The organism is Nitrosospira sp. Nsp13 (genome assembly GCF_900101945.1).
Classification (GTDB): domain Bacteria; phylum Pseudomonadota; class Gammaproteobacteria; order Burkholderiales; family Nitrosomonadaceae; genus Nitrosospira; species Nitrosospira multiformis_D.
In genome coordinates, this window is record NZ_FMVD01000013.1 from 1 (window position 1) to 57671 (window position 57671).

Here is a 57671-nt window from a genome sequence, read left to right on the forward strand (position 1 = left end):
GGCGATGAAATCGACTTCCGTTTCAACATCCACGTCAACCGCCAACAGGATATCCTGGTCGGCTATTCGAAACTCTTTGCCGGCAATTTCCTCAAGGCCACCGCTCCAGGCGTCTCGCCCGATCTCTTCTATGTCCAATACAATATGCGGTTCTGACAGGCGTCAGGAATTGATGGGTGAGGAAAGTAAGGTTTTCGTGTGAAGATTTCTGATTCGGCCTTACCCTGATCAATCCCCGGCAAACTCGCATAACGCGAATACCTTGAAACCTTGGATCTCCAGACGAGACCTGCCGCCAACATCGGGCAGGTCGATGACGAAACAGCATTCCACCACTTCTCCGCCCATTTCCTGTATCAACGCAGCGGCGGCCTCCGCCGTACCACCGGTAGCGATAAGATCATCGACTAGTAACACGCGATCGCCTCTCTGAATCGCATCCAAATGAATCTCGATACGATCGCTGCCGTATTCCAGTTGATAATCGCGTCCGCGTGTCTCGGCAGGCAACTTGCCTTTTTTGCGTATCGGCACAAAGCCTAAACCAAGCTCGTAAGCAACCGGCGCGCCGATGATGAAACCACGTGATTCGATACCCGCAACCTTATCAATTTTTAATGTTTTATAGCGGTTGCTGATCTCCTGAATGGTGGTGCGTAACCCCACCGGATCCTTGAGTAGTGTGGTGATATCCCGAAACATGATGCCCTCATGAGGATAATGCGCGATGGTGCGAATACGTGATTTAATTTGCATGAGAAGATCCTATTTCTGGTTTCAATTCCTGGAACTGTCGAATACTCAGTCATTAGCGATGCGAATGATAGGGGATTTTCCACAATAGTGCCGGAAAAGTTGCTGGAAACGCCGTTCTGGTTTATTCTTTGCGCCCCTGCCGGGGTTCCGGCGGGAAATTGCATCAGCGGGAGAGATGGCCGAGTGGTTTAAGGTACACGCCTGGAAAGCGTGCGTACGGCTTCAACCGTACCGAGGGTTCGAATCCCTCTCTCTCCGCCACATATGCAAATAAACTCGAAATGGATTTCCACGCCATACTTTGCAAGCACGATTGGTGTAGAACCCATTCTTAGATCGGCACGATCAATCCGTTCTTTTCAGCCAGTGAAGTAAGCCTGGTCGGAGAATCAATCCTAGTTGCTGGTGCTGTCACCGCAGCGACACTTCTATACTCATCAGCTTACCGCCGGGCATGTCAACGATCGATGGAAATGCAGTAGCGCCTCATTGCGCTCCACTGCATGGCGCAAATTTCTCTTGCAGAGTGAGCCGGTCTGTTGCCCGTCTGTCCATTTCTGGCGCAAAGAACTGGTAGTTATTGCGCCCATTCTCCTTGGCATGGTACATGGCGATATCGCTGTTTTTCAGCAACGTTTCCACGTCTTCTCCATCGGATGGGAACAGGGCAATACCCACACTACCGCCGATATGTAGTTCCCTGCTATCGATCAGAAAAGGCTGGATCAATCCGTCCAGTATCTTCTGTGCCACCACCTCCGCATCCTGAGCGCCGCCTATATTCGGTAACAGCACAATGAATTCGTCCCCACCCCGGCGCGCGACCGTGTCTTCACCACGTACGATGGCGCTAAGCCTTGCTGCAACGTCCTGCAGCAGCAGATCACCCATATCATGCCCCAGGGAATCGTTGATGGTCTTAAAATAATCCAAGTCAATAAACAGTACCGCTGCTTGTTTCTCGCTGCGGCGGTCATGGGCGATCGCTTGCATGATGCGGTCCCGCAATAAATTCCTATTAGGTAAACCAGTCAACCCATCATGAGTCGCCATCTCAATAATGCGCTTCTCCGATTGCTTACGCTCGGTGATATCGATGGTCATGCAAATCAAATACAGTGGCTTTCCAGATGCGTCATAAATAGGCTTCTTGAAGGTATGACCAAGGCGATTTTGCCCAAGCGCGACATTCCAGATTGTTTCTTCAAAATCAATTTGGCTACCCACCATAAATACTTCTTGATCCTTGGCAAGAAATTGTTTCATCTGCTCGGGCGGAAAGACCTGACTAGCATCCGTTCCACGCAGGTCTGGAAAATTGATGCCCCATTGTGCTTCGCAAGCTTTGTTCATCGCCAAGAACTTACTTTCGGCATCCTTTATAAAAATAGCGATAGGCAAGATATCTATCAATACCTGCATTTTTTGTGCGTCATCAAAGAACTGGAAATGTGGGATCATTCTTTATCTATTGTGGCGATTATCATCGTAGCTGGAATCGTTACATCGGGATCCATAAGAATTCGGTTGCTAAGCAGGGTGATTATCTAAAGTCAAGCATGGATCTTTTTGATCAGCGGTTGGAACTTATTTTTTTGCGTATGAATAAAGCCCGCACTTTTATTATGATGGAATCCTTAGGCTACAACTTCTTTACAGCGTACGCTACATCGTCCCCGTTGCCGCCCACGTCCCCAACGGACACTCAGTCAACAGGGTCTGGACCGAATCGCCCCGGGTTTCATAGAGGCTGTTTAGTTTAAGTTAGATGTCTACCGTGGTCTTCTCGGTCAGTTGCCGATAATAGTTTACCTCAGCTTCAGCCGATGGAATATAACCGATAGGTTCGTGTAACTGGTGGTGGTTAAACGGGAATACCCATTCCAGGCAAATACGTCGATGACAAAGGCCACATACGCTAACCCTGCCACGTTGATACATACGTGAAATCTAAAATCCATAGCTGGTTTGGGCGATCGGTTTGAATTGTAGGTGTCGCGACTCTATCTGACAGGTTACCCGATTTGACTGATACGGTTGTCAGATCAGATTTCATTGAATTCAATTATTGAATTTTATTAAAAATATATCCTTATCCAGTGTTACCGCTTCTCTTTAATTGAGGTTCTTGTCGTAATGAATTCCAATTGTTCTTTTTAAGCTGAATCCGGCATTGAAGCACTCAGGCACTACCCCTGTGAATGTATCAAATCCTGAATTGATTTTTCCTTTCAGGCTCACCGTTATATACCCTTCCGGTTTTTCAACCCATGCACCGTTACCCAGAATTAGGGAGCCGTCGGAATAATAAGAACCGGTAACTACGAAACGTCCTGTAGCCGTCTTAGGGTTTGATGACGTTGGATAGAACAAAAAATTACCCTCTACCGTGCCATTTTTTTTGCCGGCAAGTGTCAAGGTAACGCCAGTTGGCCCCTGAAAACATTCATAGTTTCCGATCCACTTGCCGGAAACGCGCTTCGCATTTGCTACCATCGTTGGGGGATCTATTGATGGTTCGCTCACACCCGCCGTAAGAAACATAATCATTCCCAGCATTGGCTTCACGTAACTACCCAACTCACCCTGCAGTATATCTACGCGCATTTTGGTAATCATGTTGATGGAAATATCATGATTATGTCACGTGTTCCGCATTCCGCGAGAACCAGGCAAAAAATGGTTAACTGAGCCACAAGTGTGGCTTGAGATACTGATCTTGTAGTGATCCATGAGAGGCATAAGGAAATATTTTCTATTTGGTATTGCAATTATTTATATATTAATTATACTGAGAATAGTTCTCATTATCATATATACATCGCGCATGACTACGAATAGATTGGGAATACCATGTCTGATTATCCGCTACAAAGGTCAATCTTAGATCGACCTCGGCGGCATGGTTCACTCCGTGACCGCTTACAACAAATGCTGAAAGAAAAATTTGACCATGTGATTAGATGGTTTTTTAAGGATCGTAAAAATATGCGCCTCATAAAACAAACAGGATCATCGACGAATAATCACCCGGCAGACGGGAAGGACGCGCACTTACAGCCGAAATCGACGAGCAAGCAACAAGGGTTAACGAATCGCATCGCCCTCTTAGAGGGTCAACGAGTCAATCGTCAAATTCATGTTACAGACACTGAGCAGTGGATACCGCTGATAAAAGCAAAAGCCTCCACCGTTCCGCCACAACATGTCTCGGGTAACGAGCAAGAACCTGGTTGCAGACGTTCCAGTCTCGCCGGGCTTTGTATCTTGTGCGTGGGAGGACGTGCCGCCTTATATCCTGCGTACCGTCACCTCGTCGAGACCTCGGGCGGATGCTTTTTAATATACCGGGGCGACCTCCAGGAAAAAATAAGTTATCTCCCTACGCTGCTTACCCGCGCCGATGCGGTAATCTGTCCGGTGGATTGCGTAAACCATGCCATTTATTTTGCGGTTAAGCGTTACTGCACGCGTTTTGGCAAACCCTGTGCGATGCTGGACCGGTCTGGCTTACCCACGTTCCGCAGGGGTATGGAGATACTGGCTGCTGCAACGCTTTAACCGCATGCCTCTATTCAAGACTGGAACCGGTTCAGTATTACTTCGATCCGAATACATCTGCCAGGAAACTTTTGGTTTCATCCCATGAGGCCTTGTCCGCAGCGGCGTCATATGCGAGCGGCAGGTTGAATTTGCGCCCATATTCATCTGCGGCTGGGTCAGTGAAGCTATGCTTGACACCGATAAAAGTCACTGCCTTGTAATTTACACCAGCTCTGTCCATTTCCTGCTTGAACGCTGCCACCTGCTCAGCCGGAATCATGGGATCATCGGTGCCGGTAAAGGAAATAATTTGCGCTTTCACCTTGCCCGGTTGCGCCGGCATTTCCGTTGCCAATCCACCGTGAAAACTTGCCACACCTTTCAAATCCTCACCCAGGCGAGCCATTTGGAGTGCCATGCTGCCACCGAAGCAATAACCCAGCGCGGCAATATTTTCGGCGTCCACATTCTTCTGGTGCCTTAGTAACTTCATTGCCGATTCAAAGCGCGCTTTTGCCAAGGGTAAATTCTTAGCCAACTCGGCCGAAAATCTTGCAGCCTCATCCGGATGGTGAGCCTGCTTACCATCACCGTACATATCCAGTGCCAGTGCGACATACCCCATCTCCGCCAACATCATCGCGCGTTTGCGCGCATAGTCGTTTTGACCCCACCATTCATGAACTACCAATATACCAGGCCGCCTGCCCTTGATTGCGTCGTCATAGGCAATGTAGCCTTTCAGAATGGTACCGTCGGCGGTATAGGTTACCTCCTTGCCTTGCACGGTGGCTTGCACGAGCGAACTGCCGAATAACAACGTAGCAAATAGCAGAATATTCTTCATCGTAACCTTTGATTGCGTAGTTGGATAAATCCGTCTCAAAGAATTTAAACACTGTGGGTCGTCCACTAGAATAAACGGCTACGAAGCTTACGCCTTATCGTCACCGGAAAAATATACCGGGATCCCCTGCATATTCCCTGATTCCCATTCCCCTGCGAATCCTTGTTATTAAAGGACTATCGCCGATATCTCCGATATTTCGTTTTCCCACCTGTAAGATTTTACAGCTATTTAAAGTTTCCGTTTTGTAGTCTCATCACTTCTATTATCAACCAGCGCTAACGAAGGAAGTATGGGTTCCCCACATAGCGTAAAAATGGATCGCCAGCCAATGGTGGCGATCCATTAATCATGATATGAAGGTCTTAATATCCGGATAAGTCGGGGAGCGACTCGCGATACGGGTATTGAGCATGAGCCGCTCACCCTTCTCACCCGATTTTTAATACTGAGCGATCTCGAAAACATCTGTTTCACCATGGGTGGCAATAAAAAAGCGGCATCTATCATAGATAAACAAAAGTCATATTTCTTGCGTGCACTCGATAAACGGGGCACGCGGCACTCTTAGGCCATAAATGGCTGGCAAGCGGTTATCCCTTATCCTTTTTCATGCGGGCAAGAATGTTCAATCAATATATTGTTTTCATTCTGGATGGTCAGCGCTATGCACTGCATCTGTCTGCGGTAGACAAAGTGGTGCGTATGGTCCATGTCACTCCGCTATCAAGTGCACCGGACATCGTGCTCGGCGTAGTCAATATACAAGGCCGAATCGTCCCGGTCATTAATGTCCGGCAGCGTTTTAATCTGCCAAAACGAGAAGTCACCCTGAACGACCGGCTTATTTTTGCACACACGAAACGACGCCCCGTAGCGCTGGTAGTAGATGCGGTTACGGGAATTCTCGAATGCTCCGAGGAGAGCCAGCTCTCGGCAGAAAGTATTCTTCCGGAACTCGAGTATCTCGAAGGTATCATCAAATTTAAAGATGGGCTGATCCTGATCCACAACCTGGATAAATTTCTTTCTCTGGAAGAAGAAAACACTTTGGATTTGGCGCTGGATACCGCTTGAGGCCCAATATGCAACTCATGGTTCCCCATCCACTGTTGTCTCAGCTAAGCGAATTGCTTTCTACGCAGATGGGCTTGTATTACCCAGAAAAACGTTTGGCTGATCTCGAGCGCGGAATTATTTCCGCCGCGCCTGCGCTTGGAGTAGGGAGCCCGGAAGCATGCGTCCGCCAGCTTCTATCCGGAACGCTGACGCGTAAACAGGTCGAGATACTTGCTTCCCATCTGACTGTTGGCGAGACCTATTTCTTCCGTGAGAAAAAAAGTTTCACCGTACTTGAAGAACATATATTTCCGGAATTGATGCGCACGTGTGCACGTGCGAACCGGCAATTGCGTATCTGGAGCGCAGGTTGCTGCACAGGCGAGGAGCCCTACTCGATCGCAATGCTGCTTGATCGGCTGATCGGACATTCCGGGGAATGGAACGCGACCATCCTGGCCACCGACATTAACCCGATTTTTCTGCAAAAGGCTGCCGAAGGGCTTTATGGCGAGTGGTCATTTCGCGAAACACCGGCCTGGATCAAGGAACGATACTTCAAACGAAGAAAAAAAGGACAATTCGAGATATTGCCGCACATTCGTAAACGAGTAACTTTTTCCTACCTTAATCTCGCTGAGGACGCCTATCCCTCACCCACCAATGATACCCATGCGATAGACGTGATCTTCTGTCGCAACGTGCTGATGTACTTCAGTCCAGTATGGGTACAGAAGATCGGAAAAAACTTCTACCAGTCACTGGTCAATGGCGGATGGCTCATCGTGAGCCCTGTAGAGGTTTCAGGCAGGCTGTTTTCGCAATTCAAGGCCACTCCATTCCCCGGATCGATTCTCTATCAAAAGACCCAAAAACGGGAATCGCAGATAAGTGAGGCTGAATACCCAGCCTCAGCATCCGACCCGGTACCCAATGCCTCATGCATGCCGGCAGCAGCTTTAACGCAAGTCTCTTTTTTTCAGGATGAGGGAATATCTTTTTCGCCGAAACACATCCAGACTAGGGCATCGTCAGCGGTAACAAGTGCGCATGCTCAGCCCGCAAAGGCACAGCATATCGAAATCGATCCAGAGCATCCTGAAGGCCTTGATACGCTCTGTCGGACAGCCCGTTCCCATGCCAATCTGGGTGAGCTCACCGAGGCCATCAAATGGTGTGAAAAAGCAATCACTGCCAACAAGCTCAATCCGGCCGCTCATTATCTCCTGGCAACAATACATCAGGAATTGGGGCAAGGTGAAATTGCAGCACAATCGCTGATGCGCACGCTTTATCTCGATCCGGATTTTGTGCTCGCCCACTTCGCATTGGGCAACCTGTGCCTATCGCAAGGCCGTCATCGCGAAGCGGAAAGGCATTTCGACAATGCACTGGCACTGTTGCACGCGCACCCACACGACGAACTTCCACTGGAAGCGGACGGACTGACCACTGGACGGCTTGCTGAAATTATTACATCCGTGCGCACCAGCCTCTCGCGCTCGACCCCGAAAATTTAAAAAAAAGAACACCAAAAATCAAGGCATCCATGTCGCAAGAAAAGAAGAAACCGGCACCCATCAACTTCCGCGAGATCGAGCAGCGCCTGGAGACGGCGCGCGCCGCCATTGAACGCGTCTGGGCGCCAACTACCGAAGAGACACGGCGAATCCTGCAGGCAAGAGCGCTGGCGCTGGCGCAGGATTCCATGCTGGACGAGACCGTCGATGAAGACATTGAGGTCGTGGAATTTACGCTTGCCTATGAACAGTATGCGATTGAAACACGCTACGTCCGTCAGGTTGCTTCTCTGGAGCACCTGACACCGCTGCCTTGCACGCCGGCTTTTGTGCTCGGTATCGTCAACTTGCGCGGCGCGATACTCCCGCTCATTGATCTGAGGAAGCTTTTCGAATTACCTGAAAGAGGATTGACCGATCTCCACAGGATCATCGTACTGCAATCCGGAAAAATACTTTTCGGCATCCTGGCTGACACCGTCACCAGCATACGCCGTATTTTATTGGCCCACCTCCAACCTTCCCTGCCCACGCTTACAGGCGTTCGCAAGAATTACCTGAAGGGAATAACTTTCGAACGGTTAGTGGTCCTCGATGCGGAAAAACTTCTGATGGATGAAAGCATTATCGTGCAGGAACAGGTAATCGAGTAGCAAACCCGGAATAGTACCGCATGGGAATTTATATAGGCTGAAATGCACCCAGTGCGTAAAGAATGTGGTTCTCGATCTTGAGATCACAGGACACACCGATATTTTCAGAAGGACCAAACCATGACCGTCAGCAAAAAAATAATCGGGGGATATGCAGTCGTACTGGCGCTGCTAGCGCTCGTAACCGGTATTTCCTTCTATGCACTCGATCAGACGCAGACGACTTATAACCGCTTTCTGAATGTAGACGAGCGGCTGCTGGAAAGCGCCAATGAGCTCCGAGCCGTGACGTTTGCTCAGCAAACCTACGTTCGGGGTATCTTGCTCTATCCGGAACTCTTGAAACTGAATCAATCCCTCCTGCAAGACGTTGATCGCCAATTCAAACAAATCTTTGAAAGAATGCGTCATTTGATAAGAACGGGGGAAGGAGCCGATCTGGTGAATGATCTGGAGTCTCTGCAACAGGAACTCCAGCGCGCCCAACATGACGTCCTCCAGCTCGTGCTGGAACAGAAAAAGGAGGACGCAATCACGCATACGATCAAGGAATTTCGTCCGCGTAGCCTCGCACTCATTGAGAGGGCCAAGCGCTTCTATGAGCGGCAATCGAAGCTATTGGACAAAGGAAGACTCGATCTCACTGAGGAAGTAAGGCATCTTACGCTCATACTGGTGCTCACTTCTCTCTTCGCCCTTATCACTGGCTTGTCGATCGGCTTCCACTTGAGCCGTACCATTACCCGCGAGCTTCGGGAAAGTATCATTCAGTTATCGGCATCTTCAGCCGAGATTCTTGCCACTACCACGCAGGTTGCCTCGGGAGCGGCTGAGACCGCGGCCGCAGTGAGCGAGACTACTGCCACCGTCGAGGAGGTCAAACAAACCGCGCAGCTTGCAAATCAGAAAGCAAGATATGTTTCCGATAGCGCACAAAAAGCTTCGAACGTTTCCCAGGCCGGTCGCAAATCGGTTGAGGAAGCTATTCATGGGATGCGCCGCATCCAGGAACAGATGGAATCCATCGCCGAGAGCATCGTGCAATTATCTGAGCAGAGCCACGCCATCGGCGAGATCATTGCAACCGTCAATGACCTGGCTGAGCAATCGAATCTGCTTGCGGTAAATGCCGCCATTGAGGCAACCCGGGCCGGAGAACAAGGTAGGAGCTTCGGGGTAGTGGCCCAGGAGATCAGAAGTCTCGCCGAACAATCCAGGCAGGCGACCAGTCAGGTGCGCACGATTCTGGGCGATATTCAGAAAGCAACGAACGTTGCGGTACTCGCCACCGAGCAGGGCAACAAAGCGGTAGAAGCTGGCGTAAAACAGTCCACCGAAACCGACGAAGCCATTCGCATGTTATCGACAAGCATCAACGAGGCGGCACAAGCAGCCACCCAGATCGCCGCTTCCAGTCAGCAACAAATGGTCGGCATGGATCAGGTAATGCTGGCTATGAATAACATCAAGCAGGCAAGCGAGCAGAACGTAGCAGGCACCCGGCAGGCGGAACTCGCAGCGCAGAGCCTGTATGAGATGGGTGGGAGACTGAGCGCTTTGGTAGGGGGAGAGGCCGTCCCGATAGCGAGAGCAAAATAAATATATGATAAGCAAAAATGATGAGCTTTTGAAAAAGCTCCTTGCAACGTTTCAAGTTGAGGCGGATGCGCATCTCCAGGCGATGTCGTCTGGACTGCTCGCATTGAAAAAAATACCGGTGGGTCAGCAATTGGCTGATATCGTCGAAAGGATCTTCCGGGACGCGCACAGCTTGAAAGGTGCCGCCCGGGCCGTAAATCTCACGCAGATCGAAGCGGTCTGCCAATCGCTGGAGAACGTCTTCTCTGCGTTGAAAGACAAGCATCTTCCTGTCTCATCGCCGCTGATCGACCTGTTGCTCCAGACCACCGATGCGCTGAGTGGGCTTCTTACTGGGGCTAATAGTGTAGCCGGAGCACAAAAACCTCGAGTGGCGACACTGATTCGACAGCTCGACGACGCATTAAGGGAGCCATTGTCCGAGTTCGCCAACCCCGCCCTGGCGCCGCAGATGGCGCCGCCTGACCAACCCACCCCCCTGCCCCCCGATGTACCCGCCGAACCGGATAAAAGTATGCAGATGCTGACCTCCACTCCCGGCCTGGCATCAACGACAGTCAGAGTCTCCGCCACCAAACTCGATGCCGTAATGCGTCAGGTTGAGGAATTGCTGCTGCCGCGTCTGGCGGTGAATCAACGCACCAAGGAGCTCAGCGAGGCCGCCGCGATGCTTGCGGCATGGAAAAGACAGCGGCTGCATATTCAGCCGGCATTACGGCTCGTTGATCGTGAATTCGCGCGCAATATCAAAGATGGCAGCGGCTCCCGAAGGAAGCTTGAGCTTCCCCAGTTGCTCAAATATCTGGATGCCGAGCAACTCCACATGAAAATGCTTGAGGATCGGCTAGCAAGCCTGCAACGGGCAGCCGAGCAGGATCAGCGCGTATTGGCCGGCATGACCGACAGCCTGCGGCACGATGTCAAGGAGATGCAGTTACTGCCATTCTCCTCGTTGCTGGATATTCTCCCTCGATTATGCCGCGAGTTAGCCCGCGAGCAAGGCAAGAACGTAGATCTGGTGATTCAGGGCGGCGAAATAGAGATTGACCGGCATATTCTGGAGGAGATGAAAGATCCACTTATTCACCTTGTGCGTAATTGCATTGATCACGGTATCGAGCAACCGGCGGCGCGCTTGGTCAAGGGCAAGCCGTCACACGGAACAATCACCCTGGCATGCTCGCAGAAAGACGGCGGCATGGCCGAGGTACTGGTGGCCGACGATGGTGCGGGCATCAATATCCCCCTGATAAAAGCCGCAGCACATAAGCTCGGTATTGTTTCTACCGAAGAGGCGAAACAGCTCGGTGAACGGGAATCGATGACACTCGTTTTTCAATCCGGTGTAACCACCAGCCCCATTATTACTGATATCTCCGGGCGCGGACTCGGGCTTCCAATTGTAAGTGAAAAGGTCGAGCGCTTGGGTGGCACCATTCTGGTCAAGTCAAGCCCTGACGAGGGAACCGCCTTTCACCTGCTCCTGCCACTAACGCTGGCAAATTTCCGTGGCGTCCTCATTCATGCTGGCGGGCAGCTTTTCGTCATTCCCTCGACGAGTGTCGAGCGGGTAGTTCGGATCGCCAACAAAGAAATTCGGACAGTGGAGAATCGCGAAACGATCCTGGTGGATGAGCAACCGGTTTCTCTGGTCTGGTTAAGCGATGTATTGGAATTGCCACGTCATGTTATAGCAGTTGAACCCGCAGGCGGTACGAGCAGCGCGCCAATTGTAGTTCTTGGCTCGGGCGTTGCCCGCGTCGCATTTCTGGTGGAAGAGATTCTTGGTGAACAGGAGGTGCTTGTCAAAACACTCGTCCGGCCATTAACGCGAGTACGCAATGTCGCGGGGGCGACCGTGCTGGGAACCGGGCGGGTAGTGCCTGTGCTCAATGTAGCTGATCTGCTGAAATCGGCTACGAAGCGTCCTGCCCGGATACTCACCTCTGCGCACCAGTTATCGGCCGAAAAGCATGAAAATTCTAGAAAACTATCCATCCTTGTGGTGGAAGACTCCATCACCTCGCGGACACTACTCAAAAATATCCTGGAATCAGCGGGCTATCGTGTCAGTACCGCCGTGGATGGGGTAGACGGCTACACCACGCTCAAAACGGGTAAGTTCGATCTGGTGGTTTCCGATGTAGAAATGCCGCGTATGGACGGTTTTGGTCTCACCGCCAAGATACGTACCGACAAGCAATGTACAGGATTACCGGTAGTGCTGGTGACAGCATTGGAATCTCGCGATCACCGCGAGCGTGGGGTTGATGCGGGTGCCAATGCTTACATCGTGAAGAGCAGCTTCGATCAGAGCAATCTGCTGGAGATCGTCCAGCGCCTTATCGGCATCCCATCATGAATTCCTTTCCCACGATCCTGAAACCGGACAGATGACCGACACCATAACCTACAAAGACTTTTCGTATTACTTAATGCTCACCTTTCTGGTGAGTTCACTACGGATTTAGGATGATCAACGTTCTGGTAGTGGAAGACTCCCCTGTCGTACGTGAATTCCTTATTCACATTCTCAGCTCGGACCCTGATATTACGGTTATTGCAACCGCACATGACGGTGAGGAAGCACTCGATCTCGTGCGGCGCTATCGTCCTGACGTAATCACCATGGACATTCACATGCCGAAACTGAACGGACTGGAAACCACGCGTCTCATCATGGAAAGAAATCCGACGCCCATTGTCATCGTCAGCGGCAGCGGGAATACCGATGAGGTTGCGACGACATTCGATGCGATAGATGCCGGCGCCTTAGCGGTGCTGCGCCGCCCGGCTGGTATTGGCCATGTGGATCATCGGGCCATGGCTCAAAATATGGTACAGACAATAAAGCTGATGTCGGAAGTCAAAGTGGTGCGGCGTTGGTCGCATATGCGAACTGCGGTACCTACTTTACAGCCGGCTAACCTGGGCTTGATCCGTGAATCGGCTCAAATCAGGGTTGTTGCCCTGGGAGCCTCGACCGGCGGCCCATCCGCGATCGAAACTATCCTGGCAGCGCTTCCAAGGAATTTTCCCGTACCCATCCTCATCGTCCAGCATATGGCCGCAGGCTTCGTAGGGGGATTCGTCCGGTGGCTGGCAAATTCATCCAGTCTGCCGGTTCATGTTGCCACTCATGGTGAGCTCCTGCTACCCAGCCACGTCTACATAGCACCCGATGAATACCAAATGAAGGTGGAACGCGGAGGAAGAATTGCCTTGACGAAGGATGAACTGGAAAATGGTTTAAGGCCTTCGGTTTCCTATCTTTTCCGCACGGTCGCCGAGGCCTACGGCTGCGATGCCGTCGCCGGACTGCTGACAGGCATGGGTCGTGATGGCGCCAACGAGTTGCGGCTGCTGAAGGAATCGGGTGCGGTTACTTTCGCCCAGGACAGGGATAGTTCTGTCGTAAACGGCATGCCGGGCGAGGCTGTCAAGCTGGACGCAGCAATGCTCGTGCTGCCGTTGGAGAAAATCGCCGCGGCACTAACGAATCTAGTGAATCATCAAAGAAAACATTTGAGCGTGATTGATGACATCAAAAAAATTTAACACCAGTAACGTCGAGATCCTCCTCGCGGAAGATAGCCCAACCCAGGCGGAAAAACTCCGATATCTGCTGGAGGAGCACGGCTATAGGGTCATGGCCGTGCCCAACGGCAAAGAGGCCCTCGCGGCGGCTCGGCGGCAAAAGCCGACATTGATTATCAGTGATGTGATGATGCCCGAGATGGATGGGTTTATGCTATGCGGCGAAATCAAGCGCGATGAACAACTGAAGGACATCCCCATGATCCTTCTCACTTCGCTCTCGGATATCCGGGACATCATGAAGGGACTGGAATGCGGCGCCGACAATTTCATCCGCAAGCCGTACGAAGATCAATATCTTCTCGCCCGCATCGACTATCTGTTGATAAACCATGAGCTGCGCAAGAACCAGAAGATGCAGATGGGAATGGAGATTTATCTGGGTGGACAAAAACATTTCATCACTGCCGAACGCCAGCAGATCGTCGATCTACTGATTTCGATCTATGAGGATGCGGTCCACATCAACAAGGAACTCCATGAACGGCAACTTGAGCTGGCACACTCGAATCATTTACTTACCGGACTTTACCGGATCGCGGAAGGCCTGAACCAGGCGGTAAGCCAGCACGAGGTATGCGAGAAAGCGCTTGAATACGCGATGGAACTGCCCGGGATCGAAGCAGGATGGCTTTACCTTTGTGATGAGAATGGCTTCCGGGTGGCGGCTGCGCGCAACATTCCGGCCTCATTGCTGGTTGCAGAGACGATGGAAGATGTGTGTGAATGTCAACGCCTTTTTCTTACGGAGGGTCTAGGCCATGCGATAAATATTGTCCAATGCACACGGCTTATACCGCTTGGAAACGACACGCCAAGCTTTCACCATGCCAGCGTGCCGTTACGGATCAATAATCAGAGCCGCGGTATCATGAATCTGATCGGGATGAAACAAGATCTGTTCACGGACAATGAGCTGGAAACGTTGTACGGAGTGGGGCACCAAGTAAGTATTGCGCTGGAACGCGCCCGGTTGCACGAGCACATGGAACAACTGGTGGAGGAGCGCACGACAGCGCTCACTGCGGAAATCTCCCGGCGTAAGGAATATGAGGCCGGAATTGTCCGGCTCAACCGGATTTACAGCGTATTGAGCGGCATCAACACCACCATCGTGCGCGTCCGGGGAAGACAAGAACTTTTCGACAAGGCATGCCGTATCGCAGTGGATCACGGCCAGTTTGTGTTTACCTGGATCGGAATATTTCACGCCGATACACAAAATATCACACCCATGGCAAAGGCTGGTCGCGACGATGGCTATCTGTCACAGATCAACCTGGCTAATGTTATTGATTCTCCCGGAAATTCCTGGTTGATTGCAGAGGCGATCAAATGGGTCAAACCGGCTATTTGCAATGATCTTACCCTTATCACCCACGAGAACACACGTGCCTGGCATGCCCCAGCGCTAGACCGGGGCTATCATTCCAAGGTGGTGCTGCCACTCATCGTGGATAGCCATCTCGCCGGTATATTCGTACTCTATGCACCGGAAACAGGATTTTTCGACGAGGAGGAAATGACCTTGTTGACCGAAATGGCGGGCGATATTTCATTTGCCATGGATCACCTGAAAAAAGAGGAACGTATCAACTATCTTGCGTTTTTCGATGCCGTAACCGATCTACCGAACCGTGCGTTGTTTGTGGACCGGGTCGATCAGCGAATCAGCACCATACATCACGATCACGAGATACTTTCGGTAATTATTCTCGACCTCGAACGGTTCAGCAGTATTAATGAGTCTCTTGGCCATCAGGCCGGAGACAGTCTCCTGCGTCAACTGGGAAAACGACTGAAGCAGCTACTTTATGAAACAGATATTCTGGCCCATCTTTCGGCGGATTACTTTGCCATCGCCATAAAGCACGGAGAAGACAGCACAGGCATTGCCCATGTTCTGGAGAAAGTTCTGTTCGGGATCCAGGATCAACCTTTCCTGATTGGCGGACAGGAGCTGCGCGTTTCCGCCAGGGCGGGGACATCGTCTTATCCTGCCGATGGCCAGAATACGGATACCCTTTTACGCAACGCTGAAACAGCACTGAAAAAGGCCAAATTGTCTTACGACAAGCACCTCTTCTACGCTCCGGAATTCAATGCCCGGGTCACAGAAAAGCTGAAACTTGAAACCAAGTTGCGCCGGGCAATCGAGGAGGAACAGCTCGTACTGCACTATCAGCCGAAAATTGATTTGGAAAGCGGACAAATCAGCGGGCTTGAGGCATTGATGCGCTGGAAGGACCCCGACAACGGCCTTGTCCCGCCGTTAAGCTTTATTCCCCTGCTCGAAGAAACAAGGATGATACTCGAGGCGGGACGGTGGGCATTGGACAAAGCAATATCGGATTCCAAGAGATGGCAGGCCATGGGGCTCAATCCACCCAAGGTTGCCGTCAATGTCTCGCCAATTCAACTACGGCAGAAAGATTTTGTCAGCATGGTAGCCAGTGTGATAAACGGCGCCAAGAACGTAACAATCGGGCTGGAACTTGAGATAACCGAGAGTGTAATCATGCAGGACATAGAAGCCAATATCCAAAAGCTCAGGATCATTCGCGATATGGATATCGAGGTCGCAATAGACGATTTCGGTACCGGCTATTCCTCGCTTAGTTATATTGCCAAATTGCCCGTCAATGTATTGAAGATTGACCGCGCTTTCATTATCAACATGACCAGCAACCCCGATGATCTGAACATCGTCTCTGCCATCATTTCTCTGGCGCATTCCCTGAACCTGCGGGTAATCGCGGAGGGGGTGGAAACCAACGAGCAGGCGCAGCTTTTACGGGAGCTCAAATGCAACGAGATTCAAGGATATTTGTTCAGTCCTGGCGTTCCTGCGGAGAAAGTCGAAGAATTTTTACGCCAGAAAAAACTGCTTCCCAAGTTGATATAGGTAATCAGATATAGCACCAAGCTGCCAGCCGCTCTTAAAACTCCAGGCTGGTGGGCGATGGTGTGTTGGAGGATGGCGAAGATGACGCTTTGGTTGCGGAAATTGAAGCGCTGATCATGCGCCATGGTACCGATGCGTTAGCGTTAGAATATGTTACGAGTAGTCAGGGTGCACGTCGCGGTGCGAGATGCTCAAATGGCATTTCCTCGCAGAGCAATATCCGTAAACGCGTCGATCTCGGCTTTCAATTTCTCTTGATCTATCAAGCCCTCCACCAAGTGGTTTGGCAAATCATCGTTGGACGCACCAGCAATCAATCCCAGAATCATGCCTCTATGCACATTGTCTCCGCCGGCATTGGCATTCGCCAGAAGAGACGCCTCGACACCCAGGTTATGTTTCATGATGAGATACAGGAGCAGCGGAAGCCCGTGTTCCGGGTAGCAGGCGGTTGCAAAGAGACGGCGAATCACTTCGGGCTCGGTGTGCTGGCTGGCTAACTGGATTACTTCATAAGGTGCGGCATTGAGTCTCACGTGAAGTTGCCACATCTCATCTTTCGGGATATTGCCGGGACCGCCATGCTCACGATAAGCGGCGAAGAGTTCCTCGCCGCTTATTTGAGGTGTGCGTATGTCTCTGGCATATGAAGATATTGCCTCGACCGGGTCGGCGCCTCTCACCAGCGAATTCAGAAGAGGAACCAGTATCCCCAGCGCACTAGCCGCGTTTTCCGATCTATGGGTGAGACACTGATGCTCTATGGCGAATCCGAGCCCCTGATAAGTGCCGTCGATCAGCATGGCGAGAACCAGGGGGCGTATGACCCCGCCATGCGAGCCGATGGACCATACATTGCGTTGCAGCTCGGCGCAGGCATGGAGCGGCAGGCCTCGGGAATAGTTCTCGAACCAGCGTCGAAGATAGATCTCCGTATAAGGGTCCCTGTTTTTGCCGGGCGTGGTGAGATGCTTCACGAACTCTTCAATAAAGTCTCCTGGCTCATAGCGGCCAACACGTATCACGGACCGCATGAGCACGCGAACCAGATGGGCACCAAGCGTATTCTCTCCAGCGACCAATCCGTGATGGTAATGGGAACGATCCTCCAGCCGGGGAACCCGATTGCCGTGCTCGCTCTCCCGTTCCAGAGATCTGATTGCCAGATCACTATAACTGGTGTCATAGAAACGGGCATGTGCATGAAGAATGTCATAGCGACGGCCCAAGCGATTTGCGGTATCGACATCTGGATGATAGGTCATTCCCACCATGAAGCTTTCAGGGTGAGGATGGGGTGGCGCCTCGTATCCACGAATACCACCGTCAAATTGCTGCCGGATATTTTTCAGGCTGTAAAACCAGTGAGCCGGCATCGCCAGCGCATCTCCTATAAACAACCCCCATAGCGCGTTACGCATGCGCCTAACGCGGGTTTCGGCCGTATTTTCATGATGATTCATGAGATTCAGATCCTTAAGATTAATGCCATCAGGCAAGAGATATAAGCGACAATGCGCGTGATCAGTTCAAGCGCGGCCGGGGCCAATTAATTTCAGTAGAGCGCTGTTGCGCTGTTGAAAGCCATACGCAACCTTATTTTTCCGGGTTAAGGCACATGTACGGCATCCAGTTCGGTAGCCAGCACTTGTAACGCTGTAGAAATGGCTACCGGGTAAGGTGGCGCCATCTCAAGGGTGGTTATTGCTTTGGGTAGATGAGCATATCCCGCCAATGTCCGTTGGCGCATCTGATCCAGCGCAGCATCTCCAAGAATACGCCGGCCGGCCTGCATAGCAGGCATGAGGAGCGGTTGACCATCATGAGGATCATTTTCTTCCAGCGCCACAACATCACCAGCCATGCAGCCATCAGCGCTATAGTTGCGGTATACCTGCTTTCTTCCCGGCCAGGTGGCCTTGCCCTCCGAGCGTTTGCGGCGCGGCTTGCCGGCATACTCCTGCAGTTTGTAGGCACAATCCAGCGAGGGCGCGTCGCCTGAAACATCCAGTGCGGTTCCTATACCAAAGCCGTCGATTGGCGCAGCGGACGACAATAATTCACGCAACCGGTATTCATCCAGATTGCCGCTGGCAAAAATAATCGTCTTTTCCAGTCCGCCTTGATTGAGTATTTGGCGCACGCTTCGGGCGTGCGCCGCGAGATCACCGCTATCCAGCCGCACACCCTTGATGCCGATGCCATCCGCACGAAGTTTGCGGGCCAGGGCAACGACCTTGGTTGCGGCAGTCTCCGTATCATAAGTATCGATCAATAGAATCGAACTATCCGGATGGCAGCGTGCAAAATGGTCAAAAGCAGTGGCTTCATTCTCATGCGCCTGAATGTAGGAGTGAGCCATGGTGCCAAACAGCGGGATGCCATACAGCGTCCCGGCCAGCACGGTCGCGGTGCCGGAGAATCCCGCCAGATAGCTCGCCCGCGCCGCAAGCAGCCCGGCCTCCGCCCCGTGCGCACGGCGCATGCCAAAATCCACCAGTAATTTGTCAGGTGCCACCATCACCATACGAGCCGCCTTGGAGGCAATCAACGTTTCGAAATGCAGCAGATTCATGATCCGTGATTCGACCAGTTGGGCTTGTGGCAGCGCGGCAGTTATCCGCAGGATAGGTTGATCCGGAAAAAAAACGGTGCCTTCCAGCATGGCATGAACGTCGCCGTTGAAACGAAATTGCTCAAGGTATGCGATGAAAGAAGGTGGGAAACGTGGAGCAAGCCAGGTTAATTCTTCCGGCGAAAACTTCAGGTTTTCGAGAAAATCAAGGACTTGTTCCAGCCCGGCTGCAACCATGAAATTTCGCCCTGGCGGCGGCTTGCGAACAAAAAACTCAAAAACCGCGCGCGCTTCCATACCTTGCTCGAGGTAGCTCTGCAGCATCATAAGCTGATAATGATCAGTCAAAAGAGGGCTGGAAAGCGGATTCATGCCGCGAGCGCCTCGAAGCATATGGGTGTCGCGCCAAGACTCCTCATATCCTCAAGCGCACGACCGTGATTCGAGCTTATGTCCATTGCACGTATCGCATCTTTGAGCACAAAGACGGCGTAATGATAGTGCATGGCATCCTTCACGGTATTGAGCACGCAATACTCCGCAGAGATGCCGCCGATAAATACGCGACGAGCACCGGAGGATCGCAGTAACGCATTGAGCTTGGTATCCGTGAAGCCGGAATAGGCATCCTTTTCCGGTGCGGCAGCCTTGGAAACGATGTGTATATCAGGAGGAAATTCAAGGCTTGAAGGGAATGCCGCGCCCGGCGTTGACGCAACACAATGTGGTGGCCATGATCCCCCCTGTTGCAGGAAGGAGCAGTGGTCTGATGGATGCCAATCGCGAGTGGCGAAAATGGGCAAACCATGAGCATGAAAAAGTACAATGTAACGATTGAGCACCGGCACGATCTCGTTCCCGTCGGGTACGGGAAGGCTGCCGCCGGGAAGAAAATCGTTCTGTACATCTACGAGAATCAGGGCATCGCCAGCGACGAGCTTGACCTTCATGAACCTGTCATTATTCATAAAGTTAGTGCTCATTTGGCCCCGTAATCCAGTCCGGGAAGCGCTTGATCAAGCCGTGCGTCTTCATCTAATTGGCCCCCAGAGTATGAGACTGAACGCCCCGTGCTCGCCATTCCTTATTCTGCTTCTCCTTCCGAGGTGTGATGTTTGCCGGTGCTCACACGTTTTGCCTGAAAACCCTCGCTGCCAATATCCTCCAGGAACTTTACTTCGCTGCCTTCCTCCAGTTTGTCAAAGTTATTTTCGGCGAGATTATCCCGGTGAAAATATAACTCCTCTCCGTCGGGTGTCTCGATAAAACCATATCCTTCCTCCGCAATCAGGCGCACCACCTTGCCGCGTATGATTGGCGCGTGCGCCTTGATATCGCCGCGCTGACGGCGCCCGTAGTCTTCGAGCTGGCGCTTTGCGGCATCGAAGGCATCGCGCAGCGCAACATACACATCCTCATCCGCCTCACGGTTGACCACCAGCTCTTTGCCCGGCACGGTGATGTCGAGACGCACGTTGAACATGCGTCCCTGATGTTTATGTTTGTGTGGAACTTCGACTACCACGCGGCATCCCATGATATTCGGATAAAACGTCTCGAGTTTTTCCGTTTTTTGCCGGATGTGACTTTCCAGTGCTTCAGAATGGGGCACATCGCGCGCAGTGATTTGCAGCAGGGTTTTCATGAGTGTTCCTCCCAATGATTCATGTTGTGCCATCCATTGGGTGAAACTGGACGGCATGGTTTCATCATAGACTATGCTTGATACCCATGTTGACCCAAGTCGCCCTAGCAGGTTGCTAGGCGCCACGAATCAGTAACACGGGTATATGTGCCGTACGAACCACTCCTTCGGCAACGCTGCCGAACAGAACGCGACTGAAACCGGAACGGCCGTGGGTACCGATTACGATCAGGTCGGCCGGCCAGCGCTCAGCCTCTTCCACTATTATGCTGGCGATGCGCTTGCCATGTGCTTCAAGCAGATTTATTTCCGCGCCCATGCCTGTCAGCTGCACCACCATTTGTGCGTGTGCCAGCATCTTTTTGCCACTGTTCCTTACGGTTTCCTGCATTTCAGCGTAGTTGATGTAACTATCGCTATCCAGCAAGCGGATATCCTCGACGACATGCACCAGCTCGAGCTGCGCGCTTTGCTGCCGGGCGAGCCGGATGGCTTCCTGCAGCGCGCGGTCGGAGGTTGCACTGCCGTCAACGGGTACCAGGATATGTTGATACATGATACCTCCTGACAAGAATTATCCCTTAACACACACTTTTGGCCGGAGGAAAGCGACCCGGCGCGCGAGCCCTGCTTGTTCCGTCACTTCTGCAACCAAATCGACATCCTTATATGCGCCTGGAGCTTCTTCCGCCACTCCTCGCATCGAGCGAGAGCGAATCAGAATGCCCTGTTGCGCCAGTTCACTTATCAGCTCGCGGCCATGCCAGCGTACCGATGCCTTGTTGCGGCTCATGGCACGGCCCGCGCCATGACTTGACGAGGCGAACGCCTGATTTCCTCTGGCGCCCGCAAGAATGTACGAGCCGGTACCCATGCTGCCACCGATGACAACTGGCTGGCCCACCGCACGATAGCGTTCAGGCAACATGGGGTGACCCGGACCGAATGCACGCGTTGCACCTTTGCGGTGCACATGGAGCAGTCTGGGCTTGCCATTGATTTCGTGCGTTTCCTCCTTGCAGGTGTTGTGCGAAACATCAAATAATGTTTCAAGCGCTGCATGGGGATAAATTTTCGCGAAGGCCATGCGTGTCAGATGAGTGAGGATCTGCCGATTGGCAAGTGCGCAATTGATTGCGGCGTTCATTGCTCCGATATATTGCCGGCCTTCCGGAGATTTGATTGGCGCGCAAGCGAGTTCTCGGTTAGGTAAGTGGATACCAAGGCGGCCGGCGGCCTTGGCCAGCATAACGAGATAATCGGTACCGATTTGATGCCCCAGCCCGCGTGAGCCACAATGTATTGAAATTACAATCTGACCTTCATGCAGACCAAAAGCCGATGCGGCGACCGTATCGTGAATTCGCTCCACCACCTGTACTTCAAGGTAATGATTGCCTGAACCAAGCGTTCCCATTTCGCCACGCTGGCGCTTTTTAGCCAGCTCCGATACATTATCTGGAACTGCGCCGGCAACACGACCGCGTTCTTCAATGTACTCAAGATCTGCAGTGTTGCCATAACCCTGTCGTACGGCCCAGTGCGCGCCATCTTGAAGTACCTGATCCAGCTGTGCCGGATTCAGTTTTAAGTCGCCCTCTTCCCCTACGCCAGCGGGAATCGCCTGGAACAAGGTATCTGCAAGCTCCATAAGGCTTGGCGTAGCGTCAGGCAAATCGAGATTACTGCGCAGGCAGCGTATGCCGCATGAAATATCGAAGCCAACGCCACCGGCGGAAATTACGCCACCTTGTTCTGCATCGAACGCTGCGACACCGCCTATGGGAAATCCGTAACCCCAGTGCGCATCCGGCATGGTCATGGCGGCACCGGCCAGGCCAGGCAGAGAAGCGACATTGGCAATTTGCTCCAGCACTTTATCATCCATGCTGACCAGCAAGGGCGCGGTACCGTAGAGCAGCACTTCCGCCCGCTTGTCCCCGGGATGGCGTGGGAAGCTCCAGAGGTAGGGCTGCAATTGGCATAACTGGCTTAGATTCATCTCATACGTCCACGACGCAACGCGCTTCCCATCCTGGTTCGGTCTGTTTCACTGAAAGCATGGTCAGGGTCGCGCCTTTTACTTCGACGCCGCGCTCCAGGCCGGCATGCCATCTTTCGCCCGATGCTTTGGCGCACCACCAGTTGCCATGGTGCTGCACGTGAAAGCGGCTGAAAATCATGCCTAGTTCACGTGACTTACCCAACAATAGATTCAGCCATGTGACAAAGGCGAATTCGAAGTCGGCTTCTTCGAACTCAAACGTTACCGTAGACGTTGGCTGCACTGCATCAAGATTGGTTATGATGGCAAATACCGCATGTGCTCCGGCCTCAAACGCTTGCTCGGCGGTCGCGCCGCAGCCAATTATTCCCACGTCGGCATCGTGCTCGAAATACCGCCAAGGCTCAGCTGGCATAGGCAGACTCTCTTCCATCTCGATCCAAAACTATAGTTCATTATAGTAGCTTTAGGAGATCTCGCTGGAGGGTCCCAAATCAAGCGTAAATCAGACAGGAATTGCTATTCCCGGCACCGCCACATAATTCGCTGGATAGACTAAACTTTGATCTTGGAAGCAAATAGGCGCACTCCGTATCCGCCCAGCCAGCATGACTGCACAAATAAAGATCGACCGGGAAAAGTAAGCATGCCACGTCATAACGCCGATATTGCCGCGATCTTTGAGGAGATTGCCAATCTGCTTGAGATCCAGGGAGCCAATCCGTTCCGTATACGTGCTTACCGCAATGCGGCCCGCACCATAGGCGAGCTTTCTACGGAAGCATACGTGCTGGGGGAAAAGGATGAGGATTTGACGCGCTTCCCAGGTATTGGTCACGACCTTTCCGCCAAAATACAGGAGATTATCACTACGGGTCACTGTAGCTTACTGGATCGTCTGCACACGGAACTTCCTCCCGCCGTTACTGAACTTCTGAAAGTCCCGGGTCTTGGTCCCAAGCGGGTAAGGCATCTCTATCACGATCTGGATGTGCAGACCGTCGAGCAACTCTACTGCGCCGCGCGTGACGGCCGCATTCGCGCTCTGCCCGGTTTCGGTGAAAAGACCGAACTGAGTATCCTCCAGGCGGTAGAAACACATGCCGATCAGGTACGTCCCAAGCTGGCTGTAGCGGCACAATATGCCGAAGCGCTACGATCGCACCTGGCGGGAGTGCCTGGAGTAATACGAGTCACTGTCGCGGGCAGTTTCAGGCGTATGCGCGAGACCGTTGGCGACCTTGATTTCATTGTTGCGGCAACACCGGCTAGCGCTGTCATGCAGCATTTCATTGCCTATGACGAGGTTGCCGAAACGCTGGCGGTGGGTGCCACACGTGCCAGCGTTATCCTCAAATGCGGTATTCAGGTCGATCTGCGCGTAGTGGCCGAGGACAGTTACGGCGCCGCCCTGCTCTACTTCACTGGCTCCAAGGCACATAATATCGCCGTCAGGCAAATCGCTCAGAAACACGGACTAAAAATCAACGAATATGGCGTATACCAGGGAAAAATCCGTATCGCGGGTGAAAGCGAGGAGTCGGTCTATCACGCTGCCGGCCTGACTTATATTCCGCCGGAGCTGCGTGAAAACCGGGGCGAAATTGCGATGGCGCGTGTTGGATCTCTGCCACGACTTGTGGAGCTCGGCGATCTGCGGGGCGACCTGCATGTCCACACCAAATTTACGAATGGTCACAACACGCTGCGCGAAATGGCGCTTGCCGCGCAGTCGCTTGGTCTGGAGTATCTCGCCATTACCGACCATTCGCGCAATCTTACCGTCGCGCGCGGTCTCGACCCGCAACGACTGGCGCGCCAGTGTATGGAAATCGGAGCACTTAACGAAGAACTGAAAGGTATTACTTTACTCAAGGGGATAGAGGTGGATATCCTGGAAGATGGCAGCCTCGACCTGCCGGATCACACCCTTGCGCAACTCGACCTGGTTGTGGGAGCGATACATAGCAAATTCGAGCTTTCGCGAGCCAGACAGACGGAACGAGTCTTGCGCGCCATGGCCCATCCTCACTTCACTATGCTTGCACATCCCACCGGGCGGATTATCCAGGAACGCGCACCCTGCGACATCGATATGCCGCGCATTATCCGTGAAGCCGGGCGCCGAGGTTGTTTCCTCGAACTCAACTCCCAACCCGGCCGTCTTGACCTACTCGACATCTATTGCCAGATGGCCAAGGAAGAGGGAGTACTGGTCAGTATCAATTCCGGCGCGCACAGTACTTTTGAGTTCGACAACCTGCGCTTTGGCATTGGGCAAGCACGCCGTGGCTGGCTGGAAAAGCAGGATGTACTCAATACTCGCCCCCTCAGCGAGCTTCGTGCACTCATCAATCGGACAATGTAGACAACAACGGCCTGCACTTTATCTGCCACCCGTCTGCTGCAAAGATTGTTCAGAATAAAAAATTGAAAAAATGCCTATGCTGCCTATACTTAAATAGGTTTCAACCGATTTTGCGTAACTAGCGGGAGATTGCCATGGTTTTTGCAAACCGGATTGCAGCAGCCGAACAACTTGCTGCGGCTCTTTCCGAGTACCGGGACAAACACCCATTGGTGCTGGCGATTCCAAGGGGCGCGGTGCCAATGGCAAAGGTCATTGCCGACGAGCTGAACGGTGAACTGGATGTGGTGTTGGTACGTAAACTACGCGCGCCCGGCAATCCGGAATTCGCCATTGGTTCGGTCGATGAAAGCGGTTGGGTGTATCTTGCCGATTATGCCTCGCAGGTGGGGGCGGACAAGGAATACATCAGGAATGAAGTTTCCACACAACTGGAAACGATACGGCAGCGCCGATCTCAATACACCCCGGTGCGGCAACCGGTTGATCCCGCCGCACGCATAGTTATCGTTATCGACGATGGGCTGGCTACCGGTTCGACCATGCTTGCGGCACTGCATGCGCTCAGGGCGAAACAACCCGCTGAGTTGGTGTGCGCAGTACCGGTGGCACCCCCCGATACGCTGAAAAAGGTGCGCGGCAATGCTGACCGCGTAATATGTCTCTCGACTCCCATCAACTTTGGGGCTGTCGCACAATTTTACATGGATTTTCCTCAAGTGACGGACGAAGAGGTTATCGCCATCCTCGCTACTTCCGGCCAAGCCCACTGACGCAGTTGCAAGTCTGGCGGACTGTCGGCTAAAGAACAATTCTGTTGAAAAACTTCGTTTTGTTTTCGTCGATTCATCCCGATGAATTTTTATTTTTAGTTTATTTTACGGATTAGGCTCAGTTTTCCGTAATGAATGAGGGTTCTAATTGCTGCTGTCTGCCTTTATGCAGGTATTAGATCTGCTTCCTGCGCTATCGGGGTCAACCATTTCGCCATCCGTCGTAAATTCTGGGCGGTTACCGCTAATAGAAACTCATCCTGCGCACTGATTAACAACCCTTTCCATTCGGCTAACGCTTCCCCTTGTCGGGCGAGTAGAGGACTTCCGCCCCCAAGAGTGCTTGGTTGCAGGGCGCACCAAAAAAATACCCTGCGGGTTATGCCGCAGGGTAAGGGTAGTTTAGTAGGGAGTTTTATCTTTCCACTTACTCTTTCCTACTCAAGCAAGGAAAAATTGGACTTCATTGGTTATTTGCTCAGGCCAGTACGAAATCGGCGTCAGTGGTGATTGGCGTGCCGACCAGTGTTGCCAGCTGAACAGCACCGCCTCCACCATTACCGTCTGCGTCGAACGATAAGCGACCCGTGCTTGTATCGTAGAGGAAGTAGTCGTTATCATCAGCGGCAGCGGCACTTGCACCAATCACGATGTTGCCTGCTGCAACTGGGCCGGCACTCAGTGCTGCACCAGTCGCCAAGTTTACCGCAGCCAAGCTGAATTGCAGGGTATCCGTACCTGACAAAAAAGACTCAATGGTGTCCGTACCGTCGGTTTCCAGTGTTAAGCCACTGAACAAGAATGTATCTGCACCATTACCGCCATTGAGGGTGTCGTTACCCGCCCCGCCGTATAAAGTGTCGGCGCCATCACCACCATAAAGCCGATCCTTACCTGCCCCGCCGTATAAAGTATCGGCGCCATCACCACCATAAAGCCGATCGTTGCCTGCCTCGCCGTATAGAGTATCATCACCATTATTGCCACTGAGGGTATTGGCCGCAGCATTGCCGGTAAGAATATTGTTCAGTTCGTTGCCGGTGCCTTTGATTGCCTTCTTACCGTTGAGTGTAAGGTTCTCGAGATTGTTCCCCAGGAGGTAGCTGATGCTGCTCTCCACCGTGTCGATACCGGCATTGCCCGCCTCGGTGATCTTATCACCCGACGTATCCACTATGTAGGTGTCGTCGCCAGCCCCACCATAAAGTTTGTCCGGGCCTTTACCACCATCAAGCCTATCGTTGCCATCGCCACCATAGAGTTGATCACTGCCTGCACCACCATAGAGCTGATCGTTGCCGCTGCCACCATAGAGCTGATCGTTGCCCTCGTCACCATAGAGCTGATCGTCGCCACCCTCGCCGTAAATAACATCTTTGCCGTTACCACCGTAAATTATGTCATTGCCTCCGACGCCGCTACCGTCGAGATTGGTACCATTGTCGCCGTAAATGGTATCTTTGCCGTTGCCACCGTTGATCGTGTCATTACCGATACCTGTATTACCTCCGTCTGCAGTTACTGCGGAGGCAATCTTCGATGTGTCACCACTCTGCTTGTCATCGCTGCTATTCCAGCCATCGCCATAGATAATGTCATCACTGTTTTCACCGTTCTTAGGAAAGCTCATACCGATTATGTCGTCGCCTTCGCCGCCGTATATCTTGTCTTGCCCATTACCGCCAGAAATAACATCTTTGCCCGCGCCCCCGAAAATGGAATCATGACCGTTACCGCCAAAGAGTTGGTCATCGCTAATACCACCATTTAACGTTTCATTTACCGCATTACCATTCTTCCTGCCGTTATCATCTTTTTTTTGGTTACTTTTATTGCTCATTTTTTGACCCCCAGCTAAGTAAAGTAAAGAACATCGGATGATTTAATAATCGTACCCGCTTGTGCAGACGATCCTACCAGCCCTGCAATCGCGGCCTTAACAATAATTAAAAGTCTCTTGGCGCACTTCGACATGTTACGAATAACCGCACCGTCCATCTGCTACAAAGCATCTAGGCAGGCTGTAAAAACCAGCAAATGACATAACAATGGGCCCAACGCATCTGAAGTTTGTCTCTTTTAACGCCCGCCCCAAGATATAAGCAAGTTTCGGACCAAATATTGAATCAATCTTCAAATCATAATGTTATTGCGTTACGTGAGCGAAATTTCCATTGCTTCTGTATGATTTTTCGACAATGATTTATGTTTTAACTACACTTAGACTCGAAACTTGGGCAACTTGAATCCTGGCGCGGGCTGCTATAGCTAAGGGGTTACCCGTTACAATAGCGTCTTTGCTTAGGATAATTTCAGTGCAATCTCGCCTTGCTGCCAGGGCCTTCCTCCTGATGCACGTGCTGGAACGGGTGATCGTTGAGAAATACGGTTTCTTCACGCCATGTTGCGTGCCGGCTCGATAGTTTAGCCTCAATCAACCATGCTGGAACTGCGTCATATTGGCAAAGCATATGCAAACGGACAGCGAGTGCTGACCGATTTATCCTACACCCTCGGTGCCGGTAAGTATGTAGCGATAATGGGCGAATCCGGCGTCGGCAAATCAACGCTGTTGAATCTGATTGCCGGTTTGGATACCCCGGACGCGGGTGAAATACTGATCAACGGCATCGCCATGTCGTCATTGGATGACGATGCAGCAACCCGGCTGCGACGCAAAGCGTTTGGGTTTGTCTTTCAGGCATTTCATATCCTGCCGCATCTGACGCTAGGTCAGAATATTGCTCTGCCTTTATTGCTGAATGGCGTCTCGGGTGAGCATACTGACGAACGAACCGGGCAAATGCTGGATGCAGTCGGCTTGCACGGCAGGGGAGAGCATTTTCCGCGCCAGCTATCCGGAGGCGAAATGCAGCGAGTCGCTATCGCCCGTGCACTGGTACATCGCCCTAAACTGATCCTGGCCGATGAACCGACCGGCAATCTTGATCCGGACACCGCGCATGACATACTCATGCTAATGCGCACGGAAATCAAAGCGAATGGGGCGTCCGGCATCATCGTTACGCACTCGCATGCGGCCGCGGCAACGGCGGACCAGGTGCTGGTGCTTACAAAAGAAGGGCTCCACCCGGCGGATTCGGTACCTTCGACAGGTTCGCACCAAAGCAGATGAAAAAATGGACAAATGGGGGCACGCTGTCGCGCTGGTTGTTGCTGGGCGAATGGAAGGCTCATCTGACGCAGGCTGCCGTCGCTATCACTGCAATCGCACTTGGGGTAGCGCTCGGGTTTGCGATTCATCTGATTAATTCGGCTGCCTTCAACGAATTCTCCGCCGCCGCCAAAAGCCTTTCCGGCCAATCCGATCTGCAAGTGCGCGGCACTCAGGTAACCTTTGCAGAGTCACTTTACCCGGTGCTGGCGGAACATAGCGATGTCGAGCTTGCCAACCCGGTTTTGGAGCTCGATGTCGTCGTCCCTGATAATCCGGAAAAACGGAAAAATGCCACCTTGAAAATTCTCGGACTGGACATTTTTCGCGCCGCGGATATTGCGCCGGACTTGATCGGTATCCCGGCCGAAGACAGGCTATTCGATATTCTGGCGGACGATGCCATTTTCCTTTCTCCTGCCGCAATGGAATGGCTGGGGGTAAAGCGGGGCGATCCTCTACCGTTACGCGTGGGAACACAAACCATCACGCTACGCGTCGCGGGCGGCCTGGTGCGAACCCGTGCGGGACAACGTATTGGAGTGATGGATATTGGCGCGGCGCAGTGGCGCTTCCAACGCATCGGTCAATTGTCGCGCATCGAATTGAAATTGATGCCAGGCATCAATCACGAAGTATTCAAAACCGCGCTGGCGCGGAAGTTGGGTGAACAATATGTTGTCACGGAAACCGCAGATCAGGAAGCGCGTGTCGCCAATATGTCGCGCGCCTATCGCGTCAACCTGAATATGCTGGCCCTGGTAGCGCTGTTTACCGGTGCATTTCTGGTTTTTTCCACGCAGGTGCTGTCGGTCGTTAGGCGGCGTCACCAGTTTGCGTTGCTGCGGGTACTCGGACTCACGCGCAAACAACTGTTGGGGCAGATCTTATTGGAAGGAGCAATCCTTGGCACCATTGGCTCGCTGTTCGGTCTAGCCATAGGCTACGCCATAGCGGCGGCAGCACTGAATATTTTTGGTGGAGACCTGGGAGGAGGATTTTTTCCGGGGATACAACCGAGTCTGCATTTTGATCCCATTGCGGCCACGATCTTTTTCACGCTGGGATTGGGCGTCACCTTATTGGGCAGCGCAGCCCCCGCCTGGGAAGCAGCAAATGCGCGCCCGGCGCCAGCACTCAAGTCCGGGAGCGAAGACGCCGCGCTCTCGAAACTGGCCACACCATGGCCCGCCCTCGCTTGTCTGGCATTGGGGGGCTTGCTTACGCAACTGCCGCCAATTTTTAATTTACCGGTCTTTGGCTATCTCGCAGTGGCCTTGTTGCTGATTGGCGGTATTGCGCTCATGCCGCGTCTTTCAGCGTTGATCTTCTCCGCCGTATTCTCCGCGGTAACCCGGCGCACATCCGATGCCGTACCGGCACTGGCGCTGGCACGACTGGCCAATGCACCCAATCAGGCAGCTGTCGCCTTAGGGGGCGTGCTGGCCAGCTTTAGCCTGGTGGCTGCGATGGCAATCATGGTCACCAGCTTTCGGGTATCGGTTGATAATTGGCTCAAGCATATTCTACCGGCTGATTTATACGTTCAGACGGCGACAAGCGGCGATACGCGTGGCCTTACGCTGGATGAGATAAAGACTCTCGCCGCGACGCCCGGCATCTCCCGCGCGGACTTTTTCCGCTCATCGCACCTGACGCTTGATCCGAGCCGGCCCAACGTTATACTGATTGCCCGTCCCATTGACATGACCGATCCCGCCAACACCTTGCCCATGACCGGTGAAGTTATCGCGCCCGCCCTGCTCCCGAAGGATGCGATACCTATCTGGGTATCGGAAGCGATGGTCGATCTATACGGTTACACGCTCGGCAAGCGAATGACCTTGCCCATAGGAACGTCTCCGCCAGACTTCGTGGTCGCCGGCGTGTGGCGCGACTATGGGCGGCAATTCGGCGCAATTCAGTTACAGTTGACCGATTACCAGGCACTGTCTGGCGACCAGAAAGTGAACGATGCCGCGCTTTGGCTGCAGGCGGGTGTAACGCCTGAGCAGGTGATTACATCATTGAAACGCTTGCCATTCGGCGGCGCACTGGAATTTTCAGAACGCGGCCAGATCCGCGCGCTCAGCCTCAATATTTTTGACCGCAGCTTCGCGGTCACGTACTTGCTGGAAGCGGTCGCGATTATTATAGGGCTGCTCGGTGTGGCGGCAAGCTTCTCCGCACAAACATTGGCGCGCACCAAAGAATTTGGCATATTGCGTCATATCGGCGTGACGCGCCGCCAGATTCTCAGTATGCTGGCAGCGGAGGGCGGCCTGCTGACTGCACTTGGCATTGCGCTCGGATTTGTACTCGGGTGGTGCATCAGCCTGATTCTCGTCTTCATCGTGAATCCGCAGTCTTTCCATTGGACCATGCAATTGAGCCTGCCTTGGGGTGGGCTGATGACTGTAGCCCTGGTATTGCTGCTGTCAGCAGCATTGACCGCGCTGGTATCCGGGCGCCATGCCGTCTCGGGCAACGCAATACGCGCGGTACGGGAGGATTGGTAATGTACTTTTTTAGATGCGATCCCATCCATATGGGGGGTTCTCGCAAAAGCGGTCACCCGATCATGCTCCTCGCGAGAATGATGATTCTCTCGCTGCATCTGGTTGCTGCTTGCGCTACCGCGCAATCACCTCCTGCTTTGCCTTCCGGGTCACCTCCTCAATCACCTCAGTTACTTCCCCGGTTTTCCCAAGTGGTTCCTGGCGTAACGCCTACCTTTCCCCAAGACTTCGGCGCACACCCAGACTTTCGCACCGAGTGGTGGTATGTGACCGGCTGGCTGGAAACTCCCGATAAGAAACCGCTCGGCTTCCAGATCACCTTTTTCCGCGCCGCGACCGAGATCGATCGCGCCAATCCCAGCCGCTTTGCGCCCAAGCAGCTTATCATTGCGCATGTGGCACTTTCCGATCCAGCCATCGGAAAGCTGTTGCACGATCAGAAAAGCGCGCGCGACGGCTTCGGCCTCGCCTATGCCAAAGAAGGTAATACGGACGTAAGGCTGGACGATTGGCGTATGGTGCGCGAGGAAAACGGCCGCTACGAGACCATCGTCGAAGCGCGCGACTTTACGTTGCGCTTGTCACTGACCCCCTCCCAGCCGCCGATGAAGCAAGACAAAAACGGTTTCTCACGCAAAGGGCCTCGGCCGGAACAAGCCAGCTATTACTACAGCGAACCGCATTTACAGGTCTCCGGGACGATTACCCGCCACGGCAAGCCTATCCCTGTGAGCGGCACCGCCTGGCTCGACCACGAATGGTCCACCGCGTATCTCGACCCGGATGCCGATGGATGGGATTGGGTCGGCGCCAGTCTCGACGATGGCTCCGCACTGATGGCGTTTCGAATTCGAGGGAAAGACGGAAGCAAGGTATGGGCGTACGCGGGACTGCGCGATGCATCCGGCCGCATCACGCTATACGAGCCGGAGCAGGTGAACTTTCATCCACAGCGCACCTGGCGCTCGCCGCGCACTGATGCTGCCTATCCCGTGGCAATGCGGATTCAAACCGGTTCAACTGAATGGCTGCTCACGCCGTTGCAGGATGACCAGGAACTCGACTCGCGGCAATCGACCGGGGCAGTCTACTGGGAAGGCGCAGTCACGATTACCCGTGACGGCAAACCCGCCGGCCACGGTTATTTTGAAATGACCGGCTATGTAAAACCGTTAAAGCTATGAGAACAATGAAAACAATCGCTTGAACGGACGCTCACCGTTCGATATGAGCGGCAGTCATTGGCGAGCCGATGACTGGGTTAGCCCCCAACGAACCCAAAATTGATTGCGGTATCGCCAGTCTGAATACAACGTTGATAGTAGGAAAGTATGTCTTTAGTAAGGGCATCAACGTTCGGATTTCTCAACAAGACAGGAAGCTCGGTGGCCGAGAAGACTTTTTCGCCTTTTGCAACATTAGAGCCAATGCAAAAGGATACCGTTCCGACAGCGTTGGCAGCGAAAATGCCCGAAAGGGCGCGCCATGCGATGAAGCCGTTTTCCTTCCATGGCATATAGCCGTCAAGCGCCTTAGCCCAAGCTAGCAGCGTGGGATACTTTTGGCTAGGTGTCTGAATTCGTGCGAGAACGTCTGGAAGAAGGTGCTTCGAGGCAACGTCGCGATTTGTATGCTTGAGTTGCTCCAGTTCTTGCCACATGGGCTTGATGAAGATCCCCGCGTAAAGCAGAGTTGTATTCGGTGGCGCTGCGATCCTTGATCGCATACCGGGATTCTTCTGCAAGTAGCTTAGAAAATCCCTGGTTTGGGGTAGCAGCGTCATGGATGCTCCTCAGGAAGCTAACTTTATTATCGGCGGCCAATTCGGTGTCCCACCCTCGAGCACTTTGCCATTTCTTGGGTCTGATGGCTATACCGTTGTCTCTCCTAAACCCGCATAGATGCTCAATTAACTGCATAAGCATGCACTATTTTATAGATGAAAAATGTTTTTGTAAGCCGCGTCGCCCCTGCCGCATACGCGCGAATGGCGCCTTTGAAAAAAAAGCTGATCGTCTCCTTTTGGCACGTTTCTGCCTGTGGCGAAAGTCGCAAGCCGACACATAAGAGACAATATTGCCTATCCTTGGCCGCGTAACTTCTCCGATAGCACTAACCATTCATCAAAGTTGTTCTTTTCTGGAAATCTGAGGTCAGGAACTTCAAAGAAAGCCAATCGACCCATTCCTATCGGGCTAATGCCAGAAGCAGATTCAAACAATTCAAATATACATCCCCACAGATTTTTGATAACGTCAGAATCTGGGATAACTCCTTCATGCACTACATTATTTCGTTGCTTACGTGCTGACGACAATGCTGTGAAACTGTTCTCAGAGAGAAATTTGGTTTGCCATAGCAATTCATGTTTAACTGCCGTTGACCACGCGCGGTTATCTTGTTTGAGCAAGTCGAGTCTGTTTTTCATTTCGACTGGGTGAAAATCTGGTGTGCTCAGGAAGCGGCTTTTCCATAAGAAGAATGTAAGTTGCTCAACGACGACCCAAAGGCCACTTAAAGATCACTCCGATTTTGGTGCACCATGGCGGTGTATCCATGCAGTAAAAAAAATGGCGATAAGTTATTTATCGCCTTAATCAGATCGATGCCCTGCATAAAGCTGTCCTGTTTCAGTATCTTGGTAAGTTTTCATGAACTCCTTAAAAAACTAATGGCTGGTTTTGGCACGGAACTGCCTATCACGATAGGCTCTTCAACGTTGAATTCAGCATCTACCGCTGGCTACTGAATCACGCGTGGAGGCTGCCTCTCTTCAATGCTTGAATGGCCTCCCCCTCAGTTCTTACAACGATATTGGCTGGGCAGAAAAAATATCTGGAAAGCGCCCGTTGCGCATAATGCTGCGATATATCTTCGAGTTCCTCCCATTTCGATACCTGTGCCCATACTCAGGTCTTGTCGTCACGGCCAATGGTGTAGAGCCTTTTTTCGGTGACCTGAAATTTCAATATCAATATTTCGGCTCTTGCATTCTCTCTCGCACCGTCGGTCGCACACCGCATACCCTCGTAGCTTATGTTCATCGCTCCAGCGGGTGATTTGATTACCAGGTGTAGCGCACTATGTAATCGTCTCCCACCACGATGGAAGGCCCATCAATGAAATGAAGATCGTCGCTGGCAGGGCCGGCGTCAAATGGTAGCGGGTTCTCCACTTTGGGATAGGCAGGCAATTATATCCGCAGTTCAGCCCAGGTTTTGCCGCCATCAAATTCACTATCGAATCCCTTCAATACCTTCTGGGGAGTGCACGCTGCGAGCGGCAGAAAGCATAGCCATAACAGAATTTTTTTCATGAAGAAAAATCAGCGGTATCGGATTAACTTAGAGTTCATGTGTCAATGCTCAGCATTGACACAGATTGTGGAGCACGCAACTCATGGAGTTTATGCCATAGATCAGTTGATCAGTTTGCGCGGATCGTGGCGGTTATGGCGGCGATTCTCGGGTGCACAGTCTGAGTTACACCGGTATCACAAAACAATGCCGGAGAGTGTACACAAAAGTGTGTACTGTATACCTTAAGACATTGATCTTACGATATGTTTCGGCTCTTTTTAATCAGATCATAAGCAGTCTGTACTTCCTGAGTTTGTGCGGTAGCTACAGCAATCATATCTTCCGGCATCCCCTGGCCCATTAATTTGTCGGGGTGATACTGGCTCATCAGTTTCCGATAGGCACGTTTGATTTCCTGATCGCTACTCTCTTTACTGACACCTAACGCCTTGTAAGCATCATCCAGAGCGCTGGCGGACATTACCTGTCCACCGGCGAAGTGTGATTGGCCTAAAACCATTTCCAGCAATTGCTTGAACGCTGACTGGTCATAACCCAGATGAGAAGCGAAATCCTTTAACAAGCCCTCTTCAGCTGCATCCAGCCGCCCATCAGACAGTGCCATGACAATAAGGTAGATCAGCAGCATCTGCTTCAGGCTGTTCGTATGTCCGCAAACCGCCATGAATTGGTTAAGCTTCGGCTTGATATCAAAATCCGCGGCCGTTCCTTGCTTGAATAGGGCGATTGCCAGTTGCCGATGCTCGGAAGACATTCCCAGCTTCCGCATGAAATCTTCCACATGATTAATCTCATCCTGGGAAACATGCCCATCCGCTTTGGCGAGCTTCCCCATCAAGATGAAAACAGTTTCAATGAAAACTGTCTGGCGCTGGGCGTTAGTCAGGGGGTTAATGGCACCCGCACCATAAGCCCGGTAACGATCAATGATACTTCCGGCGATATACCCGGCGAACGCGCCGAAAATACCCAGGAAGTAATAACCTAATAAAAGTCCAATTATTTTAAACAAGGGAATTCCTGCGAATAATGTGGAAAATAGTCCTGAGTTAGGTAATTATTACTGAAATCGGAATTCTGACATACTTGGTTGACATACTGAGTGGATAAATTCATCGTGACGCACGGATAACCTGATCGGCTGCCAGCACCCGCGAGCAAGCCATATGATATTTACCATTATTCCCCTGCCAAATCACAAATGTATAAATAAAGTGCGGCAGATCCTTCAATGCATGCGACAAAGGAGAGACTGATGATTGAATTGCATTCGAGCCCCACGCCCAATGGGCAAAAGATAATGATTATGCTTGAGGAGACTGGAATCGAATGGCGGCATATCGACGTCAATATCGGGACTGGCGACCAGTTTAAACCTGAACACCTCAAGCTCAGCCCTAATAATAAGATTCCCGCCATTGTGGACACGGATGGGCCAGGAGGCATGCCATACACAATGATGGAATCTGGCGCCATTCTCCTTTATCTGGCGGAGAAAACCGGAAAATTTATGCCAAAGGATGCACGCGAACGCTATGACATGCTGCAGTGGCTGTTTTTCCAGGTGGCGCACGTCGGCCCCATGTTCGGCCAGGCCAATCACTTCAATAGCCAGGCCAGAAATAATCAGTATGCCAAGGATCGCTACAACAACGAGTCGCTGCGCCTGTACCGCGTGCTGGACAACCGGCTGGGCGACCGCCCATGGCTCGCTTGCGACGAATACACCATTGCCGACATCGCCACCTATCCATGGTGTAAAGGGCATAGGGATCGCGGCATCGACAATACCGCTTTCCCTAATTTCATGCGCTGGTTTGCGGCGATGGAAGCGCGTCCGGCGGTACAACGCAATAATGACATTGCGGCCGAAATCCGTGAACGCATGAGCAGAGCGGCAGAGGGTCAGCCAATGATCAATATCTACGATACCAAAGATAATGCCGAGCGTCTGACTCGGGCCACGTCGCGTTAAAATTCCCCAAGCCGCATGACGACCGCCGTTGAGGCGTATCGCGCGCAACAAACCTCTACCTCTCTTCCTTCCGGGTAACACGCCGCCCATGCCAAGCTCGTCAGTTGGCAGGATTGTTTGATAGACAAAAGCGCTATCCATCGCTAGCAGTCTGTCGGACTTAATCCGGATGTTTCCTAAATTCGCCTGAGGACGCGCGTCAATTTATGAAACATTTGGGCTAAAGAATCGAAGCGAAAAAGTGACTGAGCGAGGACAGATTTTGACGATTTTGAAGGTCAGTAGTTGTTTTTTGTTGGCTGAAAAAACGCCGGAATATGGACCGGCCAGATGCTTTTTCAGCCCGATTTCCTTTAAATCCGACAGGCTACTGGTTCCTTATTATTACTGCCTCCACTAGTTCTCCAGGATTAACCAACTACGCGCAGTATGTTCGGTAGCCAACAGATGAACGCGCCAAAGTTGATTGATACTATTTTCACATGGCATGCTTCCCATTAATAGGGTAATAAAAACCAGTATGGCTGATCAAATTGTTACACCTATTCGGGTTTTGCTGATTGACAGCCATTGCATTGTGCTTTTTGGACTGGAAAAGCTGATTGACAGTCAACGACCCAAGATGGAAGTGGTTGGCAGATTCACAAACTGCTCCGAAGCTTTCTCTCAAATGGAGAAATTGTCTCCCGATGTGATTCTGCTCGACCTGGATCTCGGTATTGAGAATGGGATAGATGCTATTCCGCGGTTAATTGCCACCTCAAAGGCAAAGGTTTTAATCTTCACTGGGTCACATGATCCCTCGGCGTATGATAGAGCCATGCTTGCCGGTGCCAAGGGTATTATTGAAAAAAAAGAAGCGGAGGAAACAATTTTAAGAGCAATTGAGAAAGTTCATGAAGGCCAGCTTTGGCTGGACAATGCTGGTATCAGCAGACTTATCAAGCTTGCGCATCAAAAAACTGCGAAAAATGGCAACATAGACCAGAAAAAACTGAAGTCCCTCACCATCCGGGAAAGGACTGTCATAGCGACCGTAACCTCTCAAGCCGGAGCGCCCTGCAAGGTGATCGCGGCGACGCTGAATATAAGTGAAAGGACGTTACGTAACCATCTCAGCGCGATCTATGAAAAACTTGGCGTGACCAACCGCGTGGGGCTGTGGGCTTATGCGCACACGCATAGCTTGAACAAACCCTCATTCCTTGAGGCTATTGGACAGTAGTTAGCGTATCAAAGAGAACGCAGTGAATAAAGAATGAAAAAACGATATTGCTCATCCAGGCCCAAGAAAACCCGCCTGATCCTTCCTTAAGGAAACAGCAGCTCGACCGCTGGGTTCCGTCTCTTCCACATCCAAAGCTGCAGCAAGCTCACGGGCATTGTTTCCATTTCTGTATCGCCCCATAGACTGCAACTTGAATAATCCCTATCTGTATCCATCGAGTTAACGAGCCAGCAGCTTCATTGCTGGGAGGTTATATCTATTTCTCGTAGTACTTTTCTCCTATTCAAAAAGGGACCTTTGACTCATGGCAATTTTAAAGCCAAAAAGCTAGTCTGAAAATGTTCATAGTGGCGGCAGAAACATTCGTCAGGAAAACCCTTAATCTACCTATCTATTGAGGAAAGCAAACATGGCTATAATCACCGTAGACACATCAGTAAACCTCACGCTTGACGAAACGGCCGGGTTGCAGAACCTGACCGCCACCCCCACACCGGCTGGCGACGCGGACGACAATGACATTCTTGTATCGTCCCTTCCCGCGGTCTTCTCTACCCGGTTGACAGCGCTTGGAGCAGGAACTCCAACCATTGGCGCGGCCTTAAGCGGCTATACCGGCGCTGTGGGGAACACCGGCAGCAATATTGTCAGCATCACGCCAGCGCCTGGTGGAACCATTACCGATCTCGGCCTCGTTGGTAGCAACGGTGCGCCGCTCAATGGATTGGATAGCGGCCTTGACACCCTCACCGGCGCTAACATCCTCCTCTATACGGATACGAACAACAATATTGTGCTGGGGCGCGTGGAAGGAACCGGGGATATCGTGTTTGCTCTTTATCTGGAAGAAACCGGAACGCCGGTGTCGGGTGCCAAAATCTGGTCTGTGCAGTACGCCCCTCTCAAGAACACAAACCCCGCTAATCCCGACGACTCGCTTAATCTACTGGATAAGGTCTTTGTAGGCGCCAGTCAGGACCTGACATTCAGTCTTGCCAATGCGCCTTCCGGACAGAACCTGTTCCTGGCGTTTACGACGGCGAACCCGACAACTGTGAACGACGGCGGTGTTATCCGGATCACCGATCCCACCATCATCGCCACCGGAAAGAATCCGGCAAACCAGTCTACCGGGGTGAATATAAACACCGGCGACACGATCAATAGCAGTCAGGGAGGTGGTACAACAACCTTCGGCACCAACAGCCAGATGATAACCGAGCAGGAAGGCATTCGGTTTTCGTTCGTGACGGGCGCCCGTCAGAACGTGACCATTCCCAACCTGGATCAAAACGAGGCGGATGTCGAAGCCAATATTGACTTTACCAATGTTTTCAATGCAAGAGCGGCCACTTTCGACGTTGTCCAGTTACAAAGCGGCAAGAGTGCCGTCGTTAAAGTCAGCGCCTTTAGCACTGCGGCTGAACCAGGTGTAAATTTCATTGACGGATATGGGAACGATAGCTCAGTTGCAATTACGCACGTCAAAGTCACGCTAAATGGAACCGTCCTCATCGATACGGGTATCAATGCAACAGCTAACGGCGTGACAGTAGCTTTCAACGGTGGAGTCGCGACAATATCCGGAGTAACAGCGGGCGAGAAGATTGAGTACACCACAACTGCCGATCACAACCGCGTGCTTATCGAAAACGGGGCCGCACTTGACGCAACCGGTAATACTCATGCCGATTTCGATATCGGCGGCTTCAAGCTGCTTCAAGTCTCCCTAGCAACAGCCGAAGTCGGCTCCCATGTAAAATTCGAGGACGATGGGCCGAGCATCAGCACCACCGGCGCGGAGCCAACGCTGACGGTGGACGAGACAGTGCTGGCAACCAACGACACGAAGAACTTTGCCGCCAACTTTACTTCCGCGTTTGGGGCGGATGGGGCCGGCACGCTGGCCTTTGCGCTGGGCATCAGCGCCTCGGGGGCGAACTCGGGGCTGGTGGATACGGCCAGCGGCAACGCGGTGTTCCTGTTCCTGGAAGCCGGGGTGGTGGTGGGCCGCGAGGGCACGGATGCCACCGATGCAGCCGGCGGGGACATCGTGTTCACGGTGAGTGCAGCCGCCAATGGCGACGTCACGCTCGATCAGCAGCGCGCGGTGGTGCATCCCGACACGACCAATCCCGATGATGCGAAGACCCTGTCTTCGGACACGCTGGTGACGCTGACCGGGACCATCACCGACAAGGACGGCGACAGCGCGAGCGCCACGCTCAACATCGGCCAGAACCTGGTGTTCGAGGACGATGGGCCGACGGTGTCCGCGAACAACGCGGTGAAGCTGGATGACGATGCACTGAGCGGCGGCAATCCGGGCGGCGCGGGTGATGACATCGATGCGGAGAATGTATCCGGCACGCTGGGCCATAGCTTCGGTGCGGACGGCGGCTCGATTGCCTACCTGACCACGGGTGCGCCGGCGGGCTTCACCTATGTGGCTGACGGTAACAACCTACTGGTCAAGCAGGGCGCCACCACGGTCTTGACGTTGACGCTGAACACCGCGACGGGCGCCTACACGGTGGTGCAGAATGCGCCAATCATGCATGCGGCGGGCCTGGACGAGAACAACCAGGCATTCACCGTCAACTACCGGGTGACCGATGGCGATGGCGACACGGCGGATGGCACGCTGGCGATCAATGTTGACGACGACACGCCGACGCTTGATTTCGGCAACCTGGTAGGCACCGGCACCATCGCCCCGCAATATGGGGAATGGAACGGGTCTGTTGGAGCTGATCAACCGGGTAACCTTGACATCTCTTTGAATCAATTCCAACTTGTCAGACCGGATGGCACGACGATCAATGGGTCGAGCTTCACATTCGATGAACTGGCGGGTTCTCCCAATGCGTCCGGTGATTTCCTCTTTGCAGGCTCGCTGACTGCCGACTTCGACAACGTTGCAAGCACGGCTGATACGACGGTGGACTTCACGCTTACGGCGTTGCACGATGGCAGCTATATATTTGACCTGGAACAGGGATTTGGATCGACGATCACGTTCAGCAGTGCCGATGGATCACTCGATGCGGGCGGCCCGGACCCTGTGCGAACCCTGACTATCCCTCCTGACGAGCAAGTAGTCTTTTTCGGTGTGCAGGCTACAACCTCTGATACTGACATAGTATCCGCCATTGGGTTGGGAGAACCCGATCTCACCGAGGCACAAATTGAGGCGGGAGGTTTTTCATTTCTTGGTTCCGCAAACATGAATGTCAGTACTGCCGGCATAGGAATCGGCAATAACAACCTTGATGGGAACGGTACGGCAGGAATAAACGCCGGTGATGAAAGCTTCGTCGTCAATCCTGAAACTCTATTAACCGGCATGAAAGTCTTCATCGACAATTCGGTAGGGGGTTATGATCCAACGACCGAGGAGTTGTACTACAAGATTTTCTTCGATGACGGCACTAACTCAGGCAATATAAAAGTGTTGAGTGGCGATCTGACTGCGGAGGCAGGAGGGCAAACATCCTTTGCCATCGATACACAGGGTTCAAAGCTGATCGACTCTGTCCAGCTCACGATGGGCAAGGGTACCATCAAGATTCCGGTGATTGAGTTCATCCAAGCGACCGAGAATCTTGCCAGCGACGTTAAACTTGACCTCACCGCGTCGCTGACGGATGCCGATAGTGACACTGCAACCAGTGATTTCTCGATTGACCTGTTCGCCAACGACCTGGGTGGGACTTTTGACTTTACACTGCTCGGTGCTTCCAGCGACCTGGACGGCTTCAATGTCGATCTGGCTGCTTCTGAAGATGCCTACAGGATCGAGGGTTTTGATAAGCCGGCTGACACACTGTTTCTTCTTGGGGACTTAGGTGCTGGTGTTTCGATTAACAACACCGGGGCTGACAGCATCGTTTCCGTAACTGAGACCGGAGGAGTGCAAACGACTGTTATCACCGTGGTGGGCGTGGACCTTGCCCTGACGGACATTGCTCTTGTATAGCATCTACCTGACATCATCCGAGCGAGCCGGGGCGCTCAAGTCCCGGCTCGGATAAGAAAATAAGGTGTAGATTTTGTAAAAAAAGCTCTCCCCGCCAACCCCCCCTGTAGTTGGCGGGAAGAGTGTAGCTTGGGAAGAAACTTTTCAGACGATAGTCCGTTGCTCAAAGCGACTTTCTTAAAGTAGCGAGCTTTTCCAGCTTTGGGCTCTTTGTCCATCTGAACCAACCAGGCAGCAAGACCCTTTCCACGACCCGGCCTGAAAGCGCGATCTATGAAAAACTTGGGTTGCGAACCGGTTGGGACTGTGAGCTTACGCCCATATCCATGGGTTGGACAGGATTTCAGCTTAGAGAGTTACCAGACAGTTTCGCCTTTCGCCCTAAGTCATTGTATGATCCGGATAAGGTACGGACGCATATCGAAGCTTCTTGCCCTCCTGTCTGCCCAGCGCCCAGCCTGTGCGCCCACGGGTGGATTGCTAGAGGTAAGATTCAATTCTATATAAGAAGCGATCATACCTGCCAAGGCCGGGACGGAGAACAAATTGCGTTTTTTTGTTTTGCTCAACAATGCCAATTGCACAGGTAAATGAGTTACAAGCTCAAAATTCCCCAAACGGAGATAGCGCAAGCCCTCGTAAGTTTCAAGGGGGCATTCAGAACCGTCGGCATTTTTAGTGCCATTATCAATCTGCTGTTACTGGTGCCGGCCCTGTATATGTTGCAGGTTTATGATCGTGTCCTGGCCAGCCGCAACGAGACAACGCTGTTGATGCTGACATTGATAGTGCTCGGGGCCTATCTGTTCATGAGCGCACTGGAGTTTGTACGCAGCTTTGTGCTGATCCGGGTTGGCGCAAAGCTTGATATGACGATGAACAAGAGGATTTATACAGCAGCCTTTGAGCAGAATCTGAAACGTGCGGGTGGTAATGCCGGGCAAGCATTGCAGGATCTCACGGCTATTCGCCAGTTTTTAACAGGTCAAGGCTTATTTGCCTTCTTCGATGCGCCGTGGTTCCCCATATATTTGGCTGTCATTTTCCTGTTTAACCCGTTGCTGGGCTTGTTTGCGCTGATTGGAACGGCGGTACTGGTTGTTCTGGCTTTTGTCAATGAGGCGGTGTCGAAAAAGCCACTGGAAGACGCCAATGCCATGGCGGTGGCATCAAGCAATCTGGCGACCAATAACTTGCGTAATGCAGAAGTAATAGCGGCAATGGGCATGTTGCCTAATTTGATATCGCGCTGGTTCAAGCTGCATAGCCAATTCCTGCAATTGCAGGCGGAAGCCAGCGAAAAGACCGGAACCATCGGTGCGATCACAAAGTTTGTCCGCGTGTCGTTGCAATCGCTGATACTGGGCCTGGGGGCGCTACTTGTGCTGGAAGGCAAGATTACACCCGGGATGATGATTGTAGCCGCCATATTGATGGGCAGGGCGTTGAGCCCGGTTGAGCAATTGATTGGAATATGGAAAAGCTGGAGTAGCACACGCAGTGCTTACCAACGCTTGAATGACCTGCTGGAGGCCAATCCAGCGCGTGAAGCGGGAATGTCTCTGCCCAAACCCCTTGGGCGAGTTTCGCTCGAAGCGGTGACAGCAGTACCTCCCGGCTCCACAGTGGCCGTTCTCAAGAACCTGAGTTTTGCAATTGACCCCGGAGATGTGCTCGGGATCATAGGACCCAGTGGAGCAGGCAAATCCACCCTGGCACGGTTGCTGGTCGGTATTTGGCCGGCTGCGATGGGTGAAGTACGTTTGGATGGTGCAGATGTTTACCAATGGAATAAAGATGAACTGGGTCCCCATATGGGTTATTTGCCCCAGGATATTGAGCTGTTTGCCGGAACAGTTAGCGAGAACATCGCTCGTTTTGGTGAGATTGATTCGGAGAAAGTAATACTGGCAGCCAAGCGTGCCGGGGTACATGACATGATTTTGCAATTTCCCCAAGGCTACGATACCCTCCTGGGAGATGGCGGGGCCGGACTATCAGGTGGGCAAAAACAGCGCCTTGGTCTGGCACGGGCAATGTACGGCGACCCCTCGCTAATCGTATTGGACGAACCGAATTCAAATCTGGATGAAATGGGTGAGCAGGCGTTGATTGCGGCGATCAAGGATCTACACAGTCGTGGCAAAACCATTGTAATGATTAGCCATCGCAGCAGTGTCCTTCGCGCCACCAATAAATTATTGCTGCTACGCGAGGGGAAAGCACAATTGTTTGGTCCAAGCGATCAAGTATTGACCCGATTGGCCAAAGGGAGTCAGCAACCGTTACAGCAGGTGCAACAGGGTTGACGAGCACAACAAACCACAGATTCGCTCCATGGAAATGAGCGGTCACCGGTACAGCTGGAGAGGGGTACTTTTGTTAAGAGGGATTCACGGACCATGCCACGGATTGGGGCATAACTGACGACGATGATGAAGCTGTTTGGCAAACACGCAGCGGCTACTCACGCTGGCTCCAAGGAAGTGACGTCTTCAGAGATAGATACCGATGCGCGTTTGTACATTCGCCTCGGATGGTGGATTGTCGTCGCTGGCATCGGTGGTTTTTTAGTGTGGGCATCATTTGCGCCTCTGGATAAGGGTGTTCCACTCAGCGGGACGGTTACCGTATCGACAAACAGGAAGGCAATCCAGCATCAAACAGGTGGCACGATCGAAGATATTCTCGTGAAAGAAGGAGATGTGGTTAAGGCAGGGGCGGTGCTGGTGCGTATGAATAGCGTGCAAGCCAAGGCCAATGCAGAAATGATGCGCGTCCAGTATTTTACCGCGCGTGCAACAGAGGCTCGTTTGATTGCTGAACGCGATGGGGAGAAGACTATCGTCTTTCCTCCAGAGCTGGAAAGCGTAAAAAGTGATCCGCGTGTCGCCAGCAACATTAATATGCAGCAGCATCTGTTTAACTCGCGACGGATGGGAATTGAAAGTGAGTTATCGGCAATTGATGAGAACATCTCCGGACTCAAATTGCAAACCAGTGGTTTGGAAGAATCACGCGACAATAAAAAACAGCAATTGGGGTTTTTAAGGGAGCAGCTGGATGGAATGCGCGACCTGGCCAAAGAAGGGTTTGTGGCGCGTAATCGCTTGCTGGAGCTAGAGCGAACCTACGCACAGGTCAGCGGCGCGATTTCAGAAGATATTGGCAATATTGGGCGTGGGCAGCGGCAGATTGCCGAGTTGAAGCTGCACCGTATGCAACGTCAGCAGGAATATCAAAAGGAAGTCCGATCCCAATTATCCGACATACAAAAAGAAGCGGAGGCGCTTGCTCATAAACTGACCGGGCTGGATTACGACCTGGCAAATATCCTGGTGAAAGCACCTGTGGATGGTACGGTGGTGGGGGTGAATGTCTTTACGCGCGGTGGCGTGATTGGCCCCGGTTTCAAAATGATGGATATTGTGCCAAGCGAAGATGCACTGGACGTCGAGGGGCACTTGCCAGTGCATTTGATTGACAAGGTACACCCTGATCTTCCGGTAGAGCTGATATTCTCCGCATTCAATCGAAACCTGACTCCACATGTGCCAGGCATTGTGACGCATGTCTCCGCGGATCGATTTGTCGATGAGCAAACCGGGCTGCCATATTACAAGCTCAGAGCCAAAGTGGCACCGGAAGGAATGAAGATGATTGCCGATTTGCAGATACGACCGGGCATGCCGGTGGAGCTATTCGTGAAAACAGGCGAACGAACAATGATGAATTACATACTGAAGCCGATACTCGACCATATTAAGATGTCAATGACAGAAGAATAAACATGCGTGTGGTTTCACTCCGCCGTTGGCTTGTTTCAACCTTGAGCATCCTGGCCCTATTTCAGGTAAATAACGTATCGGCATTGGGGCTGATCGAAGCCTATGACGCGGCGTTGATGAATGATTCCGCCCATCGCGCGGCGATTCACGAAAACGAGGCGGGTCAGCAATTCAAAGCGGTAGGACGCGCCAGCCTGCTCCCTGTGCTGTCGGGAGCTTATACAACCAGCGAAAACATGGGGGATGTCACGCGGGATACCATCACACAGCACCTGACCTACCGCAGTGAGAACGCCAACATTCAGTTACGTCAACCGGTTGTCAACCTGGAAGCGTTCGCAAAGTATAAGCAGGGGGTTGCCCAAACCAGTCTGAGCGATTCCAAGTTTATTACGAATAATCAGGACTTGATCGTGCGTCTTGTCAGCGCGTATGCCGAGGCCAGATATGCGGAAGACCAGTTGGCACTGACGGTGTCGCAGTTGAGTGCTCTTGCGGATCAACGGTTGGCGAATGATCGCATGTTCGAAAAGGGCGAGGGTACCAGAACGGAGATACTGGAAACACAGACAAAATTCGATCTGGCCGAAGCGCAAGTACTCGAAGCACGCGATAGTCTGACGAATGCCCGTAATGTGCTGGCGGCTATTGTTGGTGATGAAATCACGGCGCTGGATCCGTTACTGGATGATTTTCGTGTGAAGCCAATGCAACCGGGCAGCTTCGATGAATGGAAAATCATCGCCCTGGAGAACAATCCGGAGATCACCACCCAGCGCCATGCAGTGGAAATTGCACGCCAGGAAATCAACAAGCAGCGCGCCGGTCATGCGCCGCGTCTTGACGTTATCGCCAGCGTCACCAAAACCAAGTCCGACAACATCATATTCTTCGGCCTGGATACGTTTACCCGCAGTATCGGTGTTCAGGTGAATATGCCATTGTACGCGGGCGGCAGCGTCAATGCCCTGACCAGCCAAGCCGTATCAAACCATGAAAAAGCCAAGGCCGACCTCGAAACCAAGATCAATCAGGTATTGATCGAACTACGCAAGCAATTCAATCTGACCTTGACCAGTGTGCGACGAATCGAGGCACTTGAGAAATCCGTCAACTCGGGAACCTTTCTGCTCGACGCGACACAGAAAAGTGTTAAAGGCGGTACACGGACAAATATCGATATACTCAACGCGCAACAACAATTGTTCAAGGCAAAACTCGAACTGACACAAGCGCGCTACAGCTATCTCCTGGGGTATCTGCGTTTGCGTAGAGCGGCGGGTACTATTGATCTAAGTGATCTGCAAGATGTCGCAAAATATTTCATCGCTCGTCAATAATACGAAAGTGGACGTCAATACCCAAAACCATCCACGGCTTGCTCTCCAAGAGAACAAGCGGTGGACGCCTGTTATCAGGGGGTGCAATTTTTACTATTATAGATAGTAGTAAGCGCACTCTTTCTGTCATTGACCAAACGGGTAGCCTCGCCAGCGTCGTAATAAGTATATGCCAAACCCGGCCACCAGAAGATCGCGCCGGCAACGTTGGTTCCTGTGACACCTTTCTTTGAATCGATTTCTACCTGCGCCTTGTCAAGCTTTGCCAATTCCTCCTTGATGGCACTACAGGAAAAGTTCTGATCGCCAGGCTGAACCACCTGTATTTTTTGCGACGTTGCGCAGCCAAATAGCAGACCACTTGCAGCGATAGCAATTAGAATTGCATTTCTCAAGGTGGGTGACATCATTACACTCCATTGCAGCCGCCGAAATATGCTTCATCGCAGCCGGGGCGGGTCTGGTTACGCGCAGAATTACTGGAAGCATAGTCATGCGAATCACATATTATGAACACGCCGCGATATTGCATTTTTCTCATGCCATATAAATGAATATCCGGCATCCTATCGATTGACAGCTTCCATATCAAACACAATAGAACAACTGCGAGCGTTATAGAAGTAAAATCGCTCCCGCAACTCCTCACGCGTTCGAGAATGAATACAGCGGATGGAAACCGGACATGCATCGGTCTTTCATTCTGGCAACAAAGATCTTATGCGTAGCGCCTCCATAGGTTAAACTTGAACATCAATCTTACTTATGCTGACACCTACCTATGGCCCAATACGTACTAACCATGAATCGCGTGGGCAAAGTCGTTCCACCCAAGCGTCAGATTATCAAAAATATTTCCCTCAGCTTCTTTCCCGGCGCAAAGATCGGATTGCTCGGCCTGAACGGTTCCGGCAAATCCACAGTGCTGAGAATCATGGCAGGACTGGACAAGGATATTGAAGGTGAGGTGACAGCAATGCCCAACCTCAAGATCGGCTATCTCCCGCAGGAACCGCAGCTCAACCCCGAACTCACCGTGCGGGACGCGGTGCAGGAGGGGCTAGGTGAAATATTCGGTGCACAGCAGAGACTGGAAGCGGTATACGCTGCTTATGCCGAGCCTGACGCCGATTTTGAGGCGCTGGCGGCCGAACAGACCCGGCTGGAAGCCATTCTTGCCGCTGGGGGTGGGGATGGTGGTCAACAACTGGAAATCGCAGCCGATGCACTTCGCCTTCCCGAATGGGACGCTGTCATCAAAAATCTTTCCGGTGGTGAGAAACGCCGCGTTGCCCTGTGCAAACTTTTGCTATCCAAGCCCGACATGCTGTTGCTGGATGAACCGACCAACCATCTGGATGCCGAGTCGGTGGATTGGCTGGAACAATTTCTCACCCGCTTTCCCGGCACGGTGGTGGCCGTCACGCATGATCGCTATTTTCTCGACAACGCTGCGGAGTGGATTCTTGAGCTCGATCGTGGTCATGGTATTCCATGGAAAGGTAACTATAGTTCCTGGCTGGAACAGAAAGAAAGCCGCCTGAAGCAGGAAGAATCGACGGAATCCGCACGTCAGAAGGCTCTCCACAAAGAATTGGAATGGGTACGACAGAACCCTAAGGGACGGCAGGCGAAATCCAAAGCCCGTATTGCCCGCTTTGAAGAACTCAACTCGCAGGAGTATCAGAAGCGCAATGAGACACAGGAAATTTTCATTCCCGTTGCTGAAAGGCTAGGCAACGAGGTCATTGAATTCAAGGATGTTTCCAAGGCTTACGGCGATCGCCTGCTGATCGATAACCTGAGCTTTAAAGTGCCGCCTGGCGCCATCGTTGGCATCATCGGTCCCAATGGGGCGGGCAAATCCACCCTCTTCCGCATGATCACGGGAAAGGAGCAACCGGATTCCGGCGAGATAGCAATCGGCACGACTGTCAAAATCTCGCATGTGGATCAATCGCGCGATTCCCTGGAAAGCGGCAAAACCGTGTTCGATACGATTTCCGGCGGTCACGACATCCTTACCGTTGGTAAGTATGAAACTCCCGCACGTGCTTATATCGGACGTTTCAACTTCAAAGGCGGGGATCAGCAGAAGATTGTCGGCAATCTTTCCGGCGGCGAGCGCGGACGGCTGCATTTGGCAAAAATGCTCATTTCGGGCGGTAACGTCTTGCTGCTGGACGAACCTTCCAACGATCTGGACGTAGAAACCTTGCGTGCCCTGGAAGATGCCTTGCAGGAGTTTGCCGGCTGCGTACTGGTCATCTCGCACGACCGCTGGTTCCTCGACCGCATCGCCACCCACATCCTGGCATTTGAAGGTAATTCGCAAGTTGCATTTTTCGACGGCAATTATCAGGAATATGAGGCCGACAAGCGGAAGCGGCTGGGTGAGGAAGGCGCAAAACCGAAGCGAATCAGATACAAGCCGATCAACCGGTGATAATGCCATTTGGCATTATTTCCTGGATACCGGTGGAATTTTCCGGGCGGTGTCATGACAATCGGCTATCGGCGTCAGGCTCCGGCAATGCAGCCCGGTCAGCAGAAGATTGCTCGTTTCTGTGTTTCTGTTTCTAAAGCAGAATTTGTCTGCTTGTCGAGAATTTGTTCTTACCGGCAGAATAGAGAAGCCCTTAATCACGATGAGTAGCCGCGCTCCCTGGGGTCATTTTACCGCCCTCGCGATCTGGATCGTTATCTCCGGTGTGATATATCTATACTTTGATGCCCGTCAGAAACCGACGGTTGCGGTAGCCAGCGCGCAGTTGGCTGGTGGAGAAGTAGTGATCCCGAGATCACACGATGGACATTATTATGTGCGAGGCGCAATCAACGGCCGCCCTGTGGATTTTATGGTAGATACGGGGGCCAGTACGGTGTCTATTAGTCATGAGATCGCACGGAACACCGATTTGCCCAAGGGTACGCCGGCTAATTTTGTGACCGCGAACGGTGCGGTCATGGGCGAAATTGTTTCAGGGCAAACGATTGAAGCGGGAGGTATCATCGTGGAAGGTCTCAGTGTAGGGGTTGGTATCCAGGGCGATATCGCGCTGCTTGGACAAAACTTTTTGCGCAGGATAGACGTGCTTCAGTCGGATGATAAAATGGTGCTGCGGGTCAGGACCAGATAGTCTCGCCGATACCGATACCAAGCCCGAGCCTGTGCTAGGTCCACTGATAGGTCCGGCAAGATTCTTCTGAAACTTCCCTCATCTTGAAAGCATTTTGTTTCCATACCTGGTTAGCATCGGCTACCATGTAGGCACCGATTACGCTTCTCTGATACGCTTATGCACATAAATGCACAGAAAATTTCCAACCCTGCTTTTTTAGAAAGGCATTCATGAAATCGGTTTGTTATACCTGCCTACTCGTCTTGATCTTCACCGGATCTGCGGAAGCACGCTCGTTCGCCCCCACGTTACCAAGCGAACGCGAGGCTGGTATCTTGAATGCGAAGATGCCAACGGAGATAGCAAAGTTGCAGGCATCAGAAAAAATCGATGCAAGTAATGGGACGTTACTTGAGGAAGCACTTGAGATAGGCGATACCTCTTTCCAGAGGGTTGAATCACAGTGGGTGGCCCAACTCGACAGGGGAACTAAACGGCATGATAGCGAACGGCTACCGGCTGGGGGCAAGAAGCAGGCTGAAGAGAATAAAGCGTGTACTGATTGCCCCGAATTAATATCCATTCCAGGTTATAAGTTTGCCATTGGCAAATTCGCGGTAACGTTCGAGGAGTGGGACGCCTGCGTAGAGGACGGTGGCTGTGGCGGATACCAGCCTCCGGATAATGGCTGGGGGCGCGGTAATAGGCCGGTGATCAACGTAAGCTGGGCCGATGCGCAAACCTATATTCAATGGCTGTCGGACAAATCCGGCAAAGCCTACCGCCTGCCGAGCGCTGAGGAATGGGAAATTGCCGCGCGCGCCGGCACCACCACCGAGTATTATTGGGGTGATGATGTCGGACGTAATCATGCGAATTGCGATGGCTGCGGGAGCGAATGGGACAATCGAAGGACTGCTCCTGTAGGCAGCTTCAAGCCGAATGCTTTCGGCCTGTACGATATGATGGGAAATGTATGGCAATGGACCGACACCTGCTGGCAAGGCAATTGCGCAAAACGTCTGTTTTATGGCGGCTCGTGGAATCACAGGCCGCAGGATATGCGTGCTACGACGCGCAACTGGTTTGATACGACGAAGCGTATGCGTTACCTGGGATTTCGTCTCGCCATGACGATTCCCTGAAATGGCTCTCCCTCTTTCTCATCTGATCCTCATACCAGAGATATCTTCCCATTTGAACGTGTAACATAACTCGGACTCTTATTTTCGTTAGGTCCATGACAAGATGATTTTTCGAGAAAGATCGGTCGAACTGGCGCTTAGTTAGCGCTCGTTGCACAAAAGATAAGTTTACAATACACCCGAAGGAAAATGGCCCCATGAGGGCCATTTTCCTTCGCTCAATCCAGTCAGCGTATTGTGGCTTTAGATTTGCGTCGTACTACGGCCCCCATGAAAATTGGCCTAAGTAGTTCTCACCCAAAAACGGCCGGATATTTTGCTGATCGAGTGTTTCCAACATTCAATTCCGGGCCGGGGATCTTCACCCTCTTTCCTTAACTTCTTCCACAGCAATGGCTTACGTTTCCGAATGAGAACTAAGTAGGGTTCGCACCAGACAAAACACGAGGTTATCTAGTGAAATATACTGGTCATGCAGTTGATCATGCGAAGACTTCCGAGTCTGAAGAGCGGGGCTAATGCCACCCGGTGAATTCCGTTTCACGGCTCCGTCCTGCGCGTACTCTCCTTGCAAAGGGCAGGAACAAAATGAGCCCTAACGCGCTCAGGGCAAGGGTGGAAGGCTCCGGAACCGTGGCTGAGACCTGGGCAGCCAAATCACTCGTAAGACTTACATCATAAAGATGACTCGGATCGAGTAATCCCACCGGAATCTGGTAAGGTATCTCAATGGAGTTCAACACTCCGCTAGACAGGCTCACGCTCGTTGGCGTAACGACCCAAGGCAAATTCGTGAATAAACCTGACGTATTGAAGACGCCATTATTGAGAGAAATCATGGAATCGACCAGCGTTGAATCGGTGATCCAAGAACTGAGGAAGTCCAGCGAAATGGATGCGGAGGAAACCCCGTCTAGGGGTACGTTAAGAGAGATACCATTCGAACCAAATGACCACTCGCCATTAACTGCTCCCTCGAAGTTGGAAGAGAAAAGATTCTCCGTAATCGATGTGCCTAGAGTGAGGTCGGTCAGGATGACAGAGAGAGGGTCGGTCAGTTTCCCTGTGCCAGTATCTGCCCCGAAGCCAACCGTGCCTTTGAATTGGTCGGCATTGATGACCACTGTGGCCGCTCCAGGTTGGCTGACCTCAACACTCGTGACTGTTCCCGTGGAAATTGTCATTGTAGAGTTAGCTTTAGCGTGGGCATTCTGGTTCCCATGAGCCGCTGTCGGAGGAACTGTATCGGCTTCGACTACGATATGCATGCTGCCGGTCACCTTGCCAGGCCCCCCAACAGCACCAACTGGGGCTCCCGCCATAAAAGTCACGTCCGCTTTTGCACTGGGTTCTGCGCCGACTGGACCGCCGGCCAGGCCAGTCGTTTTCGGGACGGCAGGCAATCCCGCTCCTATTTTCCAGTTCGGAGAATCAAGACCGGTAGGACTCTTGGAAGACAATAAAGCATTGACATGGTTATCCTGGGCGACTGCGGTGAGATCCCAAGTATAACGACCAAATACATTAGCAGCTGGGGCAGGCACGACTGGGACATTCCAAATGATGGTCTTGGTCGCATCAATTTTCTTATCAGCGTTAGATATGCTTGGCCATGCACTTAAAAAAGCCAGAATAAACAATGAAACGGTATACGAAGAATACTTTTGCGCCAATTCGTATTTGTGAGCAGAAGACACATTGCGGTCGACCATCCAGATCGCCCTGAATATCAAGATCGTACCGAGAAATATCAGGAGCGCAAGAAGCAATTGGGCTGTCATGGTAGAGTCTCCGTATTGGTAAATTTAAAACAATCAGGCCTGCAACTTACTGAACCAGCTTCCGGCGAAGTTAGCTTTGCGTCCCTAACCTACCGCATGATTTAGCGACGGAACATTTCTTTACTGCGATTTAATATAGTTCATGAGCAAGGAAATGCAAGAAAGTGCATCGCGCGAAGCGTCAGGAAAGCTGGCAAGAGATAGATGGTGCAAGTTCTTTACGAAGAAGAAATGGCGAACACTCTGGCCCCGAGTCATACGTAGTAAGCCGCAAAGCTATGGGGAAGCGTTGACAGAGGAAACGATAGGCCAGCCATTGAGCCGCGAAATAAGCGAGTTGGGGATGCTGACGCTGTGTGTAAAAGCGGAAGACCACAAAGCATGACGACAATCGCAAGGCGTGCTTTGATCCCTCGCGGTCGCAAACCCTAAGTATGTCAGGAAATCTCTTGCACGGGAGCTAGAAGCCCAGAAGTTACCAAAGAGGAGACCGTAATATGACAAAAAATACCCGGCGCGAATATCTTGAAACGATTCGTAAACATTATCGCAAAGTCTACGAGAAGGGTAAGAACCCGATCCTGGACGATTTTGCGCCAATTGTGCCTATCGCAAATCGTCATTCGACTCTTGAGCATGCGCCCGTGGGCGTGGCTCAAAACCAGGTGCCAAGCTGGTTTATGATCCCGCAGCATTGCTGGCGCCGCTCAAGCGTATCTGGTTCGCCACTGATCAGATGTGCTCGAAGAAGCTCAAGGCCGCTATTCTACTTTGGCTGTCCCACTACGAGCGCAAGTATAGCGCCCTCTCAGAATTGATCAGAACGCGCAATTGCGCGCTGTCAGCACATGCAATCACGTATCAAGAGAAAAGAAGAATACCCACACCCCACTCAATCCGCCCGTCTAATTCTCGCCCCCACCAACGACAATTTGTCCTCGATACGCTCATAGCCGCGATCAAGGTGATAAATACGGTCAATGACTGTTTCGCCCCTGGCAATCAGTCCCGCCAGCACGAGGCTGGCGGAAGCGCGCAGGTCGGTCGCCATGACATTGGCGCCATCAAGACCGGCTACACCACACACCACGGCGGTGTTTCCTTCCACTTTGATGTCAGCATTCATGCGTCTCAATTCCTGCACATGCATGAAGCGATTTTCAAATATGGTTTCGGTAATCATTGCGGTCCCGGCGGCAACGCAGTTCAATACCATGAACTGTGCTTGCATGTCGGTGGGAAAAGCCGGATAGGGCGCGGTTCGCAGATTTACGGATTTCAGTGGGTTATTCATTTTCAGATGTATCCAGTCTTCACCTGATTCGATGGCGGCACCCGCTTCCATCAATTTGTCGAGTACCGCGTCGAGTGTATCGGAGCGTGTTTCCGTAAGATGAATTTCGCCGCCGCTGGCCGCTGCCGCCACCAGGAATGTACCGGTTTCGATGCGATCCGCCATGACGCGATACGTGGCGCCGTGCAACTTCTCGACGCCTTCAATGGTAATGACATCGCTACCGACGCCATGAATTTTCGCACCCATTGCGATCAGGCAATTTGCCAGATCCAGTACTTCCGGCTCGCGTGCCGCGTTTTCGAGCACGGTTGTTCCATCGGCCAGGGTCGCTGCCATCATCAGGTTTTCGGTCCCCGTAACAGTGACAATATCCATCACTATGCGTGCACCGGTGAGACGCTTCGCTTTTGCGTGAATGTAGCCATGATCGATATCAATCTCCGCACCCATGGCCTGCAAGCCCTTGATATGCTGATCAACCGGGCGCAAACCAATGGCGCAGCCGCCGGGCAGCGATACCCTGGCCGCACCCGCGCGCGCAAGCATGGGGCCTAATACCAGGATTGCGGCGCGCATGGTTTTCACCATTTCGTAAGGCGCAACAAGATGGGAAAGATGGGCGGCGGTCAGCCCTGTTTCCTTCCCGTTCGGCGCAACGCTAACGCCCATTTGCCCAAGAAGGCTCAGCATGGTGGTTATGTCGTTGAGATATGGAACATTCTCGATAGTCAGTGTTTCACCGGTAAGCAGAGAAGCACATAGAATGGGTAACGCGGCATTCTTTGCACCGGAAATACGAATTTCGCCGGAAAGAGGTACGCCGCCCTGGATAATTAGTTTTTGCATGAGTTATAAATATTATTGATGTAAGTCCATATCAGCCCACTCTTCGATCGGCATGAGCCCAGGCAGGAATTTCGTCAATACCAGGAGATCACTGAATAAACCCTCCGTGAACCGCATTGCTGGAAACTCGGAAAGTTTTTTCAGAAGCCTCCGGGTTGTCTGACGGGGAATTTCCTGGCATCTTCCATGGTTCTCACGCAAATCCTGTAGACTCCGCACTGGATTCCCGGCCACACAATCAGATACCAAAATGAGCTATCCGGAGCCTCGTTTTCTGTACTGATCATCGGTCATGGTTTTAACGATTGAAATATGCGCGCGTTCCCTTCATCATATCGCAAAGGTCACTCCTATGAATCCAAATTTGCAAACCCTCTACGAGTCCGAATATTTCATAAATTCACATGATGATTGCGCAGGATTTTGTTTTTTAGGGGGGTTTTGTGAAAGAGTGGTGTAGCAATGCATATACCCGACTGAACAAAATCTCCATACGAAACAAAAGACCCGCGAGGACACGTGTTAATTTATGAAACATTCGGTTGGCACAGCGCCATCAAGCCGGCATTCCATCACTTAAAGGAGATCAAATGAAAAAACAAACGATTCAAACTGGCGATGCACCCCAGGCCATCGGCACCTACTCTCAGGCGATACGCGTCGACGGAGGGAATACCGTCTATCTTTCCGGCCAAATCGGGCTGGATCCATTTACCATGCAAATGGTGGTAGGGGTCGAGGGACAAATTCAGCAGGTTTTTTTGAATCTGAAAGCAGTGGCGACGGCGAGTGGCGGCAATCTGAGTGATATTGTTAAACTGAATGTTTATCTGACGGATCTTGCCAATTTTGAGAGAGTGAACGAGATCATGGCGAGCTACTTCAACTCGCCCTATCCAGCGCGAGCGGCGATAGGTGTGGCAGCGCTTCCGCGCGGGGCATTAGTGGAGATGGACGCGGTAATGGTATTTCAGGAGTGAAGAATAGCACCCGCGACGATTCCACGCCGGGTGCTGTCACTGGTTTTGCAAGCAGGGTAATACAAGAAAAACTTGCCAGACTTGGCATCACCGATGAATTCGATCTGGTGCTGCATTTGCCGCTACGCTACGAGGACGAAACACATCTTTATCCCATTAACGACCTGCCCGAAAACAAGACGGCACAGGTTGAAGGCGTCATTATCCACAGTGAAGTCATGTATCGCCCGAGGCGTCAACTGGTATGCCAGGTGGAAGACGGGAGCGGCATACTTTTCATGCGCTTCCTCAATTTTTATGGCAGCCAGGTAAAAGCATACTCCACCGGCACGCGGGTACGCTTGCTGGGGGAAGCGCGTCCAGGTTTTTTCGGTGTCGAAATGGTTCATCCAAAATGCCGCATCGTGCGCGCAGGTGAGCCATTGGCCGACGCGCTAACACCCATCTACCCGGCCACGGCAGGACTCTCCTCGGAACCGATACGCAAATTGATCCGGCGGACGCTGCAACGATGGGTGGAGAATGGCGATCAACAAAGCTATCTTTCGGAAACCCTGCCCGACACGGTTTTACGGCACTACCGATTGCAAGGCTTCAGGGATAGCGTCATTTTTCTGCATCAACCGTTACCGGACGCGTCAGCCACTTTATTGCAGGAACGCACCCATCCGGCCTGGCGGCGAATCAAGTTCGATGAGTTGCTGGCGCAACAACTCTCCATGCGTTTGCATTATCGTCAGCGCCGCGGTCATAGTGCCCCGGTTCTGCTCAACAAAAGCAAACTGACCACCGCGCTGCTGGAGTCGCTCCCTTTCGAACTCACCAGCGGCCAGAAAAAAGCATTTGCCGAAATCAGCCGCGATCTTGCTGCATGCCACCCAATGCAGCGGTTACTGCAGGGTGATGTGGGTTGCGGCAAGACCGTTGTCGCCGCATTGGCGATGTTGCAGGCAATTGAAAATGATTGTCAGGCGGCATTGATGGCTCCAACCGAGATCCTGGCTGAGCAGCATTATCAGAAGCTTTTAGGATGGCTAGGTCCGCTGCTTGCCCCCTTGGGGGTTACGATTGCCCGGTTATCCGGCAATCAGAAAAAGAAACAGCGGGAGGCCGCGCTCGCTGATATTGCTGAAGGTCGTGCCATGCTTGCCGTTGGTACGCATGCGTTGTTCCAGGAGCAGGTAGAATTCGGCAGGCTTGGACTTGCCATTATCGATGAACAACACCGCTTCGGCGTGCATCAGCGGCTGGCGTTGAGGATGAAAGGTGCTAAAGCGGAATCAGTACCGCACCAATTGATGATGAGCGCAACCCCCATTCCGCGCACGCTT

General features: G+C 52.2%; 45 protein-coding genes, 1 tRNA gene and 1 pseudogene (1 of these 47 running past the window's edge). 27 read left to right on the top strand and 20 right to left on the bottom strand.

Translation table 11 applies throughout. The annotated features are described in order from the left end of the window. Positions 1 to 9 precede the first annotated feature (9 nt). The gene (locus BLO43_RS17275; protein WP_368086144.1) at positions 10 to 156 is read left to right on the top strand and encodes a hypothetical protein; all 147 of its coding nucleotides are present in this window, start codon (positions 10 to 12) and stop codon (positions 154 to 156) included. Between the two features lie 72 nt (positions 157 to 228). On the opposite strand, the gene BLO43_RS13310 is transcribed toward BLO43_RS17275, so the two are convergent. Continuing rightward, positions 229 to 756: an adenine phosphoribosyltransferase gene (locus BLO43_RS13310; protein ID WP_090907475.1), complete on the bottom strand. Its 528-nt coding sequence runs from the start codon at positions 754 to 756 to the stop codon at positions 229 to 231. Positions 757 to 925: 169 nt separating this feature from the next. On the opposite strand from BLO43_RS13310, the gene BLO43_RS13315 reads away from it, so the two are divergent. After that, positions 926 to 1017: transfer RNA gene (locus tag BLO43_RS13315), tRNA-Ser, on the top strand. 225 nt (positions 1018 to 1242) lie between these two features. Here BLO43_RS13315 and BLO43_RS13320 read toward each other — a convergent pair. Next, a complete protein-coding gene (locus BLO43_RS13320) occupies positions 1243 to 2217 on the bottom strand; it encodes a sensor domain-containing protein (RefSeq protein WP_090907476.1) in 975 nt (324 codons plus the stop codon). 654 nt (positions 2218 to 2871) lie between these two features. After that, positions 2872 to 3375, bottom strand: a complete 504-nt coding sequence (locus BLO43_RS13325) for a hypothetical protein (protein ID WP_074633527.1) — start codon at positions 3373 to 3375, stop codon at positions 2872 to 2874. 369 nt (positions 3376 to 3744) lie between these two features. Between BLO43_RS13325 and BLO43_RS13330 the strand changes: the two genes are divergently transcribed. Further along, positions 3745 to 4317 carry a DUF2325 domain-containing protein gene (locus tag BLO43_RS13330; protein ID WP_175443963.1) on the top strand — a complete coding sequence of 191 codons (573 nt, stop codon included), beginning with the start codon at positions 3745 to 3747 and terminating at the stop codon, positions 4315 to 4317. 37 nt (positions 4318 to 4354) lie between these two features. On the opposite strand, the gene BLO43_RS13335 is transcribed toward BLO43_RS13330, so the two are convergent. Further along, positions 4355 to 5146, bottom strand: coding sequence for a dienelactone hydrolase family protein (locus tag BLO43_RS13335; protein WP_090907478.1), 792 nt, complete (start codon positions 5144 to 5146; stop codon positions 4355 to 4357). A 624-nt stretch (positions 5147 to 5770) separates the two neighbouring features. On the opposite strand from BLO43_RS13335, the gene BLO43_RS13340 reads away from it, so the two are divergent. The 7 genes from BLO43_RS13340 (at position 5771) to BLO43_RS13370 (ending at position 16479) form a co-directional block, all read left to right on the top strand. Next, complete coding sequence (locus tag BLO43_RS13340) at positions 5771 to 6223, top strand: chemotaxis protein CheW (protein ID WP_090907479.1); 453 nt, start codon at positions 5771 to 5773, stop codon at positions 6221 to 6223. 8 nt (positions 6224 to 6231) lie between these two features. Continuing rightward, positions 6232 to 7725: a CheR family methyltransferase gene (locus tag BLO43_RS13345; protein ID WP_090907480.1), complete on the top strand. Its 1494-nt coding sequence runs from the start codon at positions 6232 to 6234 to the stop codon at positions 7723 to 7725. 29 nt (positions 7726 to 7754) lie between these two features. Then, complete coding sequence (locus tag BLO43_RS13350; protein WP_090907481.1) at positions 7755 to 8378, top strand: chemotaxis protein CheW; 624 nt, start codon at positions 7755 to 7757, stop codon at positions 8376 to 8378. Positions 8379 to 8498: 120 nt separating this feature from the next. Continuing rightward, positions 8499 to 9977, top strand: a complete 1479-nt coding sequence (locus tag BLO43_RS13355; RefSeq protein WP_090907482.1) for a HAMP domain-containing methyl-accepting chemotaxis protein — start codon at positions 8499 to 8501, stop codon at positions 9975 to 9977. 4 nt (positions 9978 to 9981) lie between these two features. Then, on the top strand, positions 9982 to 12339 hold the full coding sequence (locus BLO43_RS13360) for a hybrid sensor histidine kinase/response regulator (RefSeq protein WP_090907483.1): 2358 nt from the start codon (positions 9982 to 9984) through the stop codon (positions 12337 to 12339). A 110-nt stretch (positions 12340 to 12449) separates the two neighbouring features. After that, a complete protein-coding gene (gene cheB / locus BLO43_RS13365; RefSeq protein ID WP_090907484.1) occupies positions 12450 to 13535 on the top strand; it encodes a chemotaxis-specific protein-glutamate methyltransferase CheB in 1086 nt (361 codons plus the stop codon). Beyond that, a complete protein-coding gene (locus BLO43_RS13370; protein ID WP_090907485.1) occupies positions 13516 to 16479 on the top strand; it encodes an EAL domain-containing protein in 2964 nt (987 codons plus the stop codon). The genes cheB and BLO43_RS13370 overlap by 20 nt, the downstream gene beginning before the upstream one ends. A 191-nt stretch (positions 16480 to 16670) precedes the next feature. Here the strand turns inward: BLO43_RS13370 and BLO43_RS13375 are convergent, their stop codons facing one another. The 7 genes from BLO43_RS13375 to BLO43_RS13405 form a co-directional block, all read right to left on the bottom strand. Continuing rightward, a complete protein-coding gene (locus BLO43_RS13375) occupies positions 16671 to 17942 on the bottom strand; it encodes an ADP-ribosylglycohydrolase family protein (protein ID WP_254773472.1) in 1272 nt (423 codons plus the stop codon). 146 nt (positions 17943 to 18088) lie between these two features. After that, positions 18089 to 19426 (bottom strand): nicotinate phosphoribosyltransferase, encoded by a 1338-nt coding sequence (locus BLO43_RS13380; RefSeq protein ID WP_090907486.1) that lies wholly within the window; start codon positions 19424 to 19426, stop codon positions 18089 to 18091. Beyond that, positions 19423 to 20037, bottom strand: coding sequence for an isochorismatase family protein (locus BLO43_RS13385; RefSeq protein WP_254773473.1), 615 nt, complete (start codon positions 20035 to 20037; stop codon positions 19423 to 19425). Before BLO43_RS13385 ends, BLO43_RS13380 begins: the two co-directional genes overlap by 4 nt. A gap of 101 nt (positions 20038 to 20138) precedes the next feature. Continuing rightward, a complete protein-coding gene (raiA, locus tag BLO43_RS13390) occupies positions 20139 to 20699 on the bottom strand; it encodes a ribosome hibernation-promoting factor, HPF/YfiA family (RefSeq protein ID WP_090907488.1) in 561 nt (186 codons plus the stop codon). 115 nt (positions 20700 to 20814) lie between these two features. Next, on the bottom strand, positions 20815 to 21255 hold the full coding sequence (locus BLO43_RS13395) for a universal stress protein (protein WP_090907489.1): 441 nt from the start codon (positions 21253 to 21255) through the stop codon (positions 20815 to 20817). An 18-nt stretch (positions 21256 to 21273) separates the two neighbouring features. Then, a complete protein-coding gene (locus tag BLO43_RS13400; protein ID WP_090907490.1) occupies positions 21274 to 22701 on the bottom strand; it encodes an RtcB family protein in 1428 nt (475 codons plus the stop codon). Position 22702: 1 nt separating this feature from the next. Then, the gene (locus BLO43_RS13405) at positions 22703 to 23119 is read right to left on the bottom strand and encodes an archease (RefSeq protein ID WP_090907553.1); all 417 of its coding nucleotides are present in this window, start codon (positions 23117 to 23119) and stop codon (positions 22703 to 22705) included. 231 nt (positions 23120 to 23350) lie between these two features. Between BLO43_RS13405 and polX the strand changes: the two genes are divergently transcribed. Together polX and BLO43_RS13415 are read left to right on the top strand one after the other, a co-directional pair. Further along, on the top strand, positions 23351 to 25072 hold the full coding sequence (gene polX, locus BLO43_RS13410) for a DNA polymerase/3'-5' exonuclease PolX (RefSeq protein WP_090907491.1): 1722 nt from the start codon (positions 23351 to 23353) through the stop codon (positions 25070 to 25072). A gap of 134 nt (positions 25073 to 25206) precedes the next feature. Then, on the top strand, positions 25207 to 25845 hold the full coding sequence (locus BLO43_RS13415; protein ID WP_090907492.1) for a phosphoribosyltransferase: 639 nt from the start codon (positions 25207 to 25209) through the stop codon (positions 25843 to 25845). A 478-nt stretch (positions 25846 to 26323) separates the two neighbouring features. Here BLO43_RS13415 and BLO43_RS13420 read toward each other — a convergent pair whose 3' ends face one another. Continuing rightward, positions 26324 to 27685, bottom strand: coding sequence for a calcium-binding protein (locus BLO43_RS13420; RefSeq protein WP_090907493.1), 1362 nt, complete (start codon positions 27683 to 27685; stop codon positions 26324 to 26326). 600 nt (positions 27686 to 28285) lie between these two features. Here BLO43_RS13420 and BLO43_RS13425 point away from each other — a divergent pair. Genes BLO43_RS13425 through BLO43_RS13435 form a run of 3 tightly spaced genes read left to right on the top strand, consistent with a single transcriptional unit; the run spans position 28286 to position 32723 of the window. Then, the gene (locus BLO43_RS13425; protein WP_090907494.1) at positions 28286 to 28981 is read left to right on the top strand and encodes an ABC transporter ATP-binding protein; all 696 of its coding nucleotides are present in this window, start codon (positions 28286 to 28288) and stop codon (positions 28979 to 28981) included. Continuing rightward, positions 28978 to 31539: an ABC transporter permease gene (locus BLO43_RS13430; protein ID WP_090907495.1), complete on the top strand. Its 2562-nt coding sequence runs from the start codon at positions 28978 to 28980 to the stop codon at positions 31537 to 31539. Before BLO43_RS13425 ends, BLO43_RS13430 begins: the two co-directional genes overlap by 4 nt. Next, complete coding sequence (locus BLO43_RS13435) at positions 31539 to 32723, top strand: lipocalin-like domain-containing protein (RefSeq protein ID WP_090907496.1); 1185 nt, start codon at positions 31539 to 31541, stop codon at positions 32721 to 32723. The genes BLO43_RS13430 and BLO43_RS13435 overlap by 1 nt, the downstream gene beginning before the upstream one ends. 77 nt (positions 32724 to 32800) lie before the next feature. Here the strand turns inward: BLO43_RS13435 and BLO43_RS13440 are convergent, their stop codons facing one another. From BLO43_RS13440 to djlA, 5 genes and pseudogenes are all read right to left on the bottom strand, one after another. Then, positions 32801 to 33322 (bottom strand): hypothetical protein, encoded by a 522-nt coding sequence (locus BLO43_RS13440; protein ID WP_090907497.1) that lies wholly within the window; start codon positions 33320 to 33322, stop codon positions 32801 to 32803. Positions 33323 to 33619: 297 nt separating this feature from the next. After that, positions 33620 to 33967, bottom strand: coding sequence for a hypothetical protein (locus tag BLO43_RS13445; RefSeq protein WP_090907498.1), 348 nt, complete (start codon positions 33965 to 33967; stop codon positions 33620 to 33622). 322 nt (positions 33968 to 34289) lie between these two features. Beyond that, a pseudogene (locus BLO43_RS13450) lies at positions 34290 to 34714 on the bottom strand (CNP1-like family protein). A gap of 18 nt (positions 34715 to 34732) precedes the next feature. Beyond that, on the bottom strand, positions 34733 to 34855 hold the full coding sequence (locus BLO43_RS17180; protein ID WP_302847701.1) for a hypothetical protein: 123 nt from the start codon (positions 34853 to 34855) through the stop codon (positions 34733 to 34735). Positions 34856 to 35094: 239 nt separating this feature from the next. Beyond that, positions 35095 to 35871 carry a co-chaperone DjlA gene (djlA, locus tag BLO43_RS13455; RefSeq protein ID WP_090907499.1) on the bottom strand — a complete coding sequence of 259 codons (777 nt, stop codon included), beginning with the start codon at positions 35869 to 35871 and terminating at the stop codon, positions 35095 to 35097. A 243-nt stretch (positions 35872 to 36114) separates the two neighbouring features. On the opposite strand from djlA, the gene BLO43_RS13460 reads away from it, so the two are divergent. From BLO43_RS13460 to BLO43_RS13485, 6 genes are all read left to right on the top strand, one after another. Beyond that, positions 36115 to 36834, top strand: a complete 720-nt coding sequence (locus BLO43_RS13460; RefSeq protein ID WP_090907500.1) for a glutathione S-transferase family protein — start codon at positions 36115 to 36117, stop codon at positions 36832 to 36834. 520 nt (positions 36835 to 37354) lie between these two features. After that, positions 37355 to 38059, top strand: coding sequence for a response regulator transcription factor (locus BLO43_RS13465; protein WP_175443964.1), 705 nt, complete (start codon positions 37355 to 37357; stop codon positions 38057 to 38059). Positions 38060 to 38471: 412 nt separating this feature from the next. After that, complete coding sequence (locus tag BLO43_RS13470; protein WP_217628075.1) at positions 38472 to 42041, top strand: DUF5801 repeats-in-toxin domain-containing protein; 3570 nt, start codon at positions 38472 to 38474, stop codon at positions 42039 to 42041. A 590-nt stretch (positions 42042 to 42631) separates the two neighbouring features. Then, positions 42632 to 44350, top strand: coding sequence for a type I secretion system permease/ATPase (locus BLO43_RS13475; protein ID WP_090907502.1), 1719 nt, complete (start codon positions 42632 to 42634; stop codon positions 44348 to 44350). A gap of 123 nt (positions 44351 to 44473) precedes the next feature. Beyond that, positions 44474 to 45829, top strand: coding sequence for an HlyD family type I secretion periplasmic adaptor subunit (locus BLO43_RS13480; protein ID WP_254773474.1), 1356 nt, complete (start codon positions 44474 to 44476; stop codon positions 45827 to 45829). Positions 45830 to 45831: 2 nt separating this feature from the next. Next, entirely contained in the window at positions 45832 to 47169 is a 1338-nt protein-coding gene (locus BLO43_RS13485) for a TolC family outer membrane protein (RefSeq protein WP_090907504.1), read from the top strand. A gap of 74 nt (positions 47170 to 47243) precedes the next feature. Here BLO43_RS13485 and BLO43_RS13490 read toward each other — a convergent pair whose 3' ends face one another. Continuing rightward, positions 47244 to 47579: a hypothetical protein gene (locus tag BLO43_RS13490; protein ID WP_254773475.1), complete on the bottom strand. Its 336-nt coding sequence runs from the start codon at positions 47577 to 47579 to the stop codon at positions 47244 to 47246. 371 nt (positions 47580 to 47950) lie between these two features. Here BLO43_RS13490 and ettA point away from each other — a divergent pair, with 371 nt between their 5' ends. The 3 genes from ettA (at position 47951) to BLO43_RS13505 (ending at position 51436) form a co-directional block, all read left to right on the top strand. Continuing rightward, positions 47951 to 49615, top strand: coding sequence for an energy-dependent translational throttle protein EttA (ettA, locus tag BLO43_RS13495; RefSeq protein WP_090907505.1), 1665 nt, complete (start codon positions 47951 to 47953; stop codon positions 49613 to 49615). A gap of 202 nt (positions 49616 to 49817) precedes the next feature. Beyond that, positions 49818 to 50309 carry a retropepsin-like aspartic protease family protein gene (locus tag BLO43_RS13500; protein WP_254773476.1) on the top strand — a complete coding sequence of 164 codons (492 nt, stop codon included), beginning with the start codon at positions 49818 to 49820 and terminating at the stop codon, positions 50307 to 50309. A gap of 329 nt (positions 50310 to 50638) precedes the next feature. Beyond that, positions 50639 to 51436, top strand: coding sequence for a formylglycine-generating enzyme family protein (locus BLO43_RS13505; RefSeq protein ID WP_090907557.1), 798 nt, complete (start codon positions 50639 to 50641; stop codon positions 51434 to 51436). 515 nt (positions 51437 to 51951) lie between these two features. Here the strand turns inward: BLO43_RS13505 and BLO43_RS13510 are convergent. Further along, a complete protein-coding gene (locus BLO43_RS13510; protein ID WP_090907506.1) occupies positions 51952 to 53217 on the bottom strand; it encodes a PEP-CTERM sorting domain-containing protein in 1266 nt (421 codons plus the stop codon). Positions 53218 to 53371: 154 nt separating this feature from the next. Here BLO43_RS13510 and BLO43_RS13515 point away from each other — a divergent pair, with 154 nt between their 5' ends. Continuing rightward, positions 53372 to 53602, top strand: coding sequence for a hypothetical protein (locus BLO43_RS13515; RefSeq protein ID WP_139149281.1), 231 nt, complete (start codon positions 53372 to 53374; stop codon positions 53600 to 53602). 507 nt (positions 53603 to 54109) lie between these two features. Here the strand turns inward: BLO43_RS13515 and murA are convergent. Continuing rightward, entirely contained in the window at positions 54110 to 55360 is a 1251-nt protein-coding gene (gene murA, locus BLO43_RS13525; RefSeq protein WP_090907509.1) for a UDP-N-acetylglucosamine 1-carboxyvinyltransferase, read from the bottom strand. A 590-nt stretch (positions 55361 to 55950) separates the two neighbouring features. Between murA and BLO43_RS13530 the strand changes: the two genes are divergently transcribed. Together BLO43_RS13530 and recG are read left to right on the top strand one after the other, a co-directional pair. Then, the gene (locus tag BLO43_RS13530) at positions 55951 to 56340 is read left to right on the top strand and encodes a Rid family detoxifying hydrolase (protein ID WP_090907510.1); all 390 of its coding nucleotides are present in this window, start codon (positions 55951 to 55953) and stop codon (positions 56338 to 56340) included. After that, positions 56337 to 57671: the 5' portion of an ATP-dependent DNA helicase RecG gene (gene recG / locus BLO43_RS13535; RefSeq protein WP_090907511.1), read on the top strand. It continues 774 nt past the right edge of the window; 1335 of the gene's 2109 nt are visible here — the first part of the coding sequence; the start codon lies at positions 56337 to 56339; the stop codon falls past the right edge of the window. The genes BLO43_RS13530 and recG overlap by 4 nt, the downstream gene beginning before the upstream one ends.

Bases quoted from the DNA above. Each gene is read 5' to 3' on its own strand.
- ettA (WP_090907505.1), top strand. From the start codon at position 47,951: ATGGCCCAATACGTACTAACCATGAATCGCGTGGGCAAAGTCGTTCCA.
- BLO43_RS13310 (WP_090907475.1), bottom strand. From the start codon at position 756: ATGCAAATTAAATCACGTATTCGCACCATCGCGCATTATCCTCATGAG.
- BLO43_RS17180 (WP_302847701.1), bottom strand. From the start codon at position 34,855: ATGAAAAAAATTCTGTTATGGCTATGCTTTCTGCCGCTCGCAGCGTGC.
- BLO43_RS13360 (WP_090907483.1), top strand. From the start codon at position 9,982: ATGATAAGCAAAAATGATGAGCTTTTGAAAAAGCTCCTTGCAACGTTT.
- BLO43_RS13325 (WP_074633527.1), bottom strand. From the start codon at position 3,375: ATGATTACCAAAATGCGCGTAGATATACTGCAGGGTGAGTTGGGTAGT.
- raiA (WP_090907488.1), bottom strand. From the start codon at position 20,699: ATGAAAACCCTGCTGCAAATCACTGCGCGCGATGTGCCCCATTCTGAA.
- BLO43_RS13330 (WP_175443963.1), top strand. From the start codon at position 3,745: ATGCGCCTCATAAAACAAACAGGATCATCGACGAATAATCACCCGGCA.
- BLO43_RS13385 (WP_254773473.1), bottom strand. From the start codon at position 20,037: ATGAGCACTAACTTTATGAATAATGACAGGTTCATGAAGGTCAAGCTC.
- BLO43_RS13465 (WP_175443964.1), top strand. From the start codon at position 37,355: ATGGCTGATCAAATTGTTACACCTATTCGGGTTTTGCTGATTGACAGC.
- BLO43_RS13515 (WP_139149281.1), top strand. From the start codon at position 53,372: ATGCAAGAAAGTGCATCGCGCGAAGCGTCAGGAAAGCTGGCAAGAGAT.
- BLO43_RS13445 (WP_090907498.1), bottom strand. From the start codon at position 33,967: ATGAAAAACAGACTCGACTTGCTCAAACAAGATAACCGCGCGTGGTCA.
- BLO43_RS13425 (WP_090907494.1), top strand. From the start codon at position 28,286: ATGCTGGAACTGCGTCATATTGGCAAAGCATATGCAAACGGACAGCGA.
- BLO43_RS13375 (WP_254773472.1), bottom strand. From the start codon at position 17,942: ATGAATCATCATGAAAATACGGCCGAAACCCGCGTTAGGCGCATGCGT.
- BLO43_RS13510 (WP_090907506.1), bottom strand. From the start codon at position 53,217: ATGACAGCCCAATTGCTTCTTGCGCTCCTGATATTTCTCGGTACGATC.
- BLO43_RS13335 (WP_090907478.1), bottom strand. From the start codon at position 5,146: ATGAAGAATATTCTGCTATTTGCTACGTTGTTATTCGGCAGTTCGCTC.
- BLO43_RS13500 (WP_254773476.1), top strand. From the start codon at position 49,818: ATGAGTAGCCGCGCTCCCTGGGGTCATTTTACCGCCCTCGCGATCTGG.
- polX (WP_090907491.1), top strand. From the start codon at position 23,351: ATGCCACGTCATAACGCCGATATTGCCGCGATCTTTGAGGAGATTGCC.
- BLO43_RS13505 (WP_090907557.1), top strand. From the start codon at position 50,639: ATGCCAACGGAGATAGCAAAGTTGCAGGCATCAGAAAAAATCGATGCA.
- BLO43_RS13435 (WP_090907496.1), top strand. From the start codon at position 31,539: ATGTACTTTTTTAGATGCGATCCCATCCATATGGGGGGTTCTCGCAAA.
- BLO43_RS13355 (WP_090907482.1), top strand. From the start codon at position 8,499: ATGACCGTCAGCAAAAAAATAATCGGGGGATATGCAGTCGTACTGGCG.
- BLO43_RS13420 (WP_090907493.1), bottom strand. From the start codon at position 27,685: ATGAGCAATAAAAGTAACCAAAAAAAAGATGATAACGGCAGGAAGAAT.
- murA (WP_090907509.1), bottom strand. From the start codon at position 55,360: ATGCAAAAACTAATTATCCAGGGCGGCGTACCTCTTTCCGGCGAAATT.
- BLO43_RS13320 (WP_090907476.1), bottom strand. From the start codon at position 2,217: ATGATCCCACATTTCCAGTTCTTTGATGACGCACAAAAAATGCAGGTA.
- BLO43_RS13470 (WP_217628075.1), top strand. From the start codon at position 38,472: ATGGCTATAATCACCGTAGACACATCAGTAAACCTCACGCTTGACGAA.
- cheB (WP_090907484.1), top strand. From the start codon at position 12,450: ATGATCAACGTTCTGGTAGTGGAAGACTCCCCTGTCGTACGTGAATTC.
- BLO43_RS13490 (WP_254773475.1), bottom strand. From the start codon at position 47,579: ATGATGTCACCCACCTTGAGAAATGCAATTCTAATTGCTATCGCTGCA.
- BLO43_RS13400 (WP_090907490.1), bottom strand. From the start codon at position 22,701: ATGAATCTAAGCCAGTTATGCCAATTGCAGCCCTACCTCTGGAGCTTC.
- BLO43_RS13395 (WP_090907489.1), bottom strand. From the start codon at position 21,255: ATGTATCAACATATCCTGGTACCCGTTGACGGCAGTGCAACCTCCGAC.
- BLO43_RS13480 (WP_254773474.1), top strand. From the start codon at position 44,474: ATGATGAAGCTGTTTGGCAAACACGCAGCGGCTACTCACGCTGGCTCC.
- BLO43_RS13460 (WP_090907500.1), top strand. From the start codon at position 36,115: ATGATTGAATTGCATTCGAGCCCCACGCCCAATGGGCAAAAGATAATG.
- BLO43_RS13340 (WP_090907479.1), top strand. From the start codon at position 5,771: ATGTTCAATCAATATATTGTTTTCATTCTGGATGGTCAGCGCTATGCA.
- BLO43_RS13380 (WP_090907486.1), bottom strand. From the start codon at position 19,426: ATGAATCCGCTTTCCAGCCCTCTTTTGACTGATCATTATCAGCTTATG.
- BLO43_RS13530 (WP_090907510.1), top strand. From the start codon at position 55,951: ATGAAAAAACAAACGATTCAAACTGGCGATGCACCCCAGGCCATCGGC.
- BLO43_RS13440 (WP_090907497.1), bottom strand. From the start codon at position 33,322: ATGACGCTGCTACCCCAAACCAGGGATTTTCTAAGCTACTTGCAGAAG.
- BLO43_RS13485 (WP_090907504.1), top strand. From the start codon at position 45,832: ATGCGTGTGGTTTCACTCCGCCGTTGGCTTGTTTCAACCTTGAGCATC.
- BLO43_RS13475 (WP_090907502.1), top strand. From the start codon at position 42,632: ATGAGTTACAAGCTCAAAATTCCCCAAACGGAGATAGCGCAAGCCCTC.
- BLO43_RS13350 (WP_090907481.1), top strand. From the start codon at position 7,755: ATGTCGCAAGAAAAGAAGAAACCGGCACCCATCAACTTCCGCGAGATC.
- BLO43_RS13430 (WP_090907495.1), top strand. From the start codon at position 28,978: ATGAAAAAATGGACAAATGGGGGCACGCTGTCGCGCTGGTTGTTGCTG.
- BLO43_RS13370 (WP_090907485.1), top strand. From the start codon at position 13,516: ATGACATCAAAAAAATTTAACACCAGTAACGTCGAGATCCTCCTCGCG.
- BLO43_RS13415 (WP_090907492.1), top strand. From the start codon at position 25,207: ATGGTTTTTGCAAACCGGATTGCAGCAGCCGAACAACTTGCTGCGGCT.
- BLO43_RS13345 (WP_090907480.1), top strand. From the start codon at position 6,232: ATGCAACTCATGGTTCCCCATCCACTGTTGTCTCAGCTAAGCGAATTG.
- BLO43_RS13405 (WP_090907553.1), bottom strand. From the start codon at position 23,119: ATGCCAGCTGAGCCTTGGCGGTATTTCGAGCACGATGCCGACGTGGGA.